This is a genomic window from Pelagibius sp. Alg239-R121 (assembly GCF_947331435.1).
Classification (GTDB): domain Bacteria; phylum Pseudomonadota; class Alphaproteobacteria; order Kiloniellales; family Kiloniellaceae; genus Denitrobaculum.
In genome coordinates, this window is record NZ_CAMZOF010000010.1 from 115,343 (window position 1) to 173,013 (window position 57,671).

The 57,671-nt window shown below is 56.9% G+C and carries 44 protein-coding genes (2 of these 44 running past the window's edge); 20 read left to right on the forward strand and 24 right to left on the reverse strand.

Annotated elements, in window-relative coordinates:
* The 3 genes from QMZ18_RS28620 to QMZ18_RS28630 form a co-directional block, all read right to left on the reverse strand.
* A protein-coding gene (locus QMZ18_RS28620) for an adenylate/guanylate cyclase domain-containing protein (protein WP_282609818.1) crosses the window boundary here: on the reverse strand, positions 1 to 1,651 show its start. Its footprint begins 2,348 nt before the window's first position; only the first 1,651 of its 3,999 coding nucleotides appear in the window; it begins with the start codon at positions 1,649 to 1,651; the stop codon falls past the left edge of the window.
* 291 nt (positions 1,652 to 1,942) lie between these two features.
* Complete coding sequence (locus tag QMZ18_RS28625) at positions 1,943 to 3,049, reverse strand: nitronate monooxygenase family protein (protein ID WP_282609819.1); 1,107 nt, start codon at positions 3,047 to 3,049, stop codon at positions 1,943 to 1,945.
* A gap of 156 nt (positions 3,050 to 3,205) precedes the next feature.
* Entirely contained in the window at positions 3,206 to 3,778 is a 573-nt protein-coding gene (locus tag QMZ18_RS28630) for a carboxymuconolactone decarboxylase family protein (RefSeq protein ID WP_282609820.1), read from the reverse strand.
* A 164-nt stretch (positions 3,779 to 3,942) separates the two neighbouring features.
* Between QMZ18_RS28630 and QMZ18_RS28635 the strand changes: the two genes are divergently transcribed.
* A complete protein-coding gene (locus QMZ18_RS28635) occupies positions 3,943 to 4,647 on the forward strand; it encodes a helix-turn-helix domain-containing protein (RefSeq protein WP_282609821.1) in 705 nt (234 codons plus the stop codon).
* Positions 4,648 to 4,700: 53 nt separating this feature from the next.
* Here QMZ18_RS28635 and QMZ18_RS28640 read toward each other — a convergent pair whose 3' ends face one another.
* From QMZ18_RS28640 to QMZ18_RS28665, 6 genes are all read right to left on the reverse strand, one after another.
* The gene (locus QMZ18_RS28640) at positions 4,701 to 5,759 is read right to left on the reverse strand and encodes a DUF6352 family protein (RefSeq protein ID WP_282609822.1); all 1,059 of its coding nucleotides are present in this window, start codon (positions 5,757 to 5,759) and stop codon (positions 4,701 to 4,703) included.
* 1 nt (position 5,760) lies between these two features.
* A complete protein-coding gene (locus tag QMZ18_RS28645) occupies positions 5,761 to 6,264 on the reverse strand; it encodes a DUF6505 family protein (protein ID WP_282609823.1) in 504 nt (167 codons plus the stop codon).
* 1 nt (position 6,265) lies between these two features.
* Entirely contained in the window at positions 6,266 to 6,973 is a 708-nt protein-coding gene (locus tag QMZ18_RS28650; RefSeq protein ID WP_282609824.1) for a biotin/lipoate--protein ligase family protein, read from the reverse strand.
* Positions 6,974 to 7,105: 132 nt separating this feature from the next.
* Complete coding sequence (locus tag QMZ18_RS28655; protein WP_282609825.1) at positions 7,106 to 8,188, reverse strand: ABC transporter ATP-binding protein; 1,083 nt, start codon at positions 8,186 to 8,188, stop codon at positions 7,106 to 7,108.
* Positions 8,185 to 10,401 (reverse strand): iron ABC transporter permease, encoded by a 2,217-nt coding sequence (locus tag QMZ18_RS28660; RefSeq protein ID WP_282609826.1) that lies wholly within the window; start codon positions 10,399 to 10,401, stop codon positions 8,185 to 8,187. Before QMZ18_RS28660 ends, QMZ18_RS28655 begins: the two co-directional genes overlap by 4 nt.
* 50 nt (positions 10,402 to 10,451) lie before the next feature.
* Positions 10,452 to 11,504 carry an ABC transporter substrate-binding protein gene (locus QMZ18_RS28665; protein ID WP_282609827.1) on the reverse strand — a complete coding sequence of 351 codons (1,053 nt, stop codon included), beginning with the start codon at positions 11,502 to 11,504 and terminating at the stop codon, positions 10,452 to 10,454.
* A 333-nt stretch (positions 11,505 to 11,837) separates the two neighbouring features.
* On the opposite strand from QMZ18_RS28665, the gene QMZ18_RS28670 reads away from it, so the two are divergent.
* Entirely contained in the window at positions 11,838 to 12,668 is an 831-nt protein-coding gene (locus QMZ18_RS28670) for an inositol monophosphatase (protein ID WP_282609828.1), read from the forward strand.
* 13 nt (positions 12,669 to 12,681) lie between these two features.
* Here the strand turns inward: QMZ18_RS28670 and QMZ18_RS28675 are convergent, their stop codons facing one another.
* On the reverse strand, positions 12,682 to 13,254 hold the full coding sequence (locus tag QMZ18_RS28675; RefSeq protein WP_282609829.1) for a hypothetical protein: 573 nt from the start codon (positions 13,252 to 13,254) through the stop codon (positions 12,682 to 12,684).
* 231 nt (positions 13,255 to 13,485) lie between these two features.
* On the opposite strand from QMZ18_RS28675, the gene QMZ18_RS28680 reads away from it, so the two are divergent.
* Complete coding sequence (locus QMZ18_RS28680) at positions 13,486 to 14,340, forward strand: MurR/RpiR family transcriptional regulator (protein WP_282609830.1); 855 nt, start codon at positions 13,486 to 13,488, stop codon at positions 14,338 to 14,340.
* A 72-nt stretch (positions 14,341 to 14,412) separates the two neighbouring features.
* Here the strand turns inward: QMZ18_RS28680 and iolG are convergent, their stop codons facing one another.
* Positions 14,413 to 15,405, reverse strand: a complete 993-nt coding sequence (iolG, locus tag QMZ18_RS28685) for an inositol 2-dehydrogenase (RefSeq protein WP_282609831.1) — start codon at positions 15,403 to 15,405, stop codon at positions 14,413 to 14,415.
* 217 nt (positions 15,406 to 15,622) lie between these two features.
* On the opposite strand from iolG, the gene iolC reads away from it, so the two are divergent.
* The 3 genes from iolC to QMZ18_RS28700 all read left to right on the forward strand — a co-directional run bounded on the left by iolC (position 15,623) and on the right by QMZ18_RS28700 (position 19,650).
* Positions 15,623 to 17,533 carry a 5-dehydro-2-deoxygluconokinase gene (gene iolC / locus QMZ18_RS28690; RefSeq protein WP_282609832.1) on the forward strand — a complete coding sequence of 637 codons (1,911 nt, stop codon included), beginning with the start codon at positions 15,623 to 15,625 and terminating at the stop codon, positions 17,531 to 17,533.
* A gap of 280 nt (positions 17,534 to 17,813) precedes the next feature.
* Positions 17,814 to 18,452 (forward strand): GntR family transcriptional regulator, encoded by a 639-nt coding sequence (locus QMZ18_RS28695; RefSeq protein ID WP_282609833.1) that lies wholly within the window; start codon positions 17,814 to 17,816, stop codon positions 18,450 to 18,452.
* A gap of 133 nt (positions 18,453 to 18,585) precedes the next feature.
* The gene (locus QMZ18_RS28700; protein WP_282609834.1) at positions 18,586 to 19,650 is read left to right on the forward strand and encodes an aromatic ring-hydroxylating dioxygenase subunit alpha; all 1,065 of its coding nucleotides are present in this window, start codon (positions 18,586 to 18,588) and stop codon (positions 19,648 to 19,650) included.
* On the opposite strand, the gene QMZ18_RS28705 is transcribed toward QMZ18_RS28700, so the two are convergent.
* The gene (locus QMZ18_RS28705) at positions 19,647 to 20,699 is read right to left on the reverse strand and encodes a LysR family transcriptional regulator (protein WP_282609835.1); all 1,053 of its coding nucleotides are present in this window, start codon (positions 20,697 to 20,699) and stop codon (positions 19,647 to 19,649) included. The two genes, QMZ18_RS28700 and QMZ18_RS28705, sit on opposite strands and share 4 nt — an antisense overlap.
* Before the next feature lie 82 nt (positions 20,700 to 20,781).
* Positions 20,782 to 22,113, reverse strand: coding sequence for a uracil-xanthine permease family protein (locus QMZ18_RS28710; RefSeq protein ID WP_282609836.1), 1,332 nt, complete (start codon positions 22,111 to 22,113; stop codon positions 20,782 to 20,784).
* 385 nt (positions 22,114 to 22,498) lie between these two features.
* Here QMZ18_RS28710 and arfB point away from each other — a divergent pair, with 385 nt between their 5' ends.
* Positions 22,499 to 22,918 carry an alternative ribosome rescue aminoacyl-tRNA hydrolase ArfB gene (gene arfB / locus QMZ18_RS28715; RefSeq protein ID WP_282609837.1) on the forward strand — a complete coding sequence of 140 codons (420 nt, stop codon included), beginning with the start codon at positions 22,499 to 22,501 and terminating at the stop codon, positions 22,916 to 22,918.
* A gap of 21 nt (positions 22,919 to 22,939) precedes the next feature.
* Here arfB and QMZ18_RS28720 read toward each other — a convergent pair whose 3' ends face one another.
* The 7 genes from QMZ18_RS28720 to QMZ18_RS28750 all read right to left on the reverse strand — a co-directional run bounded on the left by QMZ18_RS28720 (position 22,940) and on the right by QMZ18_RS28750 (position 31,793).
* Positions 22,940 to 24,577 carry an acyl-CoA synthetase gene (locus tag QMZ18_RS28720; RefSeq protein WP_282609838.1) on the reverse strand — a complete coding sequence of 546 codons (1,638 nt, stop codon included), beginning with the start codon at positions 24,575 to 24,577 and terminating at the stop codon, positions 22,940 to 22,942.
* Between the two features lie 65 nt (positions 24,578 to 24,642).
* Positions 24,643 to 25,782 (reverse strand): alanine racemase, encoded by a 1,140-nt coding sequence (locus tag QMZ18_RS28725; RefSeq protein WP_282609839.1) that lies wholly within the window; start codon positions 25,780 to 25,782, stop codon positions 24,643 to 24,645.
* Positions 25,783 to 25,795: 13 nt separating this feature from the next.
* Entirely contained in the window at positions 25,796 to 27,394 is a 1,599-nt protein-coding gene (locus tag QMZ18_RS28730; RefSeq protein ID WP_282609840.1) for a gamma-glutamyltransferase, read from the reverse strand.
* A 94-nt stretch (positions 27,395 to 27,488) separates the two neighbouring features.
* Positions 27,489 to 28,967 (reverse strand): mannitol dehydrogenase family protein, encoded by a 1,479-nt coding sequence (locus QMZ18_RS28735; protein WP_282609841.1) that lies wholly within the window; start codon positions 28,965 to 28,967, stop codon positions 27,489 to 27,491.
* The gene (locus QMZ18_RS28740) at positions 28,964 to 29,599 is read right to left on the reverse strand and encodes a TRAP transporter large permease subunit (RefSeq protein ID WP_322097382.1); all 636 of its coding nucleotides are present in this window, start codon (positions 29,597 to 29,599) and stop codon (positions 28,964 to 28,966) included. Before QMZ18_RS28740 ends, QMZ18_RS28735 begins: the two co-directional genes overlap by 4 nt.
* A 52-nt stretch (positions 29,600 to 29,651) precedes the next feature.
* A complete protein-coding gene (gene uxaC, locus QMZ18_RS28745; protein ID WP_282609842.1) occupies positions 29,652 to 31,085 on the reverse strand; it encodes a glucuronate isomerase in 1,434 nt (477 codons plus the stop codon).
* A complete protein-coding gene (locus QMZ18_RS28750; RefSeq protein WP_282609843.1) occupies positions 31,086 to 31,793 on the reverse strand; it encodes a FadR/GntR family transcriptional regulator in 708 nt (235 codons plus the stop codon). It abuts the gene before it with no gap.
* Between the two features lie 316 nt (positions 31,794 to 32,109).
* On the opposite strand from QMZ18_RS28750, the gene QMZ18_RS28755 reads away from it, so the two are divergent.
* From QMZ18_RS28755 to QMZ18_RS28785, 7 genes are all read left to right on the forward strand, one after another.
* Positions 32,110 to 33,027 (forward strand): sugar kinase, encoded by a 918-nt coding sequence (locus QMZ18_RS28755; protein WP_282609844.1) that lies wholly within the window; start codon positions 32,110 to 32,112, stop codon positions 33,025 to 33,027.
* Between the two features lie 330 nt (positions 33,028 to 33,357).
* A complete protein-coding gene (locus tag QMZ18_RS28760; RefSeq protein WP_282609845.1) occupies positions 33,358 to 40,479 on the forward strand; it encodes a type I secretion C-terminal target domain-containing protein in 7,122 nt (2,373 codons plus the stop codon).
* Between the two features lie 228 nt (positions 40,480 to 40,707).
* The gene (locus QMZ18_RS28765; protein WP_282609846.1) at positions 40,708 to 40,854 is read left to right on the forward strand and encodes a hypothetical protein; all 147 of its coding nucleotides are present in this window, start codon (positions 40,708 to 40,710) and stop codon (positions 40,852 to 40,854) included.
* 352 nt (positions 40,855 to 41,206) lie between these two features.
* On the forward strand, positions 41,207 to 42,364 hold the full coding sequence (locus QMZ18_RS28770) for an MlaE family lipid ABC transporter permease subunit (RefSeq protein WP_282609847.1): 1,158 nt from the start codon (positions 41,207 to 41,209) through the stop codon (positions 42,362 to 42,364).
* A 2-nt stretch (positions 42,365 to 42,366) separates the two neighbouring features.
* A complete protein-coding gene (locus QMZ18_RS28775) occupies positions 42,367 to 43,227 on the forward strand; it encodes an ABC transporter ATP-binding protein (protein WP_282609848.1) in 861 nt (286 codons plus the stop codon).
* A gap of 18 nt (positions 43,228 to 43,245) precedes the next feature.
* Positions 43,246 to 44,274, forward strand: coding sequence for an MlaD family protein (locus tag QMZ18_RS28780; protein WP_282609849.1), 1,029 nt, complete (start codon positions 43,246 to 43,248; stop codon positions 44,272 to 44,274).
* A complete protein-coding gene (locus QMZ18_RS28785; protein ID WP_282609850.1) occupies positions 44,261 to 45,013 on the forward strand; it encodes an ABC-type transport auxiliary lipoprotein family protein in 753 nt (250 codons plus the stop codon). The genes QMZ18_RS28780 and QMZ18_RS28785 overlap by 14 nt, the downstream gene beginning before the upstream one ends.
* Positions 45,014 to 45,093: 80 nt before the next feature.
* Here the strand turns inward: QMZ18_RS28785 and QMZ18_RS28790 are convergent, their stop codons facing one another.
* Both QMZ18_RS28790 and QMZ18_RS28795 read right to left on the reverse strand, forming a co-directional pair.
* Positions 45,094 to 45,891 (reverse strand): THxN family PEP-CTERM protein, encoded by a 798-nt coding sequence (locus tag QMZ18_RS28790; RefSeq protein WP_282609851.1) that lies wholly within the window; start codon positions 45,889 to 45,891, stop codon positions 45,094 to 45,096.
* A gap of 909 nt (positions 45,892 to 46,800) precedes the next feature.
* The gene (locus QMZ18_RS28795) at positions 46,801 to 47,790 is read right to left on the reverse strand and encodes a P1 family peptidase (protein ID WP_282609852.1); all 990 of its coding nucleotides are present in this window, start codon (positions 47,788 to 47,790) and stop codon (positions 46,801 to 46,803) included.
* Positions 47,791 to 48,245: 455 nt separating this feature from the next.
* Here QMZ18_RS28795 and QMZ18_RS28800 point away from each other — a divergent pair, with 455 nt between their 5' ends.
* Positions 48,246 to 49,919: a methyl-accepting chemotaxis protein gene (locus tag QMZ18_RS28800; RefSeq protein ID WP_282609853.1), complete on the forward strand. Its 1,674-nt coding sequence runs from the start codon at positions 48,246 to 48,248 to the stop codon at positions 49,917 to 49,919.
* Positions 49,920 to 50,004: 85 nt separating this feature from the next.
* Here the strand turns inward: QMZ18_RS28800 and QMZ18_RS28805 are convergent, their stop codons facing one another.
* Positions 50,005 to 51,057 carry a GlxA family transcriptional regulator gene (locus QMZ18_RS28805; protein ID WP_282609854.1) on the reverse strand — a complete coding sequence of 351 codons (1,053 nt, stop codon included), beginning with the start codon at positions 51,055 to 51,057 and terminating at the stop codon, positions 50,005 to 50,007.
* A 211-nt stretch (positions 51,058 to 51,268) separates the two neighbouring features.
* Here QMZ18_RS28805 and QMZ18_RS28810 point away from each other — a divergent pair, with 211 nt between their 5' ends.
* The 5 genes from QMZ18_RS28810 to QMZ18_RS28830 all read left to right on the forward strand — a co-directional run bounded on the left by QMZ18_RS28810 (position 51,269) and on the right by QMZ18_RS28830 (position 57,497).
* A complete protein-coding gene (locus tag QMZ18_RS28810; protein WP_282609855.1) occupies positions 51,269 to 51,877 on the forward strand; it encodes a helix-turn-helix domain-containing protein in 609 nt (202 codons plus the stop codon).
* Between the two features lie 168 nt (positions 51,878 to 52,045).
* Positions 52,046 to 53,263, forward strand: coding sequence for a glycine C-acetyltransferase (locus tag QMZ18_RS28815; RefSeq protein WP_282609856.1), 1,218 nt, complete (start codon positions 52,046 to 52,048; stop codon positions 53,261 to 53,263).
* Between the two features lie 180 nt (positions 53,264 to 53,443).
* Positions 53,444 to 54,469 carry an L-threonine 3-dehydrogenase gene (gene tdh / locus QMZ18_RS28820; RefSeq protein WP_282609857.1) on the forward strand — a complete coding sequence of 342 codons (1,026 nt, stop codon included), beginning with the start codon at positions 53,444 to 53,446 and terminating at the stop codon, positions 54,467 to 54,469.
* Between the two features lie 4 nt (positions 54,470 to 54,473).
* Entirely contained in the window at positions 54,474 to 56,078 is a 1,605-nt protein-coding gene (locus tag QMZ18_RS28825; protein WP_282609858.1) for a trimethylamine methyltransferase family protein, read from the forward strand.
* A gap of 222 nt (positions 56,079 to 56,300) precedes the next feature.
* The gene (locus QMZ18_RS28830; RefSeq protein WP_282609859.1) at positions 56,301 to 57,497 is read left to right on the forward strand and encodes a DUF2336 domain-containing protein; all 1,197 of its coding nucleotides are present in this window, start codon (positions 56,301 to 56,303) and stop codon (positions 57,495 to 57,497) included.
* Between the two features lie 97 nt (positions 57,498 to 57,594).
* On the opposite strand, the gene QMZ18_RS28835 is transcribed toward QMZ18_RS28830, so the two are convergent.
* Positions 57,595 to 57,671, reverse strand: the final stretch of a protein-coding gene (locus tag QMZ18_RS28835; protein ID WP_282609860.1) for a hypothetical protein. The gene runs 808 nt beyond the window's last position; only the last 77 of its 885 coding nucleotides appear in the window; the start codon falls outside the window, past its right edge — the gene reads right to left on this strand; the stop codon is at positions 57,595 to 57,597.

Genomic DNA, 57,671 nt, shown 5'->3' on the forward strand with positions numbered 1-57,671 from the left:
GGAGTTCGTAGCCATCTGCACCCGCCACACGCTGAAACTCGCCTAAGAGCCGGCTTTTGCCTATCCCTGCCTCGCCGCGCAGATAGACCACCCGGCCTTTGCCGGACTGGGCACAGCTCTTTGCGACACTGGTAAATTGGTCCAGCTCGAATTCCCGGCCTACGAATTTCGTCTCATCGGCCTCGTCCTTTTCCGGGCGAAATGTCATAAGGCGCCAGGCCCTGGTCTCGTGCGGGATCCCCTGGATAGAAAGACCATCCAGGGCTTCCCCTTGCACGATATGGGCAACCGACTGATAGAAGCTGTCTGAAACGACAATTTCCGAAGGCCCCGCAAGATCCTGCAGGCGGGCTGCGAGGTTGACGGATTCTCCGATGACCGTATACGCGCGATGCAATCTGCTGCCCGTCGTGCTCGCGATGACCTGTCCGCTCGCGATACCGACGTGAACCTTCAATTCGTGACCGACTTCCTCCGAAAGCGCCGTAATCCTTTGCCGGATCTCGATCGCGGCCCTTACTGCGCGCTCGGGATCATCACTGTGAGCTGTAGGGGCGCCAAAGAGCGCCATGACGTTGTCGCCCATATGCTTGTCGATTGTGCCGCCGAATTGGGCAATGACCTCGTCGGTAACCTCGAAATAGCGATTGAGCAGCTTATGCATGTCTTCCGCCCAGAGCTGGCCGGCAAGAACGGTGAAATTCGACAGATCCGCAAAGACAACGGCGACGTGCCGCAGTTCCGTCGCCGGTGCAGAACCCTTGGGTTCAACGGTATTCTCCTTGGCATCAGCCGCCACGTCCCGGCCATCGGGAACCATTGGATCAATGGCTTTGGCCGTATCAACTGGCGGGGCGGGCAGTTCTGCGTCTTTGGAGGACGCTCTACGCTCCTGTCCATCCCAGGTCTTACCGGAAAACCGGCGGCGTTCGAGAATGCTTTGATGCAACTGCTCCGTTTCCGCGGTAGGCGCTACATCAAGCTCCTTACGCAGCATACTCAGGCAAATCTGATACTGACGCAGGGCTTCGTTCAACTTTCCCTGATCGGCCAGGAGAGCGATGAGTTTTCGGTGCCCCTCTTCGTTCAAGGGATCGAATGCCACCAGGCGCGCGGCGGCCTCAGCGGCCCTTTCCAACTGTCCCTCTCTGATAAGACGATCGGTCAGGCGCTCCATTGCACCCAGTGTCATTTGCCGATATCGCCTTTGTTCGGTGGACAGCCACTCCTCAAACTCCGGCGCAGTGACGGTCAAATTTTTCAGAAGTTCACCGCGGTAGATCGAAATGGCCTGTGTCAGGTTTTCGATCGTGTCATCCTGGACGAGGTGTTGGAATTCGCAGGCATCAACCCAGACCGCATCGCCGCTCAACGTCACGAATTCACTGTCGGCCTGCAAGGCTTCAGCCTGTTCAGAAGGCAACGCCTTTCGGATCGTCATCAAAGCTTGCCGCAGGCTTGATCGGGCTTGCGCGTCTCCGCTGTTGCTCCAAAGCAACGAGGCCAGCATGTCGCGCGACTGCGGCATGCCCTGCGCCAGCGCGAGGTAGCTCAAAAGCGCGCGCGCTTTCTTAGCCGAAACGGCTATCGCGCGCCCTTCTTCCGTCTCAAATCGGAATCCACCGAAAAGCTGCATTCGCATGCTTGGCATCGTCTGTTCCTTGCGCCCTACTTCCGAATACCAAACACGGCGGACGCACCGGATATTCCATCGGCTCTAAAAAAGAGATGTCCAAACATGCCGAGCCCCCAACATACCTGAGCTAAATACTTCAAGTAATCTGCGACGTGGTCTTGCCCCTTGTATCGAAACGGACACAACAGATCGATCAGTATACGCTAGTAGACGTATAATTTCCAATGCACTGTAAGGCAGATTTCGCCCGATAGATGAGGCACGAAAAAATTACACGTACAGGTCGTTGGCGATCTGAAGTCACGCTCATCTGCATTCAGGCACTGTTTCGTCTTCCCGCCCAGCCATCCATTTCATGCGAGCGATACTTTCTGCGATTAGTTTACCGGTCAGCCGGGCTGACAATTCCGCCGCCCCCAGCGCAGCAGCCTGGCCACAGTAATGCGCACTGAAATCGCAGCGCCCCTCGCCTTCGGCCTTCATCCGCAAGGGCGACATGGCCGTAAAACCCTTGGGAAATTCTGGAGCATCATTGGAAATAGGCCCCAACTCGCGAATAACGCGGTTCATGAGACAGCGGGTCGGGCGACCGGAAACGACGTCGGTCAGTGATGTCTCATGTGCTTGAGCCGATGTCAGCGCTTCGCGATAAACGCTGCTGATCTGAGCTTCTTCAGTTTGCAGGTAAGCGGTTCCCAGCTGCACGCCAGATGCACCAAGAGCAATTGCCGCGCAGATGCCCCGGCCATCTGCAATACCACCCGCCGCTATGACCGGAATATCGACAGCGTCGACGACCTGCGGCACCAATGCCATGGTTCCGATCTGGGTGTGGAGTTCGCGACTGAGAAACATACCTCTGTGACCGCCCGCTTCGTACCCCTGTGCAATGATCGCGTCGCAGCCCTGTGCCTCCAGCCAAAGCGCTTCTTCAACCGTCGTTGCGGTGCTTATGACCTTGACACCGGCCGCCTTCAGCCGCTCCACGAGCACGATCGCCGGCAAGCCAAAATGGAAGCTAACCACCTTCGGACGAAATTGCTCGATGACACTGCAGCGCTCTGAATCAAATGGCCTGACGGGAGTCTGCGAGAGATCCGACGGCGGTTGCTCCAACAGTTCCTCGTAGTAGGGTGCGAGCCGGTTCAACCAAGCTGCATCCGCCTCAGAGTCAACTGCAGGGCTTTGATGGGCAAAGAAATTGACGTTGAAGGACCTTCCGGTCTTCGACCGCGCGTCATCGAGCGTCCTTTCCAATGTTGCGGCATCCTGAAGGGCACAAGCCAGGGAGCCAAGTCCTCCCGCTTCGCTGACAGCAATCGCCATATCGAGGCTGCTTGATCCGGCCATGGGGGCCTGAATTATGGGGGCGTCAAGTTTGAACAAGCGCCGCAGACGTCCGTCGGGCCACATAGTGTTTCCTTAATGTATCGGTGTGCTCTATCGGGCCAATTCGCGAGATAAAGAATATTCGGTTCGACCAAACAGTTCAGAGGCTGCCAGTGCGGAGGTTGCCAGTGCGGAGGTTGCCAGTGCGGAGGTTGCCAGTGCGGAGGTTGCCAGTGCGGATCACTCGGCGTTTTGCAGCGCACCAGAAGGCTGCCAGCGGTGCGTCTGAAATGCATCGTCGAGCGGAACGTCGAGCAGATTGCTGATCAGGTTGCTGAAGGTCTTTACGCAAATCCCGAGAACGACTTCCTGCACCTGCTCCATCTTGAAGCCTGCAGCAAGAAACCGGTGCAGTTCCGCATCACCAATCCGACCCTTTGCAACGACAACGGCACGCGCAAATACGGCAAGAGCATTCAGTCTTTCATCCGTCAGAATATCCTCCCTCCTGAGGGCTCTGACCGTCTGCGCCGGAACACCGTGGTTTAAGGCAAAAGCCGTGTGGCCCGCGACGCAGTAGCCACAGAGATTTTCAACACTCACAGCCATCTGAAGAACCTCGCGCTCCGTCTCTGTCAGAGAGGCATCCGAGAATTTTTGATTAAGCATCGCGAACGCCTCTAGAACGACCGGCGTGCCAGCTATGACGGCAAAAACGTTGGGGATAAATCCGATCGTCTCTTCAAGCGCTTTCAGGATATCAACGCTTGGAGCGGGTGCCGTTTCGGGCGTGTGAACGTTAAATCGAGCCATATCGGCCTCCATATCTGATTTCTGGCTGCCCGGACGCCCATTGCGTCCTGGCAAAATCAGAGATACGGCGATGGGCCGGTCGGAGATACTGCGCAAACGAAAGGGATGCGCTATAGATTAGGGAGCATCTCGCTACAGTTTCTGGAGTTACGGGAATCCACGGAATGGAATACGGTCAGTTTTGCCCAATTGCCAAGGCCTCGGAGATACTTGGAGAGAAGTGGACGATCCTGATCGTGCGCGAACTTCTGATGGGAAGCTGCCGGTTCAACGAGCTTCAGCGCGGTCTGGGACTAATTTCACCAACTATTCTCAGCAAGCGGCTGGCTATGCTGGACGAGCGTGGTCTGGTTTACCGAAAACGCATTTCCGGTCAGCGAGGTTACGAGTATCACCCGACGGAATCCTGCAAGCAGCTTTTGCCTATTCTGCTGTCACTCGGTGGCTGGGGCATGCAGTGGGCCCGCACCAACATGACTGAGTCGGATTACGACGTTGAGCTGCTGATGCTGTATCTAGAACGCAGCATTCTGCCAGCAAAGCTGCCGGGTGGGGAGAACGTCATCAAGTTTCATTTTTCCGACATCGATGACCTGTCCGATTGGTGGATCGTCGTTGAAGGGGATGAGGTCGATGTCTGCACGACTGACCCCGGAAAAGACGTCGATGTTCACTTCAACACGACAGTCAGAGTCATGACCGAAGTTTGGATTGGCGAGATAACATACCGAAAAGCCAAAGTCGCCGGCCTGCTGACCATTACGGGCCCACGCGCCTTGACGGGAAACGTGTCGACATGGCTCAGCGATTCCGTTTTTGCGGATCTGCCCGACGCCGGTGAAATTGTTGGGCGGCCTGCAGTTCTCTAAACATCTCTCTCAATCGTTCCGCGAATATCAACCCATAAACGTTTGAAATAACTCTAGACTGCACGTGCAATCGGTAGGTTCATCAACAGATTCTGCGGCTTCATCTTAAGCACCTCGCCGCTGGACATCGCCATTCCCAGGTAGACCGGTTTCCCTACGAGATCAGCCCTCATATCACCCGGTTGTTTAAACTCAAGCCGGAACAGACTGAGCAGGCGCGCATTCCGGGCTTCGTCGATTTCCTCACCGTTGTAGAGGTCGTTGAGGATCAGGTTCGCCTCGGCATCAAGCCCGATGTGCCAGGACCATTTGGGGTCGCTGATCTGCTGAACCGGGTAGATGGTAACTTCGACCGAGAGGAAATGCCCGACCCAGGCTTCCAGCACGCGGCAAAGCGCATCCAGTCCGGGGCGTGTGAAACTGACGTCGATTACGGTGTCGAAGCTGTCGCTGCGTGCCCAATAGATCTGCGTATTTTCGCTATTCAGGATATCCAGCTCGACCGAACGCATGGGTGTGGCATTATCCGCCAGCAACTTCCCAAGCGAGCCGAAGCCACCATCCCGCGAATACATCTCGACGATTTCCTCGTCCGCCAGCATGATTCCGCTGTCCTGGATGCTGACCTTCTGGCTGCGGAACAGCAGCTCAGCGGATCGTGCGCGAATAGCATCGTTTTGCGCTTCGAGAAGACCACGCAGGATGGCATGCGCCATCTGATCGATAAACAGCGGTGGCACCGTGACGCCGCTTCGAAAAATCTTGAGATAGGCGGCTTCAAGGGTCTTTTCGGCAACGAGCAGATCTCGGAACCCCAGAACAATCCGGTAATTGTCCTGGGCGTCGGGGTCCTGCAGCTCGCCCAACCGCGCCTCTGAGACGCCGTGGCGCGGATCATCCATTAGACGCGCGTGAAGCGCCCGCTCAGACTCGCAGGATTCCTCGACGATCTGCATTTCCGGGCGCATGAAGAAAGCGCGGAGATAGTCGTTGGTGACATAAAGCCGGCTGTCTTCTCCCCGGCGGAGCAGATGATATCCGCTGGTCAGCCAGAAGTCGTCCTGTCGCGGGGGCTGCGTACCTGCAGCGGATCCTTGATCTTGCTGTTCCATCTCAGCTCTCATTATCCTTTGTCTCGACGATTTCCCAGATTTTGGTGTGCGACTTGGGTGTTTCAGGTGCTATCACCCGAAAGGACTCGACAATCCCCCGCTCCTCCAACTCCCGCGATACCGCCAACAGCGTGTTGATCGGATGATCGCACAGGCTCGCTGCGAAGGCAGCTTCTTCCTCGGCGACCGGCCGCGCGGCCGAAAGGTCGGGCGCGCCGAAATGATCGATGAAATGCTGCGCCAGCGCATCGATCAACCGGTTATAGGTCGCGGCATCAATCTCGGTGACCACCACAAGTGTGGAACGGCCAAAACTGCCGAGACCAAGAAAACCGTGTGCAAAGGCTTGCCGTGTTTTTCCGTGCAGGTCCGCTTCGGCCAACCCGGCAAAAGCAAAGGCGCCAGATACAGCCCATTCGCCTGGCTCAGCAGCCAACTCAAAGACCGAGAGATCGGATTGGTCCAAACGTATCGTGCGCGGGAAGCGCAAACTGCTCCCAGCCATCCTATGAAGCTATCCAGCTTGGGCCATTCAGGACATCGGACAAGTCTCTCGTTGCCGAGCCTTCGCATTGCAATCCGCCCAGAGAATCGATTTTCAACTTCAGCGCACCACTCGTGCCTTCAGGCTGTTTCAGTCGCGCAAGCCAAGCCAGACGAACCGGCTCGAACCCTTCATCCTGCCAACGATTGATCCAGGTCAGAAAATGGCGGGCGAAGCTCTCGGTCAGGTCGTCGACGGTTACCTCGCCGCAGCCCTCGTCATAAAGTGTCGTCTGGTGAACCGTCCGGCCTGGAGCGTCGTCGGTCAGATCCATTTGGACGGCAATGCCGAACCCAATCACCAGCCAGTCCGGAACATCCTCACCGTTGGACCTGTCGGCCATAGCTGTGCGAAAACCACCAACAAAGCCGCCATTGACATCGACGCAATCCGGCCAGCGGAAATGCACCGCCACCACTGGTGGGGCAACGGCACCCAGGGCATCACCAAAGGCAACCATGGCCAGGGGCAGCATGGTCAGGGAATCGGCCGGCGGCGTGTCGGGCTCCAGAACAACCGCCAGTTCGATTCGATCCAGGCGCTGTGACCAATGAAAATCACCCGCTTCGCCGTTTCCTGCTCGCGCCGCAGCCACAGCCGCTTCGAAGGGATCCTGTCCTGGTGCCAATGGCTTCAGGTTAAATACCGGTGGAAGTTGAGGATATTTCAAAATTGTAGGTTCCCGGACACTCGATCATAAGCCGCCTCCCAAAAGCAGTCAGCGCGCCGCGATTTTTCACAATCAGTCCAGGCTTGTCCAATCTATTGGTGTTACCGGTTCAATTCCGGAACCTTGCCAGCATTAAAGTGCAGATTCCGTGCTCCGAACCAAGGTCACGCCCTGTTGCGACAATTCCACTGAGACATCGCTGTCCTGAGCGATGGCTTGCGCGACCCGGCCGTCAATCACAAACAGCTCACCGATCGCAGTCTCGATCGTATATTCGATGTGGCTGCCCAAGTAGGACGACTTGCGCACAATTCCTTGCATCCCTCCCCCTGTGGCACTTTCACTGAGGCTTATGGCTTGGGGACGAATGGCCACCCGCGCCGGCCCTTTCGACAGCCCCCGGCTGGGCAGCGAAAGTTCAAGATCGCCGATCAATACGCTTGCCACGGCGTCTTCCACAGACAGAATTTCGGCATCAACAAGATTGGCGTCACCGATAAAGTCGGCAACGAAAAGATCTGCCGGCTCCTCGTACAATTCACGCGGCGAACCCTCTTGCGCTATACGGGCATTGTTCATCACGATGATCCGGTCCGAAACCGCCAGCGCTTCTTCCTGGTCATGGGTGACGTAGACCGACGTCAGTCCGAGGTTTTGCTGAATGTCGCGGATTTCTTCACGCACACGGCGGCGAAGTTTCGCATCCAAGTTCGACAGCGGTTCATCGAAAAGCAACACTTGAGGTTCCAGAACCAGAGCGCGCGCCACCGCGACACGCTGCTGTTGCCCACCCGAAAGTTCGCTGGGCAAGCGGTCTCCGTAGCCTTTCAAACCGACAAGGGCCAAGCCGTCATGGGCCTGTTCGCTCGCCGCCGACTTCGGCAAGCCACTGACCCGCAGACCATAGGAGACATTCTCGATGACCGTCATGTGAGGAAAGAGGGCGTAAGATTGAAACACCATACTGACATCCCGGTCCGTCGCCGGTAACGACGTCACATCCTGATCCCCGATCAGAATACGCCCCTCGGTCGCCATCTCCAGACCGGCAATCATCCGTAAGGTCGTTGTTTTACCGCAGCCGCTCGGCCCCAGCAGAGTGACAAGAGACCCGGCACCGACACGAAAAGATACCTGATCCACCGCGACCACCGGACCGAATGCCTTGGTGACGGCATCGAAGGTCACCGATGCCGCTTTGCTCGCAATACTCATGCTGCCGTGCTCCCCGCCGTGGGCATTGCTCCATCTCCAGTTTCGCTCCGGCGCCTGATCCGGCGCTCGCCGACGGCCAGCTGTACGAGGGAAATCGCCGCCAGCATGACCAAAATCAGCACCGACGAATAGGCGATGGCCAATCCATAATCGTTATTCTCGACCCGTCCGATGATGTAGGAGGTCGCCATGTCGTAATTTGCGCTGACCAGGAAGATCACGGCGCTGATTGCCGTAATCGCCCGAACGAAGCTATAGACGAGCGCGGCCACGATCGCCGGCCGCAACAGAGGCAAGATCACTTTGCGGACAGTCATAAAGCTCGTGGCACCGAGGGTGAGTGAAGCCTCGTCCAGACTTTTGTCGAGTTGACTCATAGATGCAATGCCCGCCCGCACCCCAACCGGCATGTTCCGGAAGATGAAACAGATCACCAGGATCACGCCTGTTCCTGTCAACTCGATCGGCGGAATGTTAAAGGCCAGGACATAACTTACGCCGATCACGGTTCCAGGGATGGCGAAGCTCAGCATGGTTCCAAACTCAAAGGCATTCTTGCCGGCGAATCTCTGCCGGACGAGCAGGTACGCGGTCACAAGGCCAATCGCAGCCGTCAGCGGCGCTGAAACGCCGGCAATCACCATTGTGGTACCAAAGGAATTCCAGGCCGAGCCGGTCCAAAGCAATCCATCTTCACCGGAGGACACCGAAAAGGCGGAGATGTAGTGGCGCAGGGTCAGGCTATGGTCCCTGCCCCAGGTTTCCACAAAACCACCGAAGACGATCATCGCGTAGATGACGATCGTCAAAAGCGCCCAGGGAACGGCCGTGCCATAAACCAGCCAGGACAGGCGTTTTGGCAGATAGGGATGGGTTCCGGAATCTCCTTTGCCGGTCACCGTCGTGTAGGACTTTTTGCCGAGCCAACGGCGCTGTGCATAAAAGGCCGACAGCGTGAATCCAAGCAGGACAATGGCCAAAACCGCCGCGCGGCCCTGATCGTTCTGCGCACCGACGATGGCAAAGAAGATCTCGGTCGAGAGCACGTCGAAGTTGCCACCAAGAACAAGAGGGTTGCCGAAATCCGCCATGCTTTCGATGAACCCCAGCAGAAAGGCGTTGGCGAGTCCCGGCCGCATCAAGGGCAACGAGATCGAGGTGAAGGTTTTCCAACGATTGGCGCGCAGGGTTTGCGCCGCTTCCTCCATCGAGGGGCTGACCCCTTCAACCACGCCGATCAACACCAGGAATGCAATGGGCGTAAAGGCCAGCATTTGGGCGAACCACACACCTGGAAACCCGTAGATCCAGCGGCCGGCCGGAATATCGAAGAGATCGCTGGCAAACTGCGTGACGCTGCCAGAACGCCCGAACAACAGGATTATGGCCAGACCAATCACGAAAGGTGGCGTGATGATTGGCAGGACGGTCAACGCGCGCAGCAGTTTTTTGGCCCTAAATCCGGTCCGCGTTACCACCAGCGCAAATGCCAGGCCAAGGGTCGTGGTTCCCGCCCCGACCGTGACGGCCAGAAACAACGAGTTCCAGGCGGCGCCACAGGAGACATTGCTGCCCAGACAGCCCAGGCCCCAGATTTTTTTGTCGAACAGTTTAGAGAGAAAAACGTTGGGTGCATAAAGCCCCGCTTCGTCTTTCAATGCGCTCAAAAGAATTTGGATAACTGGAAACAGGATGAAGATGCCAACGAGAGCAATGACCAGACCGATCGATCCAACAACGAAAACATCACCGTTGATCGCACCGCGCGCCGCAATGCCCTGAGTCAGAAAGAACAGGAAGGCGGCGCAGGTCAACAGAGCGCCGTAGCCTAAGCCAAACTGGCGTTGTCCCAAGGCGCCGAACAGAGCCTCAAGAGTCGCATACTCCCAACCGGAAATGCCGATTGAAAAGCCTTGGAGCCCGACATAAGCGAGTCCGCCGACCCCCGATATCAGAAGAAGATTGGCAAAGAGAGGGTCGTTCTTGGCCCGGCCGAACAACCCTAGCGGCAAGAGAAGAAACAGGCTGATCGGTGCCAGCCAGATTTTGTCGTCGACGAAGGCCTGCAAAATACCGGGCGCATAGTCGCTGTCGAGCGGATAGCCGTCCAACAACCACTCGAAGATCCAGAAGCCGTCCTCTATGGCGTACCATGGCAGGATCGCGTAACCGAGCCAGCCCACGGCCAGCCATAGAGCAACGGTTCTGTTCATCCGGGAGACAAACTCTCAAAAATTACCGAGATGAGCCCTTAGCAGGAACATCAACGCGGCAGAGATTTTACTTCGTCATCCCACTTCTTCAGAAGGCGCTTGCGCTCAGCCGAAGACCCGTACTTTTTGAAGTCGTAATCGATCAGCTTGATCTGATCCAACTTTGGTGCGCTCGGTGAGGATTCAGCCGCCAGATTGGACATGACCTGATAGGCCTTGACCTCGAGAGAACGCGATTGCACGCCAGCCTTCAGAGCCCAGTCGTAAAACTTCTTTGCGCTCTCAGGATTCCGGGCACCCTTGATAATGCTCATCGAGCCGATTTCGTAACCGGTGCCCTCGGCCGGTGCGACGACGTTGATCGGAAAACCGCTGACCGCCTGTTTCACAGCGTCATGCATGAAGACAATGCCGATGGTGGTCTCGCCGCGTGCCGCAGCTTTGATCGGCGCGGAGCCGGACTTGGTGTACTGGTTGATGTTCTTGTGCAAGGCCTTCATAAACGCGAAGCCCTCTTCTTCACCAAACAGCTGCACAATGGTGGCAAGCGTCGTGTAGGCCGTTCCCGAAGAATTCGGATTGGCCATCTGAACTTCACCCTTGTAGACCGGGTCCGTCAGATCCTTCCAGCTTGTTGGCTCAGGAAGCCCCTTTTCTTTCAGCAGCTCAGTGTTGTAGCCGTAACCCAGCGCACCGGCATAGATACCGATCGTCTTGTCGCTGGCCGAAGCTGCCTGGCTGATAGCCCAGTCGTGAAGTTCGCCGCGCATCGGAGAAACGTAGGCTTCGGTCAAGCCTTCTTCGGCTGCCTGAAGATGCGGATCGCCGGTACCGCCCCACCAGATGTCTCCCTTGGGGTTCCGCCCTTCCGCTTTGATCTGTGCAAAGGTCTCGCCGGAGCTTTTGCGGCTCATGGCAACCTTGATGCCCGTCTCTTTTTCGAAGGCCTGGACCATCAACTGGCACCAGTCTTCTTGTGCCGAGCAATAGTAGGTCAGTTTATCGGCAGCAAAGGCGGTTGAGGTTCCAAGTGCTGAAAACGTTACCAACGCAGCGGCGGCGGCGCCGAAAACCCACTGGTTTTTGCTTGTTGTCCCGGTCATATTTCTGTCTCCCTGTTCGACGGTTTGAACTTGATTTCAATTGCTTGCGTGAAATCTTTGTCACCGCTTATTATCACCTCGCCGCCTTACAGGACCTATCGACCAAGGGCGACTTTGGTGCGCGGATTGCGGAACTGATTTTCCACAATCCTCCAAGAAGGGAATATCGTTTCCAAACACAATGCAATATTTTTGTCATATAAATGTAATATAGGATGGAGCTCACGCCGCGCAGAGGCACTGCAGTGCGCTGCCGAGAGATCGGTATCAAGCACAACGCTCATGTGGTTTCATGGGTGCGTCTCTTACCCCCTGCTTCAAAGTTCCAGGTGAATGACAACAAATCCCAATGAACGACGGTTACAGATTGCCTGTGACATCGCACAGGAAGCCGGCAAGCATGCCCTTTCCTACTTTGCTGACCGCGACAGCCTGAAGATCAAGGGTAAGGGTCTGCAGGACATGTTCAGTCAGGCCGATGTCGAAACTGAGCTGTTGATCCGCGAACGTCTCTCTGCGGCCTTTCCCGAGGATGGTTTTTTCGGCGAGGAGACCGAACCTTCCGGGCTCGATTCGGACAGCGGCACCTGGGTTGTCGATCCGATCGACGGAACGGCCTGCTTCGTCGTCGGAATTCCGACCTGGTGTGTTTCCATCGCCTTTGTCAGGGACAACAGAATCGAAATTGGCGTTATCTATGATCCGAACACAGACGAGCTCTTTTCGGCATCCCGCGGTCAGGGCGCCTATCTGAACGGACAGCGGATGGCCACCAGTGCAGCCAGTGACTTCACAAACGGCATGACCGGTTTCAGCTTTTCCCACCGCGCCACACCACAGGATATCGTTGTTTTGCTGGAGAAACTCCTGATCGCGGGCGGTATGTTCTACCGCAACGGTTCGGGCGCCTTGACCCTCGCCTATGTAGCCTGTGGCCGGCTCAACGCCTTCTTCGAACCTCACATGAACTCCTGGGATTCCAGTGCCGGTATCCTGATGATCACGGAAGCCGGTGGTTGGGCAAACGATACGCTCGCCAACGAGGGACTGGTACAGGGGTCGCTGGTGATGGCTTCGGCCGGTGGACTCGCCGGCCCCTTGCAGGCTCTGGTCGGGGAAAGCTTGGCGGAACTAACGATAGAGAAAAGCGACGCGGAGAGTTAACGCTGGAAAGCTCCTAACCCCTTCTATCGAACATTGCCACAATCCTGTTCTGCTGGGTCTCGTTGAGCGTCGGCCAAATCTTATCCATGTTCTCTTTGACTTCTTTCGCCCCCGCAAGATAGGCCTTGCCGTACCAAATGTAAGCCAACTCGTTCAGCTCTTCCTCATCGTCCGTCTTTGGCGCCAGGCCTTGGGCATACATCCAGGCGATCAACTCCATAGCCTCGTTCTCGCCGGCCTTGGCCTGCTCAATGAGCTTCTCGACATCCTTCGGATCAACAAGGCCCGCCTTGATTCGCGTAATCACACCCTCGCGCGCCGCGATCACTTCAGCGGCAGCCTTTGCGATGGCAGCACGTTCAGCGGCCTGATGTTGCCGTTGCGCCAGGACACCCGCGATCGACTTGGGCACTTCCACCCGGCCGGGCAGATCTTCGCACCAGTCCGGCGTGGCGCCATGGCTGGTGCAGATGAAACGCTTGGTCAGAGTGTCCGAAGTCCGCCAATAGTCGTCCGAATAGGACGTCGCTGAGGCCGGTGCCGCTAAAAGCGCACCCAAAACGAAGGCAATCGAAATTAAACGCATGTCAACCGGCCGCTTCCTGCGATCCCGTTTCATTCAATGCAGGAGCCGCACTCCTACAAGGACGGAGGTTGATGCAAAAACTTTAAGATCGCGTTTTTATCCAATTGTTTTTAAATAAAATTTTATCTTTCTAGCAGCGAGCCAAATCGCTTCGAACCGCCGATGCTGGCGTAAGTCCATTTATTCCACTAATTTAGAAAAATCATTCTATTTGATCGGCTCCAAATTCTAATGGCTCCATCGGCTCTCCCTTCCAATTACGAAGATCTGCGCACAGTCATCTCCACGCGGCATGATCTTCTGAGCAAGCGACTGCGCCAGATCGCCGAGTTCGCTCTTGCGAATCCCAACGACATGGCGTTGGAGACCGTCTCAGTCATCGCCGAACGCGCCAATGTTCAGCCCTCGAGCCTGATCCGCTTCGCAAAGGCATTTGGCTATGACGGCTTCAGCACTATGCAGCGGGTGTTTCGGGCCCGGCTGACCGAACGGCAACCCAGTTATCGCGAACGTATCAAGGCCCTGAAAGAACAGAGCGACACGCCCATGTCGGCGATTACGGTACTTGATCGTTTTACCGAGGCCGCGACCCATGCCCTCAGCCACCTGCGCGAGGAAACGAGACCGGAACTGCTGGAGCAGGCCGTCGAGCTGCTGGCCAATGCAGAATGGATCCATGTCATTGGACAGCGCCGAGCCTTTCCGGTCGCCGCCTATCTCAACTACACGTTAAGTCACCTTGACCGAAAGGTCTCGCTGATCGATTCCGTGGGTGGCATGGTCACCGAACAGGCGAAAAATATTTCGCCCAACGATCTGTTGTTGGCAGTGAGTTTTCAAAGCTATGCACCGGACACCCTGGCGATTGCCACTCAGGCCCGACAACAGGGATCCAAGATCATTGCGATTACGGACGGTCCATTAAGTCCGTTCGCTGCCTTATCGGACGTCTGCTTTGAAGTCGAGGAAGCCCAGGTGGAATCGTTCCGATCGCTTTCCGCCTGCATGTGCCTGTCACTGTCGCTCGCCGTCTGTCTCGGCTACCGCTTGGACAAAAATACAAATTTCGACAACCTCTTTGCCTAGAGTAGTTCCGGGTTAGACGGAGCCGCTTTTGGGCAATCCGTCGTCCCGGCCAACTTCCTCCAACCATCCGATTTAGGGCGCCAATTTGACTGTCCGGCCTTCACGGAGAGATTGCAATGCGGCATCGGCCAAGACGAGGGCTCTGCGACCATCTTCGCCACAGGGACTTGGAGCTTCGGCTGCCGTTACGGCGTCGATGAAGGCCTCAAGCTCTGCCCTGTAAGCAGCCGCATAGCGTTCCAGGAAAAAATACAGCGGCTTGTCATGCGAAACCCCCGACTCGGTTGCAATCTCCAGAGTGGTGGGAAGCTGGTTCTCCGCCCGGAGCATCCCCTTGCTGCCATGCACTTCGATCCGCTGGTCGTAACCGTAGGCTGCGCGGCGGCTGTTGCTGATCTGGCACAGGCGCCCGCTCTCAGTGCGTAAGGTGACCAAGGCACTGTCGACATCCCCCGCATCCGCAATCGCCGGGTCGACCAGACAGCTTGCTGTTGCCGTGATCTCCACCGGTTCCTCTCCCAGAAGCCAGCGTGCAACATCAAAATCGTGGATCATCATGTCACGGAACAGGCCGCCGGAAACCTTGATGTAGGCAACCGGCGGCGGCGCCGGGTCTCGGCTGGTAATCGAAATGATTTCAACATCGCCAATTGCACGCTCGACCAGCCGTCTTTGCAATTCCGCAAAACTAGGATCAAAACGGCGGTTAAAGGCCAGCGCGAGAGGAACGCCGGCGCCTTTCGCAACAGCCAGACAGCTTTCGACTCGCTCCAACGTCAAATCGATCGGCTTTTCACAGAAAATAGCCTTCCCGGCCCTTGCAGATGCCTCAATCAGATCAGCATGCGTGTCCGTTGAACTGGCAATGACGACGGCACCAACTAAGGGGTCAGCCAAGGCCACCTCGATGGAAACCACCTCAGCTCCGTGTTTTTGCGCGAGAGCCTGAGCTGCAGTTGTGTTGACATCGACAACGTACCGCAGCTTCGCAGCGCCGTGACGCGCAATGTTCTCAGCGTGGATCGAACCGATCCTACCGGCGCCAAACTGGCAAAAATTAAGCACGGAACTTTCCTCTCACTACAACGACGAAGCCCAATGACGGTCGTCTTCATGGCTCAACGGAGTCGGGCGCAGTGCGGCGCCGATCCGGATTGGCAAAATTTATATTCTGCACTTGATAGTCAAATGGAATTTTTGTTTCATAACGCACAATCGATCTTTCACGCAATTCGGCGTCCCACCACCGCAGTGGTCGGTGGCGTCAAGGGAGCAATCAATCATGACTGAGCGCCGTTTCGATGTTATCGGCATGGGCCGCGCAGGTGTTGACCTCTACGGCGAACAGGTCGGCGGGCGGCTGGAAGACATGGCCAGTTTTGCAAAATACGTCGGCGGCAGCCCCTGCAACACTTGCATCGGTGCCGCCCGCCTGGGCCTACGTCCGGCCATGCTGGCACGCGTCGGTGACGAGCATATGGGGCGTTTCATCCGTGAAACGCTGGAAGCGGAAGGCGTAGACACCGGCCATCTCAAGACCGACAAGGACCGCCTGACCGCGCTGGTCATCCTGGGCATCCAGGATCGCGAGACCTTCCCGCTGATCTTTTACCGCGAAAACTGTGCGGATATGGCGATCGATCCTGCCGACTTCGACCCCGCTTTCATCGCGGAATCCAAGTGCCTGTTGGTCAGCGGCACTCATTTTTCGACACCTCAGGTCAATAACGCCAGCCGGACTGCCATGCGTTATGCCCGCGCGGCCGGTACCAAAGTAGCTTTGGACATCGACTATCGTCCCGTGCTCTGGGGTTTGACCGGACGCGGCCTCGGCGAAGAGCGTTTCGTGGCAAGCGAAGCTGTCTCAGCCCACCTACAGTCCATTGTCCCGGACTGCGACCTGATTGTCGGCACCGAAGAAGAGATTCACATCGCCGGCGGCGACACCGACACCTTGACGGCGTTGCGCCGTCTGCGTGAAATCACGACGGCGGTCCTTGTGGTCAAACGCGGCCCTATGGGCTGCGTCGTTTTCCCCGATGCGATCCCGGAAGACATTGAACAGGGAATCAAGGGTCCGGGCTTTCCCATCGAAGTCTTCAATGTGCTGGGTGCAGGCGACGCCTTCATGGCCGGTTTCCTGCGTGGATGGTTACGCGAGGAACCCTATGAAACCTGCAGCGCCTACGCCAATGCCTGTGGCGCTTTCGCCGTATCGCGGCACGGCTGTTCACCGGCCTGTCCGAGTTGGGACGAACTCTCCGACTTCCTCAAGGTCGGCAGCCCGCACTTCAGGTTGCGCAACGACGCGCGCCTGGAGCAGTTGCATTGGGCCAGCAACCGAACAAAGGAATGGCCGGAAGTCTGCGCCTTTGCATTCGATCACAGGATGCAGTTGGAGGCGATCGCCCAGCGCCACCAAAAGACCGAGGAAGACATCCATCGGTTCAAGTGTCTCGCCTGGCGCGCCGCACAAGAAGCTGCATCGTCAGTGGAAGGAGGCCGAGGCATCCTTTGTGACGGACGGTTGGGTCAGGACGCCCTGGATGCAGCCACCGGCAAGGGGGTCTGGATTGGCAGGCCCATCGAGCTTCCGGGCTCCCGCCCTCTTCAGTTCGAGGGCGGTGACAATGTCGCGGCAACTCTGCGTGAATGGCCCGCAGAGCACTGCGTGAAGTGCCTTGTCTTCTATCACCCCGACGATCCCGCCGACCTGCGGCAGCAACAGGAAGACAAGGTCAAATCGCTGTTCGAAGCCTGCCGGGTCACCCGTCACGAACTCCTGCTGGAAGTCATCCCGCCGAAAGAAAGCAAAGTGGACGCCTCGACCGTTGCGCGCTCAATGCAACGTTTTTACGATCTGGGAATCTATCCGGACTGGTGGAAACTGCAAGCGCCTGATACGGACGAGGGATGGCATAACATCACCGACGGCATCACGCGTAACGATCCCTACTGCCGGGGCGTCCTGTTGCTTGGCCTTGAGGCGCCCGAAGAGGTTCTGGGCGCGGCCTTCGCCGCTGCGGCAAGCCAACCCCTGTGCAAGGGCTTCGCGGTGGGACGCAGCATCTTTGGAGCGCCGGCGGAGGGATGGTTTGCAGGCGAATTGTCGGACAACGATGCAGTAGCCGCCATGTCAGGTAGCTATGCGCGGCTGATGGAGCTATGGCGCAGCAAGCGCTCAGACATTTGAAAAAACCAGAAGGTCAAAAGATAACTCGCGCTTTGACGTATCTGCTTTAGAATCCTGCAGATCCAACATTGGCACGATTTAACTTAGCTTCGATGTCGGCCTGCACGTACGCTCTCCCAGCAGGTTACGCTCATAATCGCCTTATCGGTACAGGCGAATTACACTCAACAGTGTTCAACCAAAAGAGGATGTCTTTTTTCAACCAACGCAACCAAGTACGGGAACATTTTCGAATAAAATCAAGTTGACTTTAGCCAAAACGCCCTTCAATGATCGCTCTATGACACAACCTGTGATTTCGACAACTTCTCCAACGGCGCTTTGGCTTGCCGAGGCCTTACGCGACTCGATCATCATGGGAACGTTACCTCCCGACGAGACGATCAAAGGCGAGGAAGTCGCAGAGACCTATCGAGTCGAAGCTAGTTTCGTCTGCGAAGCTTTCAAGCTGCTGGCAATTAAAGGGTGGGTCGACATGGATTCGGATCGCGGTGTCGTAATTTCTCCGCTGACCGCGAAGGAAGCCGTGACGCTGTTCGAGTCCCGTGCGGCGCTAGAAATCAAGGCTGTCCGCGAATCTTTTCCCAAATTGACGCAAGATCAGATTACCGCTGCTGAAGCCGCGCTCCTTGCGTTGAAGGAGTCTTTCGAAGAAGACCGCCAGAAAGCGCATGTCGCCTATCATCTCGCGCTTTACGCTGCTGCAGACCCATTTCTGTTGGAGCGTGTCGAACAAAAAATCAGGGAGGCAGAACGGTACCTTTGCTTTGAACGCACCGTTTTGAACACTTCGGACGCCGACTGCGCCGAACATCTCGCCCTGCTCCACGCAGCCCGCGCCCGCGATGTGGAACGTGCCACGCGGATTATTGAAGCTCATCTGACACAGTTTGGACGAACGATCGCCCAAAAACTCTGAGGACCGGCCACAGGCACTCACTTGCCACATTTCCTGCCGTGCAATTTTCGCAACAGGTGTTGCAATGTCTGCGCTCGGTCAAGGGCCATCTCTGCTTTAGTCTCCCAAGTCTCAACAAGATGGGAGCGCTATGATGTCCGAAGACAGCTTTCTCGACGACGGAACCTGGGAGTATTTTTGGCACCCGGTCTGTACGCTGGATGAACTTGAGTCTGCCGATCGAGGCCGCGGCCCCATTCTCGAAGCCACATTACTGGGCAGGCCGCTTGCGATCGCCAAGACGTCGGACGGGGCTGCAGCATTCGAAAACCGCTGCCCGCACCGGTCGGCCAAGCTGTCCCTAGGTTGGATTAAGGACGATATCATTCAATGCCCCTATCATGGCTGGCGCTATCGATCCGACGACGGTGTCTGCATCGAGATCCCGGCGTTACCCGACGGGCCAATCCCACAGCGCGCCCGGGCAACGCGATATGATTGCCGTATTGCCTATGATCTCGTTTGGGTTCGGCTCAAAAATGAAGCCGACACGCAAATCCCGGCACATCCTGTCTGGGATGACCCCGCCTTCAAGTGCGTCATGGGGCCGCCCTACAGTTGGAAGACTCATGCTGCCAGACGGCTTGAGAACTTTACTGATCTTGCACACTTTCCCTTCGTGCACCCTGAAACGCTTGGCAATGCGCAGGAGACGGCTTTCGAAAAACCGGTGATCGACTTCGAGCCCGAAGCCCGGCTCCGGTTCCGTTACGTTCCGGCGAGTGGCGCCCGGAGTGCAGCGGACTCAACAGGCAGAATGTCTCCCCTGGCTTACACGGATTACACCATCACCCTACCGTTCGGCGTGACGCTCGAACTTGCGCTGCAAAATGGAGAAAGGTCCGTGCTCTGGCTCTGGGCGTCACCCATTGATTCGAAGCATTGCCGGTCATTTTGGTTTACCTGCCGCAACCGAGATCATGACGGCCCGGATGCGCCCCATGTCGAGATGCAACACCGCATTCTCAACGAAGACATCGATATCGTGGAAAGCCAGCAACCCGAGGAGATACCCCATCCCAGGGACGAAGTTGCGATTGGCCCTGACAAGGTTTCTCTCACCTATCGAAAATGCCTTCACAGCCTCAGCAAAGCAGCCGAACGTGATGCGGCGGATGGTGTCGCGCAGTATATTTCGACGGCGAGGAAAGGAATCTAAAACCTTTGGTCAACCGACCGCAGGTCATGGACCGGCTGTACGGCAACACAATGAGAACCGGCATTCCGCAACGCCATATCCATTCTCGACAGTTCCTCAATCCTTGCCGACAGCTTCTCAATAGCCGTCTTTTGAACTCGATTGCGCCGATCACGCCGCGCCGCGATGCCGATCCGCTGGGTCAACAGGACTTCGTCCCGCGCACGCACGAAATCATTCGACCGCGAACAGGGGCGCCCGATACTGATTGGCCGGTACAGAAGGTTTCCTGCTTCGATATCGGCCATTAATCCAACCAAAGTCTGAAACCCGATCTTGCCGCCGTGCAGTACTTCGTCCCTCAAATACTCGATCGCGTTGGAAGACGATGCTGCGGCCGGGACACCTTCTGCTGCGGCGATTTCCCGTTCCAGGTGATGGTGCAAAGGCCAGGTTTCGTCGGGCAGGATAAAAGGATGAGCCACGCAGCTTTTCAGCGTAAGCGGGCGGCAAGCCGCCAAAGGATGAGCCGGATGCATGACGGCACCGACGGACAGTTCACGCTCGAACACGATCTCCATGGACGACATAACCGTCAGTTCCAGATCAAAGCCGATAACGATGTCGGCCTCGCAGACGGCACCCTGGAAACAATCACTCAAATCCTGACGCGCTTTCACCGACACGCTGTTATCGCGTTCGCAGGGGCGCTCCGATGCAGACGAAGCGTCAGACCGCAAGCCCGGAACGATCACTTCTCGAACCAGCGACTGTGTCCCGATGACAGTGTAGTCACGTCGTGCCGCAAAGTTCGTCGGCCCATGATCGTTTAAAATCTCGTCAAAGCCCTCACTGGTCCGGCATAGCAGTTCGAACAGCTGTTCGGCTGCCTCCGTCGGGATCAATCCGCCGGCAGTCCGCCTGAAGAGTTCAATCCCCATGCGCGACTCTAGCCTGACAACCAGGCGATTGACCGAGGATGGCGATACGGAGACCGCTTCGGCCGCTTTACGGAACGATCCTTCAAGATAGGCAGCGCGAAAATAGTGAAAGTCCCGTGCCAGGATCATGATCGTAAACTCCCGCTTGCGCCACCGATCGGAAACGGCGGAGAGGATGTGTCTCCTCCTGACTCCGCCGGCTCCAGAGCCATTAGACCTCTTCTTCGTGTGGCAGGATCAGGTTCAACACGATTGAGATGAATGCCACTGGGAAGAGCCCGGTCGTCATCAGCATCTCCAGCCAATCGGGCAACACCGCCAGCAGGCCTTTGTTCAGGCCATTCTGCAGGCCCAGTCCAACACCCAGCGAGACCGCGATGATCACCATGTTGCGACGGTTCATGTTAACCTCACCCAGCAGTCGCAAACCGGCACTCGCGATCATGCCGAACATGACGACGGCAGCACCTCCAAGGACGGCATTCGGCATGGCCGAAATCACAGCACCGATCTTCGGAAACAGGGACGCGACAATCAATGCGACAGCGCCGATAGTCGCGACGTGACGGCTCATCACGCCGGTCAGGCTGATCAGGCCGACATTTTGGCTGTAGGAGGTGTTCGGCATTGCCCCGAGCAGACCGCCAAGGGCCGTGCCCAGGCCGTCGGCCATGGTCCCGCCGCTGATCTCACGATCAGTCGCTTCCCGGCCCGCGCCGCCTTTGGTGATACCGGAAATATCGCCGACCGTTTCGATCGCGGAAACGATCGCCATCAGGCACATGCCGACGATTGCCGCCACCTGGAAATCGATTCCATAGTTCAACGGCATGGGAACGGAAATCCACGCTGCATTTCCAACATTGACGAAGTTCACCATGCCCATGGGAATGGCAACCAGATAACCGACGACCAAACCGACAAGAATCGCCGCCGCAGAAGTAAAGCCTTTGGTCATAAACTTGACGCAGAGAATCACGACCATGGTCAGCGCCCCCAACACCAAGTGATACCAGGCGCCGAAGTCTTTGCTCGCAAACTTTGCGGCCTTACCGCCACCGATGTATTCGATCCCAACGGGAATGAGCGCCAGACCGATTGTCATCACAACCAGGCCGGTCACCAGTGGAGGAAGTGCTCCGCGAAAACGCCCGATCACAGTGCCGATGAGAAAATGGAAAATGCCACCGATCAGGGTCGCACCGAAGATCACGGGCAAGGCAGCGACGCCACCGACTCCTTTTGCGATCGGGATCATAACGGGAATAAAGGCAAAGCTCGTACCCTGCACGATTGGCAGCCGGGCACCGATCGGCCCGATCCCAACCGTCTGGATTAAGGTCGCGATACCGGCTGCCAGCATGGCAACCTGGATCAGCAGCACCTTATCGGCGCCTGCCAAACCGGCTGCGCCTGCAATGATAATCGGCACAGTGACATTGCCGGCAAACATCGCGAGTACATGCTGAATGCCAAGCGGAATCGCTTTTGCCAAAGGCGGCATATAGTCCGGATTTCTAAGATCCTCGGTTCCCGACGTCATTCCCAATCTCTCCCCCCGGTTATTTGTTTATGAGTTCGCCGATCGGCTTCGACAGGCTGCGAGCTGTTCCGGATTTATCCGGACTGTTCTTTAAGGGCACCGATCAACCCCTTGAACCTGATTACACTTCTCCCGGTACAACTCGGCACGCAAGTTTAAAGCCGGCCAGCCATCACGACTACTGTCGGCTCTTTTGAAGATGCTTCAAAGGGAAGGTCTCAAAGCGTTAGATCACTTGAACTCTGTTCCGGCGCCGCTTGATGGAGACGACAAAGTGCTTCAGAGTCGCGTCGTCCTCCTTAGCCGTAAAAAGTGATCCACTGATTTTGCTTTTGCATCAATTCCTTGACAGCTAAGTTGAAGCTGACATCTCAAGGATGAGAAGATGATTGAGATTACTGATCGAATCCGTCTCGATCCGCGTGAAATAGAAGAGACCTTTGTGCGCGCGTCCGGACCCGGCGGTCAGAACGTCAACAAGGTGTCAACGGCCGTGCAGTTGCGGTTCGATCTGAGGAACTCGCCGTCCCTGCCCGCCTATGTCCGCGAGCGCGCGGAGCAGCTTGCCGGCAAGCGCTTGACCAAAGAGGGGGTTTTGGTCTTTACGGCAGCGCGCTTCCGGACTCAGGAAAGAAATCGCGAGGATGCCGTCGATCGGCTTGTCGAGCTTCTCAAGCAGGCCTGCGAACGTCCCACCTACCGCAGGCCAACGCGGCCCACCCGCGCCTCGAAACAACGGCGTCTGGATGCCAAGACTAAGCGTGCCTCAATCAAAAAACTGCGTCGCGGTGCGCCTGACGAATAGGTCGCTGGCCAACCCGAGTTCTTAACCCAGCGCTCTGGCCTGCTCCCGCAGTACGAACTTCTGAATCTTGCCGGTGGAGGTTTTGGGCAACTCGGTGAAAATAACCGTTTTGGGGCACTTGTAGTGCGCCAAGTTATCCCGGCAGAAGCTGATGATTTCGGCTTCGCTGACCACGGCGCCGGGCTGAAGGGAGACGAAGGCACAAGGCGTTTCGCCCCACTTCTCGTCGGGCCGTGCCACAATGGCTGCTTCGGCGACGGCCGGATGCTTGTAGAGCACCCCTTCGACCTCGATGGTCGAAATGTTCTCGCCGCCCGAAATAATGATGTCCTTTGAGCGGTCCTTCAGCTCGATATAGCCGTCCGGGTGCATGACCCCCAGATCGCCGGTATGGAACCAACCTCCCTTGAAGGAGGCCTCGGTCGACTTGGGGTTCTTCAGATAACCCTTCATGACGACATTGCCGCGCATGAAGACCTCGCCCATGGTCTCGCCGTCCCAAGGCACCGGATCGAGGCTGTCGGCATCCGCGACCATCAGGCCTTCGAGGACCGGATAGGTCACTCCCTGACGCGACTTCAGGCGGGCCTGTTCCTCCATATCAAGATCGTCCCATTCGTCATGCCAGGCGCAGACAGTTACCGGACCGTAAACTTCCGTCAGGCCGTAGACATGGGTGATCTCGAAGCCCTGCTTTTCCATCCGTTCCAAAACGGCCGCGGGCGGCGCCGACGCGGCAGTCATCATCTTGACCTTGCCCGGCAATGGACGGCGTTGTTCCTCTGTCGCGGCGATCAGCATCCCCATGACGATTGGCGCACCGCACAGATGGGTCACACCATGATCCGCGATGGCGTCGTACATTGCCTTGGCCTCCACCCGGCGCAGGCAAACATGGGTGCCGGCCATGGCGGTTATGGTCCAGGGAAAGCACCAGCCGTTGCAGTGAAACATGGGCAGGGTCCAGAGGTAGACCGGATGCTGATCCAGCGACCAGGTCAATACGTTGCCCATCGCATTCAGGTACGCGCCGCGATGATGATAGACCACCCCCTTCGGGTCACCAGTGGTGCCGGAAGTGTAATTCAGTGAAATGGCTGTCCATTCGTCACTCGGCGGCGCCCAGGCATCGGCAGGGTCGCCCTCTGCCAGGAGGGCTTCATAATCCTTTTCGCCGATCAAACCGCCGCTTTCCGCCAGCGGATCGTCGATATCGATGACCAGTGGCTTTTCCTCAAGCTGGCTCAGCGCTTCAGACATAACACCCGAGAACTCACGGTCTGTGATCAGCACCTTGGTCTCGGCGTGTTTAAGCGTAAATGCGACGGTCTCGGCATCAAGCCGGGTATTGAGTGCGTTCAGGACCGCGCCGGCCATGGGCACGCCGAAGTGGGCTTCCATGATTTCCGGCACATTCGGAGCCATGATCGAAACCGTGTCGCCAGCACCGATCCCCCGTTTTCGTAAAGCCGATGCGAGACGCAGACATCGGATGTAAGTTTCCGCCCAGCTCCGCCTGATATCGCCGTGAATGACGGCCAGGCGGTTGGGATAGACCGAGGCTGTGCGCTTGAGAAAGGAGAGTGGGGAAAGCGGCTCGTAGTTCGCTGCGTTCTGACCCAGGCCCTGTTCATAGATACCGCCATTTTCCTGCGACATTTCGATCTCCCTTTATCAACCCGGTGTGCCGGACTTAAACCCGTTCTTGGCCCGAGAACGACTATCTAATACCAGCCGTTGATCCGATCCCAGGCATCTACGACATCTTGTCCGCCGTCCACGACATGATAGCTGTTGTACGCCGCCGCTGTCATACAGGCGTGGTTGGGCAGGATGCGCACACGCGACCCGACCGGAAGTGTATCGTAGGGCGGCTCACCCTTAGCAACTGCGATCAATCCATGCTCCTGATGAACCGATTCAACGTAGAGTCCTGCAAGCGGCTGCGTGGACTCCAGCGGGCAGATGAGACCGTATCCGGCATGCTCCAGAAACTCACTCGCGCTGAGATCCTTGGAGAGGGCGAGCCCGCCGGCATCGATAAGGATGCGCTGTGCCGCATGATTGTGACCAATGACCGTCGCAACAACACTCAAGGCGATGTCCTCCAGTGCACACACGCCCAGAGCCATCTGATCGAGATCGAAGAAGGTATAGACGCCCGGGCGCATCTCAGTCACGCCTTCGAACGACCTGGCGCAGATCGCAGTCGGGGTCGACCCGGCCGAAACGGTGTCACAAGGCAAACCTGCAGCTCGCAGGCGCTGCGCTGCGAGAACAACTCCTGCGCGCTCCGCTTCGGCAACCTGTTCGATCTCAGCCTGACCACGGCAGTGATAGGAATGGCCGGCATGGGTTAGAACCCCGGCGAGGCTCAGGCCAGGTGTGTCATGCAGGTATTTGCCAAGTTCGATCAAGACCTCAGAATCGGGTAGCACACCTCCGCGCAGACCACCGGTATCCACCTCAATAAGAAAACGGAAGTCTGTCTGCAACGCCGCTGCCTTTTGCCCGGCAGCCTTCAGGGTCTCTGGGCTGTCCGTCAGCAAGGTCACTTGCGCACCGCCTGCCTGCAGAGTAGCAACAGCATCGAGCTTACCGGCCGCGAGTCCCACGGCATAGGTTAGATCGCTGATTCCGCGCTCATGGAAATAGCGCGCCTCGGCCAGTGTGGAAACCGTCACGCCGCCGAAGTGGCCGTGGGTCGCAGTCTCCGCCACCTTCGCAGACTTCGCAGTTTTCAGATGCGGCCGCAACTTGACGCCCGCCTCATTCATGCGCGCGGCCATGCGGTCGCAGTTCCTTGCCAGCACACCGCGGTCCAGGACGAGCGCCGGTGTCTCCAGATCGTTGAGAGATGTCATCTTATTGTCTTTCTTAGCCGGTCACCGGAGAGTCCGCCTGCGTACAGCTTTCCGCCGAGACCGCGTCGCTCCAGGGATGCATTACTTCCGAGGAACCCTGATTTTCATCGCCCCGGCGTAAAACCGCCGAGGGACAGGCAAAGGCTAGCGGGAACACCTCGCGCGAAGTCTCCGCGGTGTCGAAACGACGCGCCAAACCAGAGCGCACTGCCTGAGGAAGCGCCGCATCAATCACAACCCGCTCGGTGCCGCTCACGTCGATCCGGGCTTGATGCATAGCCTCATCCAACGTCATTCCATAGTCCTTGATGTAGGACAGGATTTGGAAGATCGCCGGAAAGATTTTGCGACCGCCTGAGGCCCCAAGTGCCACCCTGCCCCAGTCGTCCTGAAGGATCGTCGGGCTGTAGTTTGCGAGGCAGCGTTTGGACGGCCTCAGAGAATTCGGGTGACCGGACCGAGGGTCGAACCACATGATGCCGTTGTTCATCAGAATACCGCTCGCAGGCAGCACCAGTTTGGAGCCGAAGATCGACAGCAGGGTCGTGGTCAATGTCACCATGTTTCCTTCGGCATCGACAGCAGAAAGATGCGTGGTGCAGGAATCACCGCGAGCTTCGTCGGCATCGCCCAAGGTCGCCAAGCGTTCCTCATAGACTTTCAGCAGAGCCTCGGCATAGGCCACATAGGTGTTCGCGTCCGGCCCTTCTTGATCGAAGTTATGCTCGGATATCTCTGCGAATGCTTTGAGCATTGTCGGGCCGCCGTTGAGCTCCGGTGGCACGTACACCTTTGCGCCTCGATAATCCTGGACTAGGGGCTCAAGATCTCTGGCCTGGTAACCCGCAAGATCGGCCTCGGAAAGATACCCCCCCGCGTCTTGAACATCCTTGGCAATGCCCTTGGCCAAAGCGCCTTCGTAAAATTCGCGCGGGCCATGTTCGGCGAGGCGTTTAAGTGTGCCTGCCAAACCCGTCAATTCTCGGGTCGGTGCACGGCCAACGGCGTGCCAGGTCGGCGACGGCGGAAAACCGCTATCAAGGTAGACGCCTGCCGAAGACGGGAAACGGCTAAGGTCGCGCGCAGACGACGCGATAACCAATGCAGAAAACCAGTCGATCGACAAACCGGATTCTGCAAGATCGATCGCCGGTTGGATTGCGTCTCGCCAAGCAATTGTGCCGTAGGCTTCTAAGGCCTTACCCAAGCCATCGACTGCGCCGGGTATGGCAATCGACTTAGCGCCGAGAAGATTGCGGTCTTCCACCACCGCAGGCCAGGGAAAGAGATCCGAAGCAACGCCACCACTCAGGGGATAATCGGCAGGATCGAGGGCTGCCGGCGCGATCATACCGAAGTCGATCACCCTGACCCGGTCTTCCTTGGCCAGGTAAATCAACATGGATCCGCCACCGCCGAGCCCACTCATCCAGGGCTCGGATGCTGCCAACGCGAAAGCCGTGGTGACCGCCGCATCGATCGCATTTCCGCCTCTTGCCAACACCTTGGCACCCTGCTCGGCAGCCAAACGGTTCTGGGCAGCGACGATGCCGCTCTTGCTGACCACAGCGGGTTTGCGGACAACCTGACTCGTGCTGGTATAGCGGCTCATCGGCGCGGCACTCCCTCAATCAAATTTGATTTTCTTCGATCATGGGATAGCCGAGCGACGCTACTTTGTCACCTTTCCTGGTGACTATCGGCAGTCAGAGCGTCACGGCTTCCTGGACACTCCGTTTTGCCCCAGAAGAATAAAGGCCGGAGAGCGCCGCAAAAACCGCGACCCGGAAGTCATCGGCTTCAGGCAAGTCGTCGCCGAAGACTTCGCCGACGGCAAGATAGGAGGCGGCCATTCGGCTCAGATCTCCTTTAGCTTCTCTACTAATAGCCCCCAACCGGTCGGCAAGCGGGTCACGGACATCAATGATCCGGCCTTTTTCATCCTCGCCAGTCACGTAGCGCATCCAGCCTGCGACAGCGAGTGCCGCAAGTTCGAAAGAACCGCCCTGTTCAAGCCGCGACCGCACCACAGAGAGCAGCCGCTGCGGCAACTTCTGCGATCCGTCCATGGCGATCTGCCATGTCCGGTGTTTCAACGCAGGATTCTTGAAACGCGCGACCAACTGGTCCTTATAGCTGTCGAGATCGACACCCGGCGGCAAGGAAAGGCTTGGTGTCGCTTCATCATTCATATAGCGCCGCACCAGCCTCTCGAAGGCGGGTTCCGCCATGGTTTCAGCAATGGTTTCATAGCCAGCCAGAAAACCCAGGTATGCCAGCATGGAATGACTGCCGTTGAGAAGACGGAGTTTCATGTCCTCAAAAGGCCCGACGTCTTTGACCATCTGCGCGCCGGCCTCTTCCCACGCCGGACGGCCCATGGCGAAGTTATCCTCAATCACCCATTGCCGAAAAGGCTCGCAGATCACTGCGGCTTCGTCGCGCATCCCGAGCCGCTGCGCAAGCGCATCCAGTTCTTCATCGGTCGTTGCCGGAACGATACGGTCAACCATGGTACAGGGAAAGGCCACCTCGGAACGGATCCAGTCGGAAAACGCAGATTCAAGTTCGGCGGCATAGGCGGCAACCAGACTTGCGAGCATGCGGCCATTGTGGGGAAGGTTGTCGCAGGTCATGACGGTGAAGGGCTTCTCCCCGGCCAACCGGCGGATGTTCAAGGCTGCCGCGAGAAACCCGATAGCGGTCGAGGGCCGGTCCGGATTATTCAGATCCCGGACGATACCGGGATCTTCGAGATTGAGCTTTCCACTGGCCGGATCATGACAATAGCCCTTCTCCGTAACCGTCAGAGACACAATCTTCGTCGCGGGAGCGGCCATCCGCGCCACCAGCGCCGGTGGATCGTCGGGCGCAAAGAGCGTTTCGGTCACCGCGTCAATGACACGGCAACGGTCACCGTCGCCATCGCGCTCGACGACACAATAGAGCCCGTCCTGTGGGTCCATTTGATCCTGCACCGTTCGCTGGCGCAGGCTTACGCCGCAGATGGCCCAGTCTCCTCCGGAATGTGTCAGAACGTCGTCGGTATAGACTGCCTCATGGGCCCGGTGAAAAGCACCGATTCCCAAATGAATGATCCCGACGCCGGTGGTACTGCGGTCAAAGGAAGGACGCGCTACCGAAGACGGCAGTTCGGTGCGTGTGATGGCAGATAAGCGGGTCATGATAGGAACAGGCTCGGCAAGGTCATGGAAAAGGCTGGAACATAGGTGACCAATAGCAAAGCCACCAGCAAGGCGATGTAAAATGGCCAGATGGACTTTAGAGTTTGTTCGATAGGAATCTTGGCGACCGCGCAGCCCACGAAAAGAACCGAACCGACCGGTGGGGTAACCAGCCCCAGACCAAGGTTGATCATCAGCACGATCCCAAATTGCACCGGGTCCATACCCAGTGACGTCACGACCGGCAGGAAGATTGGCGTGGTAATCACAATCAATGGCGACATGTCCATGAAGGTGCCCAGGAACAGCAGGATCACATTGATGATCAGCAGCAGAACCAATGGATTGTCGGACAGGCTGCGCAGTAATTCAAAAAGCTGCGCCGGAACCTGATTGAAGGCAAGCACCCAACCGAAGGCCGCCGCCGTGCCGATCACGAGCAGAACCATTGCCGTGATCAGACCCGGTACGGCTGCGATAAAGCTGGATAAGGCCGAAGTGATTCCTGGAAAGACACCTTGCGGGTCATCGCGCTTCACTGCCAACAGGTAGGCAGCGGCCATCAGGCAAAGGCCTGTATGGCCAAGGCCGCCGAAGCCGACAGAATTCTTTTCAGCATATTCCACTCCCATGTTTTGTTCGTTACGTCACAGCAAAGCCGTTCGCCGCACTTCGAAGCAGGCGTTACAAGCGATAAGCTTTTTTCACGAGGCGGTAAGCGAGGTCTGCGGCGACCTCCAAGGCCTCGTCTTCATCAAGCCGATGGTCACAGACCAACTCAGCCAGATAGGCGCAGTCGATCCGGCGAGCGACGTCGTGACGCGCCGGGATCGACAGGAAGGCACGTGTGTCATCGTTAAAACCGACCGTGTTGTAAAAGCCGGCGGTTTCGGTCACAGAACGGCGATACCGCAACATGCCTTCCGGACTATCGTAGAACCACCAGGCCGGCCCCAGCTTCAGGACCGGATAATGACCCGCCAGCGGTGCGAGTTCACGGCTGTAGCTGGTCTCGTCGAGCGTAAAGAGAATGACATTCAAGTGGGCTTCGTTCCCGTAGCGCGACAGCAATGGCTGCAACCCGCGGACATAGTCGGTACGGCTGGGAATATCAGCCCCCATGTCGCGGCCAAAATCTTCAAGGACCTGCCGATTATGGTTGCGGAAGGATCCCGGATGAATCTGCATTACCAGACCATCGTCCAGACTCATGCGCGCCATTTCGCTCAACATCTGCGCCCGGAACTGCTCTGCCCCCTCGGCGGTGATACGTCCGGACAAGGCCTGATCCAACAGAGTCTGACAGGTGACAGGATCCAGATCGGCAGTCGCGGCGGTTGGATGTCCGTGATCGGTCGAGGTGGCTCCCATCTCGGCAAAGAAATACCGGCGCTGTTGAAGTGCGGAGAGATAGCCGAACCAATCAGTGATCTTCTCACCGCAAAGCTCGCCGAGCTGTTCGACGTTGCCCGCGAAACCCTCGAAATCCGGATCCACCACAGGATCCGGCCTGTAGGCGGTGATCATGCGGCCATTCCAGTCGCTGTCCCGCACCTTGGCGTGAGAAGAAAGCGGATCCAGCGGGGATTCGGTGGTCGTCAGAACTTCAATCTTGAAGCGGTCAAAGAGTGCACGCGGCCGATACTCCGGTTTGTTCAAACTCTCCTGCAGCCGGTCGTAAATAGGGTCCGCAGTGTCCGGTCCAAGGCGTTCGTGGATCCCGAAAACCTCGGACAGAGCATGGTCCAGCCATAGCCGCGAAGGCGTGCCGCGAAGCAGATAATAGTTCTCTGCCAGCAGGCGCCAGACCTTACGCGGATCGCTCTCGACCGAGCCGCCGTCACGCCGTGGAACCCCAAGACTCTCGAGTGAAATGCCTTGGCTGTAGAGCATGCGGAAAACATAGTGATCGGGCGTAACGAAAAGCTGAGCAGGGTTTTCGAAAGCTTCGTCATCCGCAAACCAGCGCGGATCGGTATGGCCATGCGGACTGACAATCGGCAGATCCTTGATCTCGGCATAAATCCGGCGCGCAACGGCCCGCTGCGACGGATCGCTCGGAAACAAACGATCCTGGTGTAACAGGGGTCTGCCGTCAGTTTGCTCGGCAAGCATCATTTAATCCTTCAACAGCATGCGGCGTACCGTATCCAGATGCGCATGCATGGCCGCTCGCGCTCCTTCTGCATCGCCTTGAGTCAAGTTGGCGTGTATCGCCCAATGCTCCTTCGCGGCACGGCGCGCGTTGTCAGGCAGGCTGACGCGCCGGCTGATCGCCGCGAACATGGGTTTGCGCATCCCTTCCCACAGCGGCTCCACAAGGGAGGCGAGAACCGTGTTGCGGGTCGCCTCGGCGAGCCGCACATGAAACATCAGATCACCGTCTTCGTGGCTTGAGATTTCCTGCTGTCCGGCTTCGATATCTGTTTCCATCTTACGGATCGCATCGGCGATACCATTAAGCTCCGGCTTGGTAATCTGGGATGCTGCGATCGCCGCGATCTCACCTTCTATCACCCGGCGTGCTGCGATCAGATCAAAGGGGCTAGGCCCCGTGTCGATACCATTTTGAAGGCTGGCGACAATACTCGAAGAAGAGTCTCGGATGTAGATGCCGGCACCGGACCGCACTTCGACCAGTTGCGCGAGCTCCAGCGCGACCATGGCCTCGCGGACCGTGGGACGGCTGACTCCCAGCGTGACAGAGAGATCTCGTTCGGGCGGCAGGCGTTCACCAACCTTCCATTCACCTGAGCGAATCAGGTCGGCAATCTGCCGTGCCACCTGCTGATAGAGTCTTTCTGTTTCGATCGCCTTCAATGGCATTCGACCGGCACTCCCCTCTCATCCCCGTTATCGGGATGCCACGTCCTCGGACTTTTAATGCCGCTCTTTTCAGCGCGACGGCATCTCGTTGGCCGCCATCAATTACCTATTTTGGATAAATGGTCAAGTGGCAAGGTGGTCAGGCCAATTTATGAATGCTAAGAGAAAACTGGCGGTAGGATCGAAGAGGCGAGCCTCTCCGTGACTCCGGCTTTCGCAATGGTGGAACCGGCGCTATGGTCCGGGCGCATTCAGCCCACGGCCTTTGCCAAGAAACCAAAACCAACCTGACAGCAATTCTGCCCAACGAAAGAACATGATGGAAAAATCTGAAATCAAGCGCGTCGCCTCGATTGGTGAGTGCATGGTCGAACTACGCGATCTTGGCAGCGGCCAACTCGAACGCGGGTTTGGCGGCGATACACTCAACACCGCGGTCTATATGGCACGGCATCTAGGAGAACACGCACGAGTAGAGTTCGTAACGGCTTTGGGAGACGACCCCTTTAGTGAAGAGATGCTCGATAGCTGGCGGCGTGAAGGCCTCGGCACCTCCCATGTGGTGCGCCTTGCGGGGCGGCGTCCAGGCCTTTATGTGATCAAGACTGACGAGACCGGCGAGCGCTCTTTCTTTTACTGGCGGGGCGAATCTGCCGCGCGGGAACTATTGAGAGACCCAAGGTGCCGTGATGCCCTCGAGCGCGTTGAGGAATACGATTTGGTATATCTCAGCGGCATTACGCTAGGCATTCTGGATCAGGATAGCCGCGATGGCCTGTTGAATTTGCTCGACAATGTGCGGACAAACGGCGGTCTCGTCGCCTTCGACGGCAATTTCCGCCCTGCCCTCTGGTCAAGCTTCGATCTCGCACGCACCGAAATGGAAAAATTGCTTCGCCGCAGCGACATCGCGCTGCCCAGCTTTGATGACGAATCCCGTTTATTTGGTGATCGAACGCCTGAAGAAACGCTGGAGCGCCTACGGGCACTGGGCGTAGACGAGGCGGTGGTCAAGAATGGCGCCGAAACGGGTCTCGTTCTGTCCGAAAGCAACGTGACCCGAGTCAGCCCTGAAAAAGCAAACAACGTGGTCGACACCACCGCGGCAGGCGACTCCTTTAATGGTGCATTTTTGGCGGCCCGACTCATGGGGCGTTCCGCAATGGATGCAGCGATGGCGGGGCACAAGCTGGCCGCCCATGTGGTGACAAAACGCGGCGCCATCGTGGACTGAGAATTTAATTTTTGGCTGTACGACCTCAGAATTCTCTTCTCAGTAAACGTCAAAAATTCGAGGAACTACAACCTTCGATTTTAAATTCATCTTATAGTTAACGCGTGAAATTCTGCGGCTTCCATAAGCAAAAAACCAAAAATACAACTATAAAAATACTACAGCTCATACCTCGTTACACCCTGCGACAGAAATACCCCATTTTTGACATTGAAAATCGGTCAGTCGACATATCCTCAGTAAGGGAAAACCCCAATATTATTTTAAGGGTTATGCCTCTATCAACGCATTGAAGCGGCGCTGCAATCGTTGACACACAGCGTAGGTAATATGACTGATCAGGTAGAGAACGATTTAACCGGCGCGACAAAAGATGACCGACCGGGATCGGCTGATCTTGCGCTGGCCTCATCTGCGTCAGATGATGCCGGAACTGCGATTACAGTTCCTATTGCCGCGTCCGGTGAACTGCTTGAGATCCGGATCGACGGCCCATCGGATATTCTCCTGGGATTTGACGATGACTCGGTCAATATCGAGTTGGTCGGTTCCGACCTTGTCTTCTCCTTCCCCTCTGGTGGCCAAGTCACGCTGCTGGGCTTTGCAAATCAGAGTGACCTGCCCAATCTCGTCCTGACCGACGGCCGTATCATTCCAGGCGAAGCGCTTGCTCAATTGGTTGAGGACGGCGGCGCTCCGATTGAAACCGTCGCAGGCCCCCCGCTGCAGGGCAGTGGCGCGAACGTCTATGACGACGGCCTCGGCAATCTTATCGATCTCCTGAATCCTCAACCGCCGATCCCCGGTGTGGTTTTTGAATTCTCCACCATCGCGCCGGTCGACGAACTTTCGGATTTTGATCCGGCTGGCGGCAGCTTCACGATCGGGTTTGGCTCGGGCCCAGACGGCGGCGCGGTTTTCCCCGGTGGTTTCGAGGACGGAAACCCAAGTTCCGGCGACGACAGTGTATTTCCTGTCGAAATCTCCTTGAACATTAACCCGAGTGATAACGAAGTTGTCACGGGTCTGGAGATTTCAGGTATTCCAGCAGGTGCGACCTTCTTTATAGGAGGAAGCGACCCAGGCAACATCCAACCACCCGCAGGCTCCTATAACCTGACACCCGCCCAGATCGCGCAAGGCATCTTCATTCTGCCGCCGCCGGACAGCGATGCTGACATTCCTCTCAGCCTCGATCTGAGCATCCTGGATAGTGATTCGGGCGATACCACGGTTGTTTCGGCATCAGGCACTCTGGTCGTTGACGCCGTTGCGGACATTCCGGAAGTGAGCGCAAGCGATGTTACCTCGGTCGAGACCGACGGTGAGGTCCGGATTCCGCTAAGCCTGTCCGCTGCCGTCACCGATCTGGACGGCAGCGAAAGTATTTCGCAGATCGTCCTCGAGGGGATTCCGGCAGAGCTCGCCTTGTCGGCAGGCAACTTGCTGCCGGATGGTAACTGGCAGCTCTCAGCAACTGATCTCAATGGCCTGGAACTGATCGCGCCACCCGATTGGAGCGGCGACTTCAACGTCGAGGTTGCCGCGACGGCAGAGGAAACGCCGAGCGACGCTGAATTGAGCGCGGACAACAACCAGGCCACCGCCTCGACATCTTTCTCGGTATCGGTTTCATCCGAAGGCGATGTCAGTGTTTCCGCGCCCGATAGCTTCACCGCTATCGAGACCGACGCGACCGTGACCGTTCCCCTTACCGGCCTTCAAGCCGAAGCGACCGACGCGGACGGTTCCGAATCCCTCGCGGATGTACGCATCGCCTTCACAGGTTTACCGGCGGGCAGCAGTGTCAATATCGGCAGTCTGGACGCCAACGGTATCTGGACTCCCAGTTCGATTGCAACGGCACAAGAGGAACTCAGTGCCCTGCAGCTCACCCTGCCGCAGGACTGGAGCGGCGACATCCAGGCCACGCTCTCGGCTCAGTCAGATGAAGGCGACGGAACACAAGGTAACGGTGCTGATTCAAGAGACTTCTCCATTGCGGTTTCCTCCGAAGGAGACGTCGCCGTATCAGCACCGGACAGCTTTGCCGCCGTGGAAACGGATACGTCGCTTACCGTACCTCTCCCAGGTCTGGAATTCAGCGTCACCGATATCGACGGATCGGAGTCCCTTGCCGACCTGCGCATAGCTTTCACCGGTTTGCCAAACGGAACCGCCGTCAATGGAGGCAACTTGTCGAACGCGGGTGTCTGGACACCGAGCTCAATCGCCGCGGCGCAACAGGAACTCGCCAATCTCGAATTGACTCTGCCGCAGGATTGGAGTGGCGATATCCAGGCCACCTTGTCGGCTCTGACCGATGAAGGGGATGGAATCCAGGGCAACGGCCTGGATTCGGCCAACTTCAGCATTGAAGTCTCAAACGAGGGAGATGTTTCGGTTTCCGCACCCAGCAGTTTCTCGGGCGCGGAGACGGACGATGCGGTCACTGTCGCACTCAACGGCTTGTCATTTGAGGTAAGTGACGCCGATGGCTCTGAATCCCTTACGGACCTGCGCATTGCCTTTACCGGACTACCAAACGGTAGCAGCGTTAATGTAGGTTCGCTCAGTGCGGGCGGAATTTGGGCACCAACCAGTCTGGCAACCGCTGCTCAGGAACTGGCTGCCCTGCAACTGACCCTGCCACAGGACTGGAGCGGCAATCTGCAGGCCGTGCTTTCGGCGACCAGCAACGAAGGTGACGGGTCACTCGGCAATGGATTGAGTTCGACCGCCTTCGACATCGCTATCTCGAGCGAAGGCGATGTCGCCGTTTCCACGCCGCAAGATTATTCGGGTGTCGAAACGGACGCGGCCATCACGATTCCGCTGACGAATCTGGAGTTTAATATCTCCGACGCGGATGGCTCGGAATCGTTGGCCGAACTGCGCATCGACTTTTCCGGCTTACCGGCCGGCGCGAACGTCAACGTGGGGAGCCTCTCTGCCGGCGGCATCTGGACACCAAGCAGCCTGGTAACGGCCCAGCAAGAACTGACTGCCCTTGAGTTGACATTGCCGCAGGACTGGAGCGGCAACATCCAGGCAACGCTTACCGCAGTGACCGACGAAGGCGACGGAACCCAGGGCAACGGACTGGACAGCAGCAATTTCTCGATCTCGGTAACGCCAGAGGGCGATCTGGCAATCGACGCGGGAAACGTGGTCGTACGCGAACGCGGGCGCCCCAACGCCATCAATCTGGACCTCGAAGCCCGGCCGACCGATATCGACGGATCTGAAGACTTTTCGTCGCTCTCCGTCACATTCGGCGACCTCCCGCCTGGTACGAGGGTCAATACCGGCAATCTGGACGCCAATGGCGTATGGACACCGAGCGATCTGGCGAACGGCGAAAGTGAAGTCGCAGCCCTCCGGCTGATCGTGCCGAGGTTCTACTCGGGCGTTATCACCGGCCAGCTGGACGCGTCCACCGACGAAGGTGCCAGCGACTCGCGCGACTTCACGGTCATCGTCAATCCGCGCGCGCAACCGCGTATCCGACTTACGGCGATTGAAACCGACGAACGCCTCTCGAACAGCCATCACGTCGTCAATGAAGACACCGACTTTGTGCTGCGCATTCGTGCAAACACGCCCGACCGCGACGGATCCGAGGGCCTCACTCAAATCGTCCTGGACAATGTCCCTCCGGGTTGGCTCGACTATGACGATTCAAGCGGCAGCGCGCCCTTTCCCGTTACCTTCGAACCCGGCGCGAGTGATTTCGAATCCGCCCTCTACGACCCCGCCAGCGGTCAGCTCGTCATACTGCTGGACGGCAGCCAGACCGTCTGGAACGGCAATCTGCGCGCGACACTCAACCCGGATGACGGGCGCGACGTCAGCGAGATTATGGGAGGCGATATCCGCGCCACCGTGACGGCCCAGGACGATGCCCCCGGCACTATCACGGGCACGGCAACCGGTACGCGGGCACGAAGCATCGACATCGACGTCGAAGAGATTGCCGACCCAGGTCAGATAACCCCGTTCCCAGGAATCACCGAGGCTGAAGTCGATGCCGCGGGCGGTATTCTGGATCTGAACATCATTGCCAGCGACACGGACGTCGATGGCTCCGAGACGGTGACGACGGTGATCATCAGTGGCGTTCCGGAAGGCGTCATCGTGCAGCTCCCGGACGGCACAACGCCCCTCTTGCAGGGAATCGACCGGGGACCGCCCCTCACCACAGCCTGGGTTTTGGAAAACGGCGACTGGGAAACCGCCCAGCTGCGCGGGATCAACGAACATTTCAGCGGCACCCTGGCGTTGACGGTCTCGACCATCACCGAAGATAGCAACGGTGATACGCTGCGCACCGATCTGCCCTTCCCCGTCGAGATCACACCGTCGGTTGACATCGCCCGGTCGGGTGCTTCGGCAGACGGGTGCGAAGACGAGCTGATTCCGGTCTCGATCAACGCAGGATTGATCGATCTGGACGGTTCCGAAGAACTGCTGAGCGCAACGCTCACCGGAGTTCCCTCGAACGTTGAAGTCTGGATCGGCGGCGTACAGCAAGCGACCTCACCTGACGGCAGCTATGAAATCGCGGCCGGTCAAACCGGCGCTGTACAGGTACGGCCGCCGCTGGATAGCAACGAAAACTTCCAACTCGGTCTTACCGTCGTTCATCGGGAAACAGCGACGGGTGAAACCAGCACCAACAGCACCAATTTCACCGTTGCGGTTCAAGGCGTTGCCGACGGCGCGCAAGCCAACGCCGCCGCCGTCTACGAGGGTACCTGGGATGGCTTCCCCCTCGATGACACAACAGGCAGTATCGGACTGTCCGGCGATACCTTCGAGACCACCGGCGACGGTTCCGAAGCCCTGTTCTTCGTGCTGTCCGGTCTGCCGAGCGGTCCGGTGGATCCAGGCTGGGGGACGACCTTCAACAGCGGCTTCAACAATGGCGACGGAACCTGGACCTTTACGCCCGATCAGCTCGCCGCATTGCAGATCCTGCCTCCAAACGGCTTCACAGGTGATTTGGCATTCGAACTGACGGCCTTCGTTTTCGAGAACGACGCCGATTTCGCGAACCCTGATCCCGCCAGCAACAAGGGGCTCGCTATCGACACCACACCCTTCGTCGTTACGATCAACGAGGGAACGCCCGGTGGCGGGGGTGGCGGTGGCGGCGGAGGTGGTACAGCATTGGAGCCTCCTTGCATCGGGATCTCCCTGGACAACAGTCCGGGCGCGAATTTGGAAGATCAGGACATCCCCATCGTCTTATCGGTTCTGGATCCGGGTGCCGATAATATAGGACTGGACAACCCGGCGCTGAACCTGGTGATCAGCGATCTCGATCCGGGCGCGACAATCTCGTCCAATGTTCCGGGCGCGGTGGTTTTCAATCCGATCAGCGGCAGTTGGACCGTGAACCTAGCGGCACTCGCAGGTGGACAGCTGTTCTACACGCCCTCGGCAGACCTCGCAGGCGATGTGGATTTTACGGTTACTTCGATCCTGAACCAGAGCAACGGCACCTTCGATACCAAAGCAAGCCCACCGCAGGTCGTTTCCGTGACACCGGTTGCCGATGCGCCTTCCCTCTCGGTTCCAGATGTAAGCGGATTCGAAGACGTCGCCGCGCAACTGAATATCTCGGCCGCCGTGACCGATCTGGACGGCTCGGAAAGCCTGGATCCCTTGCTGATAAAGGTCGATCCCGCGCAGGGTCAAGTGGTGGACGCAGCAGGCAACCCTTACCCCACCGATCCGTCGGGGGCAGCGATTGTCCCGGTCGGCGCCGCTGTCTTCATTCAACCGGCTGCGCAGCGTCACGGACCGGTGGATGTCGAGATCACGGCAACCTCGCGGGATTCAAACGGCGATACCGCCCAGACCACGACCACCGCGACTGTCAACTTTGCAGCGGTTGCAGATGCACCGTTGCTCGAAGTCATCTCGACGGACAGCTTCGACAGCCTGCCGGTGGCCACAGGTACTGAAGATGTCGGTGCCGTGCTGAGCGACAGCATTGATTTCACGGCGGTCGATACGGATGGTTCCGAAATCATGTCGGTCACCATCTCCAAGGTGCCTGACTTCGTCATCCTCTCTGCCGGAATCAACAACGGTGACGGCAGCTACACCCTGACACCGGCTGAGTACGCGGCTCTCGTTCTCTCGCTCGACACCGAGCATGCCCACGCCGATGCCGGTGAAATCCCGCCTCTGACCGTGACAGCGAGCGTGCTCGAACTTAGCAACGGCGATGTCGCCGACGTCAGTCTGGATTTCTATCTGGCCATTGAGGCCGTAGCGGATGCGCCGCTACTCACGACCCAGAACGCGCAGGGTAATGAAGACACCTTCATTCCTCTGGATGCTCAGATTGAGCTCATTGATCAGGACGGCTCGGAGCTCGCTTTCATCGAGGTTTCGGATATCCCGGCTGGTGCGATCCTCAGGTTTGGGGGAACTGAGTTCTCCGGTGCAAGCAGTTATCTGGTGCCGGCCGCCGATCTGGCGGACCTTGCGATCCGTCCCTCGGCTGACAGCGATCAGGACTTCGCTTTAACGGTCACAGCCGTGGCGGAGGAACAAAGCAACGGCGATATTGCTTCGACGCCAGGCAGCATTAACGTTTCAGTCAATGCTGTCGCGGATACACCTGCTCTGTCTCTTCAGGATGCTGCGGGAAATGAAAATAGCTTCATTGACCTCGCTGTTCAGATCGATCTCGCCGATCAGGATGGGTCCGAGACTGCCTTCGTGGACATTTCCGGCCTCCCTGACGGAGCGGTCATCAGATTTGGCGGAACAGAATTTGCCGGTGCTGCGGAGTACCGGGTTCCCGCCGCCGATCTAGCAGATCTCGCGGTACGCCCGCCGCAGGGCAGCGATGACGGCTTCGTCCTGGCGGTGACCGCAGTTGCGGAAGAGCAAAGCAACGGCGACACGGCTTCGGTCTCCGGCAACATTGCCGTAACGGTCAACGCCGTCGACGATATCCTGACCGCGAGCGATCCAAACGGCGAAACTCTGTTCGGTGGCGCCGGAAACGATACCCTGACCGGAGGATCCGGTAACGATCTTCTGATTGGCGGGAACGACGAAGACATCCTTCTTGGGGGCCTTGGTTCGGACAGTCTGACAGGCGGTGACGGCCAGGATCATTTTGTGTTTGATCAGGATGCCCTGAACGACGCCACGGCACCCTCCCCCTTGCTCGACAACATTACCGACTTCGATAGCGGACAGGATGCGCTGGATCTATCGGATATCCTGAGCAGTTACGATCCGGCATCCGAAGACCTAAGCGATTTCGTCCGTGTAGACGCCTCCAACGGCACAATTGAGGTCGATACCAGCGGCGCCGGCACTGGATTCACGGCGCTTGCCATGATCCCTGGGATCACTGCCGGAGAGACGATTCAGATCATTATCGATGATGCCAACAGCGTCGAATCGGTCACTGCACTTTAGACAACCCCTTCACAAATTCGTGCAATTCCCTGAATTCGCGCGGAATCTCTGGTATTTGGTGTGAAATCTGGGTCATTATCGTGTTTAAATCGATGATCGCCCTGCTTTTGCCATATTCGGAAATTGTAATAAGCTTGAAGCGGATCGGAGTTGATGATTAGAGGTTCTGATCCAATCGGTTCGTCGCCAAGCTAAGTTTGGCTCCATTGTCGATGAAGGGGGCAGAAAATGACGAGAGTTTCGAGTCTCAACAGAGACATCCCGATTAAGACCTGGATCGCGTTGTGGTCCTGTTTCGGCCTAACAGTCGGTTCTGCAGTGGCCATGGCATCCGCCGTGTCCTGCGTTCTTTCCGCCATGAATATGGCTGCCTGACGATTTTTGGTTTTAACCGGCAAGACTAGCACTAGCAGGTTCCGGCGTCGGGGGACGTTCGAAGCATAAATTCCCTCGAACACATTTTATAGTCGACGCAACGAGCTTTTTCAGCTGTTGCCCGCTCCATCGCATTTTTGCGCGCCTGGTTATGCATTACCTTGACGCAATCGTCAGGTTCGCATTTTTCCTGTAACCTTTCCGTCCTATAACTCGTCTAACACACGTGAAACCATCTCCGCGCGAATCTCGGCGAGAGACTGTTTGAACGTGAAGATTTGACTGATATCGGCGGCTCGGCGAAACTCGGGGCTTCGATCCAAAATAGTAAAACATTTAGACAGGCTTATTTATGGCTTTGGCCGACGTCGAAGCGCCAATGGCAGATCGTTGCAGCTTTACGAGCAGATCTGTACAGGGACAGTTGACCGTCGCCTTCGAGGGTGCCTGGACGATCCGAACGGTCGGTCAGGCGAGCCGGGATCTTCGTAAGCTCGAAGCAGACGGCGCGAAAAAGGCAGCATTTGATCTCGAAGACATTGACGCTCTGGATACAGCCGGTGCCTGGGTCATTGTGCGAACAGCCGCCGAGCTCAAAGCGGCCGGCGTCACTGTCGACTTTCAAAAAGCCTCGGATACAACCACCACCCTGCTTCGGACAGTATCGGAAAATCATGTCGAGTGTCCGCCCGAGCCGCCAGCAGGCAATGCCTTGGTGCAGATCCTGGAGCATCTCGGCCAGGAGACCTATTCCTTTTGCAAGGCCGGCCGTGATCTTCTGAATTTCCTCGGCTATACGGTCATTGTGCTGCTGCGGTCGATCTTTCAGCCCAGCCGGATTCGTCTTGTGGCTCTGATCAGCCAGATGGAGCAGACAGGACTGAACGCTCTGCCCATCGTCGGATTGATTTCATTTCTCATCGGCATCGTCCTGGCCTACCAGGGAGCAGATCAGCTCGCCAGGTTCGGTGCGCAGATTTACACGGTGAACCTGGTTGCTGTCGGTGTCCTGCGAGAGATGGGTATCCTGCTCACCGCAATCATTGTCGCCGGCCGGTCGGGCAGCGCCTTCACCGCACAGATCGGTATGATGAAGGTTAACGAAGAAATCGACGCCATGGAGACCATCGGGCTCGATCCCATGGATGTTTTGGTCATGCCGCGGGTCATCGGCCTGACTCTTGTCCTACCACTGCTCACCTTCTACGCCGATGTCATGGGGCTCCTTGGCGGCGCCGTCATGGCCACTTTCTCACTCGATATCTCTCTGGCCCAGTTTACCAGCCAGTTGCTCTCTGTTGATCGCGTCAGCGACTTTGCAGCCGGACTTATCAAGGCACCGTTTTTTGCCATTATCATTTCTATTGTTGGCTGCTATGAGGGCCTTCGCGTTTCCCGCAGCGCTGAATCGGTCGGCAAACAGACGACACGGTCAGTGGTGGAAGCCATATTCCTGGTCATCGTGCTCGACGCCCTCTTTTCGGTGCTTTTCTCTGTGATCGGAATTTGACCGTGGTCCAGGACGATCAACCCATTATCAAAGTCAGCAGGCTGCGGAATAAATTCGGCCTTCAAGTCGTGCATGATCAGCTCGATTTTTCGGTCAAACGCGGCGAGGTCATGGGCATCGTCGGCGGCTCCGGCACCGGGAAGTCAGTGCTTCTGCGTACGATTATAGGATTGAACAGGCCGTCGTCGGGCCTCATCGAGGTCTTCGGCCAGGATACCTCGAAACTTAGGGGCAACGAAGCCAGGGCCTTGCAGGCGCGTTGGGGCGTGTTGTTTCAGGATGGCGCTCTGTTTTCCTCACTGACCGTCGCTCAGAACATCGAAGCGCCGATCAAAGAACACACCAAGCTGTCCAAGGAGTTGAGGCAGGAACTGATCGACGTCAAGGTGTCGATGGTTGGCCTTCCGCCGGATGCGGCAAATAAATTCCCCTCGGAGCTTTCGGGCGGCATGCGAAAGCGCGCCGGCTTGGCTCGGGCGCTGGCTCTGGACGCGGAAATCGTTTTCCTGGATGAGCCCACAGCCGGCCTCGACCCCATCGGGGCCGCGAAATTCGACGAGCTGATTCAGGAACTGCAGGCGACATTGGGGCTGACGGTGGTTATGGTGACCCATGACCTGGATTCACTCCATGCAATTTGCGACCGGGTTTCGGTGTTGTTGAATAAAAAAGTTAAGGTGGGAACGATCCCGGAGTTGATCCGCGAACCTGACCCCTGGATCGATGAATATTTCAAAGGACCACGTGGTCGCGCCGCCGAAACGGCCAAAAGCCGTTCGGCCAATCGGGTGAATGGACTGAGCCTCTCGAGAAGCGTGGCCATTGAAGCCAGCTCCCTGGGTTCAACCAAAGAAAAAATATAAGGTGAGGCAGATCGGATAATGGAAACCCGTGCAAATTACGTCATGGTCGGCAGTTTCGTCCTGCTGCTGGTCTTCGGCCTATTGGGTTTCGTGGTCTGGTTGGCCAAGTTTCAGGTCGACACGGAGCTCAAGCGCTTTGATATCTTTTTCCGGGGTTCGGTGACAGGCCTCGCCGTGGGCAGCCCTGTCCGTTACAGCGGCGTACGGGTCGGTGAAGTCGTCTTTATCGGCCTCGATCATGACGATCCCAACCGGGTGCGGGCCTTGGTGGAAGTCGATGCCAAGACACCCGTAAAAACGGACACCTACGCGACGCTGAATTTGGCAGGCCTGACCGGGGGGCTCTACGTGCTGCTGTCCGGCGGGTCGCGCGAAGCGCCGCTTCTTGAGATGGCGGAAGACCAGAAGCGGCCAGTCATTCCCTCCCGCTCGTCGGACCTGGAAAGCGTAATCAGTTCGGCGCCCGAGTTACTCGATGGCGCAATCTTGCTGCTTAACCGAGCGAATGATGTACTCAATGACAACAACAGGGCTGACATCGCAGCCACACTCGCCAATCTGCGAGAGGTCAGTGAGGCCTTTATTGAAAATCGCGAAAAGGTCGAAAACCTGATCAACGACGCCTCCTTGACCATGAATAATCTCAGCAACGCGACGGGGTCTTTGAAGGAAACGGCGAATTCGATCAAGGTGAATCTGGATCGACTGACCGAGAGTGCTGATCGCACCCTCCTCGCTTTCGAGTCGACGGCCGGCACGATCGACGGATCCGTTGAAGGTGTTTCGACCGACCTGCGCGTTTTGCTCAAGAGCCTGGACAGCACCGCAACAAGCCTTGATGGCGCAGCCAGCCAGATGGAGAAGCTGATCGCTGAGAACCGGGAGCCGATCAACGATTTCACCACAACCGGCCTCTACGAACTCTCCAATGTTCTGATCGAGGCGCGCGACCTGATCAGCGACCTTCAACGCATCACCACCGAGGTCCAGCGCGACCCCGCCCGCTTTATTTTCGGCGACCAACAGCAAGGCTATGACGCACAATAAGAACAAAGACGTTTCAAACGGCTCTCCGGATAGCGAACTTGCGTCTGAGGGTCCGGCCATTCCACAGCGGCGCCAAAGCCTGAAAGCCCTGGCGGCTCTTCCGATTGCCGGTTTTGCCGCGGCCTGTTCCAATATTGTGCCTGGCCAAGGGCCACCGCCAGCACTCTATAGACTCACGCCGAAAAGCACATTCCGCGAGGATCTTCCGACAGTGGAGTGGCAGCTGGTTTTGGAGCCGCCTCTCGCGAATGGAAGTCTTAACACGACGCGGATCGCACTTCAGCGCTCCCCGACTCAGATGGAGTTCTACGCCAGGTCGGGATGGGTCGATCAGGCGCCGATCATGGTGCAGACCCTCATGGTCGAATCTTTTGAGAACAGCGGAAAGATTGTCTCGGTTGCCCGGGAAACAGGTGGGCTAAGAGCCGATTTCATTATCAAGACGGAGCTGCGCGAGTTCCAGACCATCTATTACCGCAGCGGCCGACCAGAGGCACTGGTTGCCATAAACGCCAAACTCATCCAACTGCCGCAGCGGACCATCATCGCGTCACAGAATTTCAAACACGCCGCTCCTGCTGCAGCCGACCAGATTGACGACATCGTTGTGGCTTTCGACGATGCTTTGGACAAGGTGCTGCGTGGTCTGGTCGAATGGACCCTGCTGTCGGGACAGGCAGCTTTTGAGAAAAATGGCCGGCGCAGACGTCAACCGCGGCCGCGGCAGCCCAGCAGCTAAGCAAGCTACGCCCTATCGAACGAAAAACGGCGGCTCATTAGAGCCGCCGTCTCGGGTTTTTAGCTTACTGGAACAGCCTATCAGGCTGTCGGTCTGCGGCGCCGGACAACGGCCCCCATGCCGAGCAGGCCAAAGCCCAACAGCGCCAGACTGGCAGGCTCCGGGATGCGAACCTGTTCTGCAGAAATTGAGAACAAGGTCTGTAGATTGTTGGCCTGACCTTCCTGAGTGGTGAAGCCCACACACCCTGAAGGCTGGCCGGCTGCCGCACAGGTCGCATCGCTGAGTGGGCCGAGTCCCTGCGCGCCCAAGGTGATGGTGTAGATGAAATCGTCGACGACGAAGTTCTCAACCAGAACCTCAGGGTTCAAGAGGACGAAGATATCGTCACAGCTCGACACTGATTCGAACCCGCAGTTGCCGACATTCCCGGTTTCCGTGAAATCGATCTGAAACACGGAATCCAGCTGCTGAGTGATCGTCGGATCGTTGGCCGCAGTCAAAACCAGTTGAGTGGACAAGGTCGCCGAGGTCAGAGTCTCACCGCCGATGGGATTGTTGTTATGGGTGATCGACGCGCCCGCAACGGGCCCACCACCCGTACTCAAAGTGGGAGGGTCGGTAACCGTCGCGTCGACGACCAGCGAGCTGGGGCCGTTTCCGCCCGTTCCCCACTGTAGAGTGGTCGGCGCATTCCCAAGATTTGCATTGGGGTTGGATCCCGTAACACCAGCCGGTGAAAAGGCCGTGAACGCAGAGTCGATCTGATAAGTCCATTCCGTAATAAGGGCGGCTTGTGCGCCAGCAGCACCTAGGATGGCTACGGGGAAGGACACAACCAACGCCGCCGATACGCGCTTGAAGCTAGTCCATGCCATTATTTTTGGTCTCCATTTCATTTCACTCAGTCAGGCTTGCTAAGGAATCGCCAAGACCTCCGCCGCTAGGACTTCGCTACCTACGATACCTGCATGACTACATAGCAAATCTAATGCCAGTGTCATTTTTGCAGCCATTTCAATGAGTTAAATTCGATTTCCGAAAAAATCGATTTAAAATTGTAAAGAACTCTGACAAAGCCACTTTTGCGACACAAAATATTCGCAAGCATATGATGTTATTTTATCATGACTTTTCAATGTGTTAAAAATTAAACGACAAAGCGTTTATTGACTGAAATTTAAATATGTAAAAAAAATCGACGTGAGATTTTTGCAACAAAGCAAATAAATCCCTTGCAAACCCTACGATTATTTAGTTAACGAGTCTTAACACCGACTTTGCCCACTGCTGTGCTGTCAGTTTATTTGACAGTGAGGGATTTTTCGTTCGTTTACATTCTATTTGTTAACGATTATATCGGTAGTTTTACTTATATATTATCAGTTGATTTTGCAAAAAACCGCTGGTTAGAAAATCGCAAGATTCTCGCGCTGACCCGCAGAAAACCTCGGCTTCAGCGCACAACCCGGCCTGTGCCCAAAAAGGGGCAATAAAAGGGCCCGGTCACATCTGTGACAAATTTAGGAAAATTAAGCACTTAGCTCGCTTTCGACGATTTGGGCCTGTGAAAGCCCCATACACGAAAACAGCACCCGCTAGAGCTGTATCAACGACTCTCCTCCCGGTAGTGGAGTCGACAGACCCTCTCGGCTCGAAAATCAATACTTTAGTTTGTCGCAGCTTTTATTTTAACGGAGCGGGTAAACAGCAGCTATTGCGCTCGACCTTTATGTCTTAGCGGCTGTATCAGAGCTATGTGTTGTTCTGTGAAAACGGATCAAACTCTAGAGAAAGCTTTCCCGGTAGGACCGCGCCTGTCCCAGGCTCTCGGCTTCGTAAACACCACGGGCAATGGCGCGGGCAACACAGTCTGCGGCGTGCATGCCGATCCTCGCAACATCCATGACCGGGTCCCTCAACGGACGTTTGGCGGTCGAGACTACGAACAGAACGTCGCCATCCAACGGCGTGTGAACCGGACGGATGGCCCGTGCCATACCATCCTGAGCCATAATCGCAACCCGCTGTGCCTGCGCCTTGGTCAGGGCCGCGTCGGTTGCAACCGCCACCAACGTGGTATTTTGAGCCGCCTCGTTCGGAAAACTGTAGTCCAGGTCTTCGGGCGGACGCCCAGGTGGCTTCTGTCCTCCGAATTCACCGTCACGCTCGAAAGCCCAAGCCCAAAACACCGGCGACCCCGGCATGACAACTGAGCCCAGCGGATTGACCGCTGCCAGCGCCCCGATGGTAATACCAGAAGACAGCAGCAGTGACGCACTTCCCAATCCGCCTTTCAAGGGCCCGGCAGTGGCCCCGATTCCGGCGCCGACGTTTCCAAGCTCGCATTCAAGCGCCGCCGCCGCCACTGCCCTTCGGCCAAATTGACTGTAGGGCGATGTTTCACCCCAGTCCTTATCACCACCATTTTGCAGGTCGAACAGAATTGCAGCCGGTACGATTGGTACGATCGCATCGCCGACGCGATAGCCGCGCCCCTGAGCCGCCAGCCAGCCGGTCACCCCACTTGCAGCATCGAGGCCGAATGCAGAGCCGCCACTGAATACGATGGCATCTACCCTCTCAACAGTTGCCACGGGATCAAGAAGCACAGTTTCGCGCGTTCCCGTTCCTCCACCACGCAAATCGACTGCCGCGACCGCTGGCTGGTCAGGCAGCAACACCGTGACGCCACTCCGAAGACCGAAGTCTCCGGCGTTGCCGACCTTAAGGCCCGGCACATCCGTTATCGCGTTGCGTGCGCCAACCCGGTTCATCCCGCCAGGCTCCGCCGCATCTGCAAAAATCCATTCAGGAGAACTCGCTGCGCAGCAGCAATAACCTGCGCACAGGATCGACAACTATCAGCCGTCGGATTGAATGGGAAAACTTTCGGATGCGTCCGAGTCAGAGCAACACTCTCGCTGCGTTTAACTTCAATACGACTATGAATCCGCACCACAAAAACCATCCCTCTCAATCAAGGAAGCAACATAGCATCGTTTTCAGATAGTTAGGAGCTTTTCGGGTGGCGTTTTCTACTTTCGAACTCTGACAAACTGGCGCTAATCATTGTTGGCCAGGACCTCAACGCACACACACAGTTATGGCCAACACTTAGGCGTGACCGCGGTAATTAACAAAATTTTTAATGATGCATCATTAAAACCACCTCCGGAAGCAATCAACTGCTGATTGTTTGCACCAAGTTAATATATAGAGGTTGTATTTCATGCGCATCGCCACTCGTCTCTTCGGCTTGATTGCATTAGCAGTTGTCGGAATCTTACTCATTGCGGGGCTAAATCTTTCTCACCTCCGCACGCAAACTTATGAGCAAAAACATGCCGAGCTTAAACACCTGGCAGAATCGGCAACGGCAGTGCTGGCCTCTTACCACGCCAAGGCCCAGAGCGGCGAATTAACCGAAGAAGATGCCAAAGCCCGTGCGCTGGAAGCTATTTCAGGTATGCGCTACAATGAAACCGATTACTTCTGGGTCAACGACATGGCACAGCGGATGATCATGCACCCCATCAAGCCAGAGTTAAACGGCAAAGACCTCAGTGAGTTACAGGACAAATCCGGCAAGTTTCTGTTCCGGGAATTCGTCAAGGTCGTTGAGGCCAACGGTGGCGGTGTCGTTGGATATCTCTGGCCGAAACCGGGCCACGAAGAACCTGTCGCGAAGCAGTCTTTTGTACAGGGTTTTGCGCCCTGGGGGCTGATCGTTGGCACTGGTGTCTACATTAACGACCTCGAAGCGCAGCTCTTTAGTGAGGCAATGACCGTCGGCGGGATCTGCTTAGCAATTCTGATCAATACGGTCGTTGTGTCGATCTTCACTACAAAAAGCATTACAAGTCCTCTTTCTGCCGTCACTGGTTGTATGAGGAGTCTCGCTGACGGTGATCTCGAAGTTGAAATTCCTGCGCGAAACAGCAATGACGAGATCGGCGCCATCTCCAAAGCGGTCGAGGTGTTCAAAGCCAATGCCGTAGAGCAAAAGCGTATGGAGATGGAACACGAGAAGACCCGTCATCAGTCCGAAGAAATAAAGCGCACGGACATGAACCGCCTTGCGGCTGGTTTCGAGGAAAGCGTGAAGAGCATCGTCGATGAAGTCTCTTCGGCCATCGGAAACATGCAGTCCAATGCTCAGCAGATGTCATCGCGCGCCAATGATGCCAGCACGCAATCTTCAGCAGTCGTCTCGGCCTCGCAGGAGACCACCTCAAACGTCCAGACCGTGGCATCCGCGTCAGAGCAACTTTCCGAATCTATCCAGGAAATCAGCAAGCAGGTCGCTGATTCTTCTAAAATTACCTCCGAAGCCGTGCAGCAGGTCGAGACCACCAATGGCGAAGTTGAAGGCCTATCGGAGGCGGCCAAGAAGATTGGTGATGTGATCGATCTGATTTCGGACATTGCTGAACAAACCAACCTGCTCGCCCTGAATGCGACAATTGAGGCCGCCCGTGCCGGCGATGCCGGCAAGGGCTTTGCTGTGGTCGCGTCAGAGGTCAAAAACCTGGCAACTCAAACTGCAAAGGCCACTGAAGAAATCGGTGCACAGATCAACTCAATGCAGAACGCGACAGAAACTGCGGTCACTGCCATTAAGAACATCGGCACGACCATATCCCGAGTCGACGAGATCGCATCCTCGATCTCCGCTGCGGTGGAAGAGCAAGGTGCCGCGACCCACGAGATTTCAAGAAACGTTCAGGAGGCCGCAGCCAGCACGCAGAGCGTGTCGGGCACCATCAATAAAGTCCATGCCGCCTCGAGCGAGACGGGTCAATCCGCTAAATCAATTGAGGAAGCTACGGGCGAACTGACCCGGCTGTCCGATAGTCTGCGCGGTGAAGTCGAGACCTTCCTTGGAGGAATTCGCGCAGCATAGTAGACAAGGCGCGTTTCACGACCGGAAAGAGCCGGGCAGTGCACTGCCCGGCTCTTTTTCTGTTCAACTCACTCGGTATTGCGGATTAACAGGCGCGTAACCGCTCTTGACGCGGGCTAATGCCGAAGCGCTGCCTGAAACTCTTGGAAAAGTGCGACAGAGTGACAAAGCCCGAAGCAAAAGCAATGTCGGTGACCGGTTTTTCGGTCTGCAACAGCAGCGATCTGGCAAAATCCAATCTCAAATCCAGGTAGTACTTACCCGGTGAACAGCCCAGGTGATGTCGGAAAAGGCGCTCAAGCTGGCGGCGAGAGACCTGCGCCTTGTCCGAGACCTCTTCCAACGTCAGAGGCTCTTCCAGATATTGCTCCATCACCTCGATTGCAGCGGAAACCCGGGCCGATTTCAATTTCAACAGCCGTCGGTTGGCGACACTTTGGTTATCGCTGCTGGTGCGGATTCTGCCATGTTGAAACTCACTGGATACGATCATGGCAAGATAGGAGCCATGATCCCTGGCAATGATATTCAGCATCAGATCGAGCGTCGCGTCGCCCCCGGAACAGGTATAACGGTTACGATCGATCTCCAGAATGTTTCCGGTCCAGATGACATTGGGGAACAATTCAACGAAACCGGCTTGGTTCTCCCAATGAATGGTCGCCCGGTAGCCGTCGAGCAACCCGGCCGCAGCCACGATCAGGCTGCCGGTTGAGGTGCCGCCGATTATGGCGCCGCGCCGCGCTCGGACCCGCAGCCAGGCGAGGATGCTCTTATTCACATTTCTTTGCGGATGGTATCCGGCGCACACCAGGACGATATCCGGATAGATCTCTGCGGTCAGGCCATAGTTCACATCGACGGAAACATCGCTGCTGCAGATGACCGGCGCGCCGTCCGTCGAAAAGAGAGACCACTCATAAAGTGTCCGGCCCGCCTGTGCGTTGGCTTGACGCAAGGGATCGATAATGGCGGCCAGAGTCATCATGGAGTAACCCGGCACCAAAAGAATACCGAACTTCGTGGGCCGCTCGTAACCATTGGCTCCGTTTGCCGTGGTTGCGGGAGCTTTGCCGTCGCTCACCATGGTCTTCCGCACGCCCTCCCGTCTGTCCGGTATATTCCGGCTCTGTATCATTCGCGATAACCGATAACCAGCATCCAAAGCAACCCAGATCACATCGTCCGGTCACGGCTTTGTTCAAAAACACAAACAAAACCATAATAAACCACGAACCTGCGCCTTCGCATAGATGCCTTTAAACCTAATGTCATCTCATAGTCATCATTGGACAGAAAACAACTTTTCAATATAATGAACAAGAATTTTTAGCAATGCGAGCCAGATTATGTCGGAAATCGACGCCCCACCGGCCCCGCAACTCGGCGGCACGCTTCAGGCTGCCCGAAAGCAACGGCGGCTCACGCTTGATCAACTGGCCAGCCGGAGCGGCATCTCCAAATCGATGCTCTCGCAGATCGAACGCGGCAAAGTCAATCCCACCTTCGTGGTTTTATGGAACCTTACACAGTCCTTGGGAATCGAACTAAGCGAACTGTTGGGTTCCTCGCAGGATCATGACCAAAACAGCGGTACGATTACACATGTAAAGGCTTATTCCACACCGACAATCAAGAGTGCCGACGGCAGATGCCAACTGCGAATTTTGGGACCAACCCGCACGGTTCTGCCGATGGAATGGTATGAAATCAGCTTCGAACCGGAGAGCGAACTTGATTCACAGGCGCACGCTAAGGACACCTATGAACATCTGACAGTTCTGAGCGGCCGGCTTAAGGTCCACCTGCCGGGCCAGATCATCGAGATTATGGAGGGTGAGACCCTGCGGTATCCCTCCGACCAATCGCACAAGATCGAAAACGGCTCGAAGTCCCCGGCACAAGCACTGCTGGTGATGGCATTGCCAAGCCAATACAACGGCCAGCCACCAAAATAGGCTGCGCGAAACCACAGCAACCGGGCAAAGTGCCGGATGCCCCAGTTTTTCGGCTTTTAGCCTTGACCCATTATATAAAACACGTGTTCATTATATTGCACAACACTACATGAGATGCCAGCAGGTAGTGCGGCAACACCGGGAACAACAGTCAGGGATACTGGGCAGATGAGCAGATCGCTTATGGCGCACCTCGAACAAGAGACGCAGTCTCTAGTCGACAAGGGACTCTATAAAGGCGAACGCCTGATTACGTCACCGCAGGGATCCGTCATTTCGGTCAATGCCGCCTCGGCCGGCTCTGTGCCCGGACAGGAGGCAGAGGTCATCAACCTCTGCGCCAACAACTATCTCGGTCTATCCAACGACCCTGCCGTCGTGGAAGCCGCCAAACAAGCACTGGACAGCTATGGCTTCGGCCTGTCTTCAGTGCGTTTCATCTGTGGCACCCAGGACATCCACAAGACTCTCGAGAGCCGGGTCAGCCGCTTTCTGGGTATGGAAGACACGATCCTTTTCTCATCCTGTTTCGACGCCAATACAGGTTTGTTTGAAACCTTGCTCGGCCCCGAAGACGCGATCATCAGCGACGCCTTGAACCACGCCAGTATCATCGACGGTGTCCGGCTTTGTAAGGCAAAACGCCTGCGCTACGCGAACAACGACATGGCGGCCCTGGAAGATTGCCTCAAGCAAGCCCAGGATTGCCGATTTCGCATGATCGCGACCGATGGTGTTTTTTCTATGGACGGCATCATCGCCAACCTGCCCGCCATCTGCGACCTTGCTGAGCGTTACGACGCTCTGGTAATGGTCGATGACTCCCATGCGGTTGGGTTCGTCGGTGACGGAGGGCGCGGCACACCGGAACTCTGTGGGGTTTCGGAGCGGGTCGATATCCTGACCGGGACACTCGGCAAAGCCCTGGGCGGTGCTTCAGGAGGATACGTTGCGAGTTCAAGCGCCATCGTGAATTGGCTGCGGCAACGATCGCGTCCCTACCTCTTTTCGAATTCCCTCGCGCCGATGATCGTCGCAACCTCGATCAAGGTCCTGGAGTTGCTGGAAAGCGACGCGGATAGCCGCAAGCGCCTGATTGCGAACAGCCGCTTCTTCAGGCGTGGAATGCAGGAATTGGGGTTTGACCTGATTCCCGGCGAACATCCGATTATCCCGGTGATGCTCGGCGACGCCAAACTGGCCGGAGAAATGTCCCGAATGCTTTACGAAGACGGGGTTTACGTCACCGGCTTCTCCTTCCCTGTTGTGCCCGAAGGTAAAGCCCGGATCCGGACTCAGATGTCCGCGGCACACAGCGAAGCCCAGTTAGCCAAGGCAATCGACGCCTTTGCGCGCGCCGGTCGCGCGTTGAACGTTATCGGCTGAACATAGAGATCCGCCGCGCGCCAGCGGTCATTCTTGGATGAAGTGATCAAGAAGGCAGATTGCCCTCTAACTCTATGAATTAAGAGGCTGATTCACGGATTTTGCTGTTTCAGTGAAAAACCAATCAGGCTCTAGAGTTTCTGTTTCAAGCGAACCAACCGCAATGGGAAGAACAGCGCCATGAAAGCATTGGTGAAAGCGAAGTCGGAGCCGGGCCTCTGGATGCAGGAGGTGCCGGAACCAATCTGCGGCGCAAATGACGTCCTTATTCGTATCAGAAAGACCGCCATCTGCGGCACCGATATGCATATCTATAACTGGGACGACTGGGCACAGCAGACCATTCCTGTCCCAATGACCGTCGGCCATGAGTACGTCGGCACGATCGTCGAAGTCGGTGCCAATGTCGCAGATTTCAAAGTCGGAGACCGGGTTTCCGGTGAAGGTCACATCACCTGCGGGCACTGCCGAAACTGCCGTGCCGGCAAACGGCACCTCTGCCGCAACACCAGCGGCGTCGGGGTCAACCGACCCGGTGCCTTCGCCGAGCTGGTTGCGATCCCGGCATCCAACGCCTATCCCCTCCCCGATGATATCTCCGATGATCTGGCGGCAATCCTGGACCCCATGGGCAATGCGGCCCACACCGCCCTATCCTTCGATCTGGTTGGCGAGGATGTCCTGATCACCGGTGCAGGTCCCATCGGCCTGATGTCGACCGCAATCGCCAGGCAGGCAGGTGCCCGTCACATAGTGATTACGGATGTGAATGACTATCGACTGTCGCTAGCGGATAAACTCGGAGCCACCCGCGCTCTTAATGTCACCACAGCGACATTGCCGGAAGTCATGACCGACTTAGGGATGACCGAGGGTTTCGATGTCGGCCTTGAAATGTCGGGAAATCCGCAGGCTTTCCGCGACATGCTTGGCGCCATGAATCATGGTGGCAAGGTGGCCCTGCTCGGCATTCCGCCTCAGGACACCGCAATTAACTGGAACGACCTGATTTTCAAGGGCCTGCAGGTCAAGGGGATCTACGGCCGTGAAATGTTTGAGACTTGGTACAAGATGACTGCGCTGTTGCAGAGCGGAATGGACCTGAAACCGGTGCTGACGCACTGGTTTCCGATTGAACGCTTCGAAGAAGGCTTTTCGGTCATGAACAGCGGTCAATCAGGCAAGGTAATCCTCGATTGGAGTTAAAACGATGAGTGATGTTGGGGTTGGCGTGTCATCGGAAACGGCGGCAAAGGAGGCGACGGAGAGGAGCGGTCGCCGCTCGGGACGCTCAGGCGCAAGACGCAGCAAGCGTGCCGGACAACAAGCCGGATTTACTCAACCGCCCTGGAAACCCATCGTTAACTCCTATGCGCCGACCGAGCTCCTCAACAACGAACAGATTGAGCGGATTCACGATGCTTCGCTGACCATCCTGGAAGAGGTCGGCATGGATTTCCTGCTGGAGGAAGCCAGGGATCTCTTGGCCAAGGCGGGCGCCGAAGTCACACCTGGCAGCGAGCGTGTTCGCTTCGACCGCGACATGATTCTGGAAGCCGTCGCAACGGCACCGTCTGAATTTACCCTGCACGCCAGAAACCCCGCTCATAACCTGCCGATGGGAGGGCGGAACTTCATTACCTCCATGGTTGCCAGTGCCCCGAACTGTTCGGACAGCGACAATGGACGGCGCGTCGGCAATCAGGTCGATTTTCGGAATTTCATCCGCCTCGGGCAAAAGCTCAACATCATCCACATGTTCGGCGGCTACCCGGTCGAGCCGGTTGATCTGCCCCCGGCGACCCGACACCTGGATTGTCTCAGCGACTTCATCACCTTGGGCGACAAGGTATTTCATGCCTATTCACTAGGTCGGGAGCGTAATCTTGACGCCCTTGAAATGGTTCGGATCGCCCGTGGTTTGACCGAAGATCAGCTCGATCAGGAACCCAGCCTGCTGACCATTATCAACACGTCCTCTCCTCTGCGCCTGGACGTTCCAATGTTGCGCGGGATCATCGAGATGGCACGCCGAAACCAAGTGGTGGTCGTGACACCCTTTACGCTTTCCGGCGCCATGGCCCCCGTGACCCTGGCCGGTGCCCTCGCGCAGCAGAATGCCGAGGCCCTGGCGGGTCTCGCGTTCGCCCAGATCGTTCGCCCCGGCGCGCCGGTCATGTACGGCGGCTTTACCTCCAACGTCGACATGAAGTCGGGTGCACCTGCCTTCGGCACGCCTGAATACATCAAAACGGCGCAAATCGGTGGTCAGCTGGCCCGCCGCTACGGAATTCCCTACCGTTCGTCCAATGTTAACGCGTCCAACATCGTCGACGCTCAGGCGGCCTATGAATCGGTCTTCGCGCTCTGGGGCGCCGTAACCGGGCACACCAACCTGCTGAAGCACGGGGCTGGCTGGCTGGAAGGCGGGCTTTGCGCCTCCTTCGAAAAGGTCATCATCGATGCTGATCTTCTGCAGATGGTGGCCGCTTATCTGGAGCCACTGGAGATCGATGACGCAAGTCTGGGGCTTGATGCGGTCAGGGATGTGGGTCCGGGCGGGCACTTCTTCGGCACCGAACACACCCAGGAACGTTATGAAAATGCGTTCTACGCGCCCATCGTATCGGACTGGCGGAACTTTGAAAGCTGGGAAGAAGCTGGCTCCGAAACTGCGACCCAACGCGCGAACAGGATCTATAAACAGCTTATCCAGGAATACGAAGCCCCGCCGCTGGATCAGGCCATTGCCGACGAGCTCTCGGCCTTCGTGGCGAAGCGTAAGGAAGAAGGCGGCGTTCCGACGGACTTTTAACTCATTCTGGAGACTTAAGCGATAAAGTGTAAAACCGTCCATCCTTCAACCAGAACGATAAATTCCTTCAAAAACTTACGGCCCGTAAAAAGTCGCGCTGCCAAGGTATTGACCGACTACTGGTTCATAGCTTGTCAACCTTCGCGAGGTATTCTTTCGGCCTCTTAACTAGAACTAGTGGGAATAGCTCCCAAAAGGCCATCGAAGCGGCTCCGGAGTTTCATGGGGATCGAGACAGGTAAAGACACCGCAGACGGTGAAAAAAATCACGGCACAGCTCCCGAGCTGAACGAGTTGGTCGAACTCGCCCGTGACAAGTCCAGCCAAAGCAGAGCGCGACTCGCAACGGTCATCGGCGACCTATATACCGGCGAAGAACGTCTGCTCAGCGATGTCGACCGGCAGATCATGAGCGATATCATCCACCAGCTCATCCAAGAAGTTGAGCTGTCGGTCCGAAAGGCTTTGGCCGAGCGTCTTTCAACAATACCCAATGCCCATTCGAACCTGCTCAACATGCTGGCGAACGACGACATCGAGGTGGCCCACCCCATCTTAGTGCACAGTGAAGTCATGCGTGATTCCGAATTGATCGAAATCGTGCAGTTCCGAACAATGGAACATCAGGTGGCCGTCGCTATGAGGCCAACGCTGAGCGAACCATTATCAAACGCGCTGATCAAAACGGGAAATCAACGAGTCATCACAGCCCTGCTAGAAAATGCGGGCGCTTCTATCGCAGAAGACGATCTGCGCGCGCTCGTCGAACAATCCCGTGAAGTGGCATCATACCAGACCCCTCTCACGCAACGCCGGGACCTGCCGCCTGCGCTCGCCCGCAAACTCTTCTGGAGCGTGTCCGCCGCTCTACGTGATCATCTTCTGGCTAACTACGATTTGGACCCCAGCGATCTCGACGAAAACATCGTGACCGCTGTCAGGGGCCTGCTGGAAGAAGACGCCGACGAAGACAGCGACGCCAGCAGGGCCTTTGACAACATTGCCCCTGTAATGGCCACGACAAACGACTTCGTCATCCATCCGGATCAAGCCACCTGGCTTCTGGGTCTGTTGAAGGAAGGCGAAATCCCATCATTCTTGCTAGGGTTAAGCAGATTTAGTCAATTGCGGGTCAATCTGCTTCGGCGAATCCTGTTCGAACCCGGTGGTGAAGGACTCGCGATCGTTTGCCAGGCTCTCGGACTGGATAAACCGGCATTCGCATCGATCCTTGTGCAGTTCCGACATGGGCGGTTGGGCGATAAGAACATCGAAACCGATGAAATCACCCAGGCCATGGCCTTCTTCGACAACACAACCCGTGAAAACGCCACGGCTTTGTTGCGGCGCTGGCAACGCGATCCGGAATATCAGAACGCGATGCGGATCGTGAGTGACGCAAAACCCGCGTCAGGTTAACGAACTTCCGTCCGGAGCTAACCCGCAGTGTCTGAACGGTTTTTTTTAGTTCAGCGAACCACGTGAACGGCCCGCTAATTTCAGACACGACCTCGTTCTAAAACCCAAGTTCCTCCCGCCACCAAGTCGGCAGGGCAAAAGCTGCACGATGGACGTCCCCATTATAGTGCCGTC

Excerpts from the sequence above, each read along its gene's own strand:
- QMZ18_RS28625 (WP_282609819.1), bottom strand. The coding sequence starts at position 3,049 with ATGTGGCCCGACGGACGTCTGCGGCGCTTGTTCAAACTTGACGCCCCC.
- QMZ18_RS28630 (WP_282609820.1), bottom strand. The coding sequence starts at position 3,778 with ATGGCTCGATTTAACGTTCACACGCCCGAAACGGCACCCGCTCCAAGC.
- QMZ18_RS28635 (WP_282609821.1), top strand. The coding sequence starts at position 3,943 with ATGGAATACGGTCAGTTTTGCCCAATTGCCAAGGCCTCGGAGATACTT.
- QMZ18_RS28640 (WP_282609822.1), bottom strand. The coding sequence starts at position 5,759 with ATGGAACAGCAAGATCAAGGATCCGCTGCAGGTACGCAGCCCCCGCGA.
- QMZ18_RS28645 (WP_282609823.1), bottom strand. The coding sequence starts at position 6,264 with ATGGCTGGGAGCAGTTTGCGCTTCCCGCGCACGATACGTTTGGACCAA.
- QMZ18_RS28655 (WP_282609825.1), bottom strand. The coding sequence starts at position 8,188 with ATGAGTATTGCGAGCAAAGCGGCATCGGTGACCTTCGATGCCGTCACC.
- QMZ18_RS28660 (WP_282609826.1), bottom strand. The coding sequence starts at position 10,401 with ATGAACAGAACCGTTGCTCTATGGCTGGCCGTGGGCTGGCTCGGTTAC.
- QMZ18_RS28665 (WP_282609827.1), bottom strand. The coding sequence starts at position 11,504 with ATGACCGGGACAACAAGCAAAAACCAGTGGGTTTTCGGCGCCGCCGCC.
- QMZ18_RS28670 (WP_282609828.1), top strand. The coding sequence starts at position 11,838 with ATGACAACAAATCCCAATGAACGACGGTTACAGATTGCCTGTGACATC.
- QMZ18_RS28675 (WP_282609829.1), bottom strand. The coding sequence starts at position 13,254 with ATGCGTTTAATTTCGATTGCCTTCGTTTTGGGTGCGCTTTTAGCGGCA.
- QMZ18_RS28680 (WP_282609830.1), top strand. The coding sequence starts at position 13,486 with ATGGCTCCATCGGCTCTCCCTTCCAATTACGAAGATCTGCGCACAGTC.
- iolC (WP_282609832.1), top strand. The coding sequence starts at position 15,623 with ATGACTGAGCGCCGTTTCGATGTTATCGGCATGGGCCGCGCAGGTGTT.
- QMZ18_RS28695 (WP_282609833.1), top strand. The coding sequence starts at position 17,814 with ATGACACAACCTGTGATTTCGACAACTTCTCCAACGGCGCTTTGGCTT.
- QMZ18_RS28700 (WP_282609834.1), top strand. The coding sequence starts at position 18,586 with ATGTCCGAAGACAGCTTTCTCGACGACGGAACCTGGGAGTATTTTTGG.
- QMZ18_RS28705 (WP_282609835.1), bottom strand. The coding sequence starts at position 20,699 with ATGATCCTGGCACGGGACTTTCACTATTTTCGCGCTGCCTATCTTGAA.
- QMZ18_RS28710 (WP_282609836.1), bottom strand. The coding sequence starts at position 22,113 with ATGACGTCGGGAACCGAGGATCTTAGAAATCCGGACTATATGCCGCCT.
- arfB (WP_282609837.1), top strand. The coding sequence starts at position 22,499 with ATGATTGAGATTACTGATCGAATCCGTCTCGATCCGCGTGAAATAGAA.
- QMZ18_RS28720 (WP_282609838.1), bottom strand. The coding sequence starts at position 24,577 with ATGTCGCAGGAAAATGGCGGTATCTATGAACAGGGCCTGGGTCAGAAC.
- QMZ18_RS28725 (WP_282609839.1), bottom strand. The coding sequence starts at position 25,782 with ATGACATCTCTCAACGATCTGGAGACACCGGCGCTCGTCCTGGACCGC.
- QMZ18_RS28730 (WP_282609840.1), bottom strand. The coding sequence starts at position 27,394 with ATGAGCCGCTATACCAGCACGAGTCAGGTTGTCCGCAAACCCGCTGTG.
- QMZ18_RS28735 (WP_282609841.1), bottom strand. The coding sequence starts at position 28,967 with ATGACCCGCTTATCTGCCATCACACGCACCGAACTGCCGTCTTCGGTA.
- QMZ18_RS28740 (WP_322097382.1), bottom strand. The coding sequence starts at position 29,599 with ATGGGAGTGGAATATGCTGAAAAGAATTCTGTCGGCTTCGGCGGCCTT.
- uxaC (WP_282609842.1), bottom strand. The coding sequence starts at position 31,085 with ATGATGCTTGCCGAGCAAACTGACGGCAGACCCCTGTTACACCAGGAT.
- QMZ18_RS28750 (WP_282609843.1), bottom strand. The coding sequence starts at position 31,793 with ATGCCATTGAAGGCGATCGAAACAGAAAGACTCTATCAGCAGGTGGCA.
- QMZ18_RS28755 (WP_282609844.1), top strand. The coding sequence starts at position 32,110 with ATGATGGAAAAATCTGAAATCAAGCGCGTCGCCTCGATTGGTGAGTGC.
- QMZ18_RS28760 (WP_282609845.1), top strand. The coding sequence starts at position 33,358 with ATGACTGATCAGGTAGAGAACGATTTAACCGGCGCGACAAAAGATGAC.
- QMZ18_RS28765 (WP_282609846.1), top strand. The coding sequence starts at position 40,708 with ATGACGAGAGTTTCGAGTCTCAACAGAGACATCCCGATTAAGACCTGG.
- QMZ18_RS28770 (WP_282609847.1), top strand. The coding sequence starts at position 41,207 with ATGGCTTTGGCCGACGTCGAAGCGCCAATGGCAGATCGTTGCAGCTTT.
- QMZ18_RS28780 (WP_282609849.1), top strand. The coding sequence starts at position 43,246 with ATGGAAACCCGTGCAAATTACGTCATGGTCGGCAGTTTCGTCCTGCTG.
- QMZ18_RS28785 (WP_282609850.1), top strand. The coding sequence starts at position 44,261 with ATGACGCACAATAAGAACAAAGACGTTTCAAACGGCTCTCCGGATAGC.
- QMZ18_RS28790 (WP_282609851.1), bottom strand. The coding sequence starts at position 45,891 with ATGGCATGGACTAGCTTCAAGCGCGTATCGGCGGCGTTGGTTGTGTCC.
- QMZ18_RS28795 (WP_282609852.1), bottom strand. The coding sequence starts at position 47,790 with ATGAACCGGGTTGGCGCACGCAACGCGATAACGGATGTGCCGGGCCTT.
- QMZ18_RS28800 (WP_282609853.1), top strand. The coding sequence starts at position 48,246 with ATGCGCATCGCCACTCGTCTCTTCGGCTTGATTGCATTAGCAGTTGTC.
- QMZ18_RS28805 (WP_282609854.1), bottom strand. The coding sequence starts at position 51,057 with ATGATACAGAGCCGGAATATACCGGACAGACGGGAGGGCGTGCGGAAG.
- QMZ18_RS28810 (WP_282609855.1), top strand. The coding sequence starts at position 51,269 with ATGTCGGAAATCGACGCCCCACCGGCCCCGCAACTCGGCGGCACGCTT.
- QMZ18_RS28815 (WP_282609856.1), top strand. The coding sequence starts at position 52,046 with ATGAGCAGATCGCTTATGGCGCACCTCGAACAAGAGACGCAGTCTCTA.
- tdh (WP_282609857.1), top strand. The coding sequence starts at position 53,444 with ATGAAAGCATTGGTGAAAGCGAAGTCGGAGCCGGGCCTCTGGATGCAG.
- QMZ18_RS28825 (WP_282609858.1), top strand. The coding sequence starts at position 54,474 with ATGAGTGATGTTGGGGTTGGCGTGTCATCGGAAACGGCGGCAAAGGAG.
- QMZ18_RS28830 (WP_282609859.1), top strand. The coding sequence starts at position 56,301 with ATGGGGATCGAGACAGGTAAAGACACCGCAGACGGTGAAAAAAATCAC.